This is a genomic window from Candidatus Zixiibacteriota bacterium (genome assembly GCA_040753875.1).
GTDB lineage: Bacteria > Zixibacteria > MSB-5A5 > GN15 > FEB-12 > DATKJY01.
The window spans coordinates 1-57671 of the sequence record JBFMDV010000031.1 but is presented as its reverse complement, the minus strand read 5'-3'; the positions used below and the strand labels follow the sequence as shown (position 1 = coordinate 57671).

Below are 57671 nucleotides of genomic sequence, written 5' to 3'. Positions count from 1 at the left end.
ATAATGCAGCGCTGGAATTGCTGCCTTGTCCACTCGGTTGGAGCAACTCCTTTTCGGTACAGGACCGAGCCACCTAACGCGTCATTGTGGATGAAGGTGCAGCTTCGAAGCACGAGATGGCCATTACCTGACCACGCAATTGCCCCGCCATATTGGGCGGAGTTATTGTCAAAGAGACAACGATCGGCTTCAAAGTATCCGCTCCATTCATCGCCACCCAGATGGACAGCCCCACCATATTGGGCCGAATTATTGACAAGTATACAATCAAACAACAGGGCGGCGCCATCGGGATGGACTACAATTCCTCCCTCTCCGTTCCCAGAAACGATAGATGAGCGTACTGACCCACCGGCCATGTCCCCGAAGTAAATGCCTCGTCCTCCATTGTTTGTAATCACAGAATTCACAATTACTTCAACTGCATCCTTAAGAACATCGGGAGTCCTCCTGACTTTGCCGCCCCCGGTTCCAGCCCAATGAAGACCGCCACCGTTATTACTGATCACGCAGTCCCACATATGCCAGAGATGGCCTCCGTTGATGTAAACACCGTATCCCGCGTTTCCTTCGATACGGACATTGTCGAAAGTGAAATCCGCCTCCACTCCCCCGACTCCATCGCCGCCATTGTCGAGAATCTGACAACTGTCAAGACTGGCGCCTCCAAACCCTGCATATACCGCGCTTCTTCTTATGCCTGTGCCCATGCCTGCATTTCCTGAAATGTTGCAGTGGTCGAACGTACCATGTGCCTGAGCGAAGTAGGCTGCGCTGCCGACATCGGCGTGATTTCCAAACAATCTGCAGTGCTTTATGAGGAGCGACATACTCATCGCCCATATTCCCCCACCATAACGGATAGAATTGCTTGTGCCGAGTCCTCCTGTGACCGTCAGCCCAAATAATGTCATGCCCGAATAACACCGGATCACACTATTCGAGTCAGATACACCGACGACAGCAGTATCCCCATCAATGATTGTCGCAGCGATGTGACTGGTGTCCTGATCGACGATCATCTGGCTCGCAAGGCAAATGTTCTTGTCCTCGATGCGGAGTAACTCATAGTAGTGTCCGTCCGCCACCAGCACCGTATCTCCATCCACAGCCACGTTAATCCCCGCCTGAATCGTGGGCTGGTCGGCGGGGACGTGGATAGTCGCACCAAATGACACCGACATCAGCGCCATCGCCAACAGAAACGCTATAACAAGCTTCATGAAACCCCCCGGAGTTGAACTATGATTTACCTAACGACGATAGGTTTCCGTCCTTTGGCATAATATACAACCGACTCGACGGGTGTCAATGGTAATTTGTCCTTGTCGGACAAAGATCGCACCTGTTAGGTGCGGCACAAACGATGGGGGAGATTGCTTCGTCCGGTCCGCCGATGGCGGGTCCTCCTCGCAATGACGGCTGCTGAGGCCAGCACGCAGTGGGATGTCGGGTTTCTCGATCGAAGCGATCTCGGAACCCGACCTACGACGCCGGGACAATCCACTCACTCCTCCGCCGAGCAGCGCGGGCGTTTCGGCGGGCGAAGGCGGTCGGCATCCTGTAACGCCTTCCGCAGCAGGAACTCGATCTGTCCGTTCAAGCTGCGGAATTCATCATCGGCCCAACGCTGCAACAAGTGCAGCGTCTCCTGGTCGATCCTGACAAGAAATGGCTTCCGTTCCGCCACGGCTTATTGGTACAGCGTTCCGGTGTTGATGACCGGCTGCGTGGCGCTCTCGCCGCACAGCACAACCAGCAGATTGGACACCATCGCCGCCTTCCGCTCTTCATCGAGCACGATGATATGTTTCTGCGACAACTGCTCGAGCGCCATCTCCACCATGCCAACCGCACCCTCGACAATGAGCTGCCGGGCCGCAACGACTGCACCTGCCTGTTGGCGGCGAAGCATAACTTCGGCGATCTCCGGAGCGTACGCCAGATGGCTGATGCGCGCTTCGATCACCTGCACTCCAGCTTCGGCCAGGCGGTCATGAATCTCCGCTTTCAGTTGGTCGGATATAGTGGCGGTGTGCCCGCGCAGCGAGACTTCATGCTCTTTGTTCGTGTCGTACGGGTGCTGTGTGGCCAGATTTCGCACGGCCGCTTCACTTTGAATCTTGACGAAATTCTCGTAGTTGTCCACCTGGAAACTGGCCATGGCCGTGTCAATCACCTTCCAGACGACAATGGCGGCGATCTCGATCGGGCTGCCGTTGATATCGTTCACTTTCAGGCGGTTCGTTTCGAAATTCCGCACCCGCAGCGAGATTTTCTTCTTCGCATAAAGCGGGTTGGCCCAGCGCAGTCCTTCCTGTTTGGCTGTCCCGACATATTTACCGAACAACTGCATCACCTGCCCCTGGTTCGGGTTCACCATGAACAGACCGGCGAGACAAAACGCAGTGAGAAAGATGACCACGACACCGAAGATCTTGTTCAGGTCCGACTCCGCCGTGACAATGTTGAACACGGCGAGAAACAGAATCAGGATTGCCAGGATGAGTGGGCCCCAGCCGGAAACAACCTGACGTTCGCGTTCTTTAATCACATAACCTCCTTAGCTATCGTTATGATATCACCAAGATATCATATCGGCTGTTGATGTCAAGAGATTTAGAGGACGGGATAGAAAAAAAAACGGCGATCTTATGCGGGGCAGATATTCTCAACCGGTTCATTGAGGCGAGGCACAGCCGGTGGAGGCGCAGTTCGGAGGCGAGATTCTGCGCCGGCTTGGGCCAAGCTGACCTGCATTGTCTGATTCGAACCTATTGCCGTTCAAAGGGGGCTTGGGTATGAATGTGGACAAACTTGGTCAGAGCCACAATCGGTGCGTCATGGTACCTGCCATTGTGGCAGAGTGGCGTTTGTGGCCTGTGTAAAAGTGACCTGAAAATTCTTGAAAAATACTGATGAAAAGTGAGTTGCAGTAAGCTGTTTCAGGCCATGATATTAACGGAGTCGAGCGCCGTAACGTGTTGTGGCGCAACGTGGTTACATTTCTTGACAGAGTATTTGTTGAAGTCTATTATCCCGCGTGTTGCTTTTTTAGCATTGCGCACGAATTGGCGGTATCGTCTAGTGGTTTAGGACAGGTGGTTCTCAGCCATCAAACCGGGGTTCGACTCCCCGTACCGCTAAAATTCAACGTCGGCAGTTATTCCCTGGCTGCCGACGTTTATATTTTGATGATTCGCAATACATGGCGCGTTGAATCGAACGAACGTTTTACGAAGTGACAGAAACGAAATCGGGCGCCCGAATGGACGCCCGATCTGTTGACCAAACTAATTAAGAGCCAGAATCAGAAGTTGGCCCGCAAGGTGAAGTACTGGTTGTCATCGAAGGTCTCGGTCTGAGTCCAGGCATACTCGAATGTCAGCTTGGTGCTGCCGATCGGGTACGACAATCCGGCTCCAACCGAAGCTCCATAGAGGTACTGGTCCTGCTTGGAGTAGTTGTAGCCGGCTCTGAGGAAATAGCGCTGGTTGTAGGCGTACTCAGCGCCCCCCTGCCACATGTCTTCCTGGAAGTTGTTCGAGCGGAAATTTCCCGCGAGCGTCACCGAGTTCATACCCTGGTTGAACGCATTGTAGGAAATTCCAATGTTGATCGAACTGGGCAGGTCATACGACGCCGCGTTCGGTGAAGTGGGGCGTTGATCGGTCAGAAACCGTTCAAACCCCTTGCCGGAGAACTTGGCCTGCGGGCCGTAGTTCTTGACGGCTATCCCCATCTTCACGCCTCTCCAGCGCGGATCGTAAATGAATCCCACATCGAAAGCCGTGGCATTCGAAGTCGCCTCGAAGATGGTCTCATTGATGAGCATCCCGGTGGCGCCGAATGAGACGTTGGCGGTTAGCTGACGTGCGTAGGTCAAACCCAGCACTGTCAGGGTCGGATTGAACACTCGGCCGGTTCCGTCGGGGAATTGCTGGGTGGTTTCTTCCATGTCGCCGATCGAGACCACCTTGGCGCCAAGGCCGATCGCACCGAACGATTCTATATTAGTCGCGACACCGCCGAAGTTGATATCGATGTCAGCAATATACGGCTGGTGGCTGAACATCGCTTCCGTCCCTTCGAGGGACGCCAACCCGGCGGGATTCCAGTACATGGCTTCCACGCCGGAGGCATCGGCAACCGTGGTGCCGCCCATCGCCGTGCCGCGTGAGCCGATCGGTATGAGCAGCTCCTGCGCACCGGCAGTGCCGATTCTCTTTGAGTTCCCCGCGTACACTGAAGGCAAGCAGAGCACAAGGAGAATCAGCGCTACTATGACTAATCTGTGTTTCATCACGTTATCCTTCCTTGCCTTAGTATTTCTGAATTACTTCGGCTTCAGTGAACACGGCCATCTTGCCAATCTTCTGACCCATGCCCGGTGCATCCACAACGTAGATGTAGATGCCCGAGGCCACCGGCAGACCGTTTTCGGTCAGGACATCCCACGACTCGATGGACGTAGTGGCATCGGTCTTCTGTATGGTGCGCACCAGGTCGCCGGCCAGTGTGTAGATATAGATTGTGCAGAGGTCCGGCAGATGCTGGAACTTGATCTGACGGTTGGTGACCGCTGGATCATACGGCCCGAACAAATAGAACGGGTTCGGTACGGTGTTGATCTTGGCAAGGCGGTCCTCGCCTGACTGGGTCACGGGCGCCAGTGCCGTGAAGTTGAAAGTGTCCAGCGGACTGTTGACATGATTGGCGTACAGCGCAAACTCGTCACCGGTCGCCCAGCCCACTTCAGCCCGCCTTGCCCATGTCGAGAAGTACATGATGGGCAGCGGATTATTTATGGCCTCCACCTGGTTCGCAGGGTCAGGTGTCTCGCTGTAGTCCGTATTGAAAATGAACAGCCACTCTCGCGGCCCATCGCCAGATACATTGTCAGCCGCCGCGTAGAAAGGAGGCCAGTATTTGCCGTCCACACTGCCACCGGAAACGTTGTTTTCCAGGTATCCCAATGCCAGTCGACGCGGCGGGTTGGCTTCTACATCCCAGGCCGAGAGCGGAATGCTCTTGGTGAAGTCCTGGTATGAGTAGCCGCCGGCCGCATTCACGATGTACGGGGCGAACTCCGGTCTGGCCGGCGGACCCGCAAAGCCTCGGCCATATCGATACGCATACGAGACATTGGGGTCATTAGGGTCGAATACGCCAGAGGCGTCAGTGGTCGCAAGTCTCAGCACGACGTTCTTGATGAACGGCGCCGGAACCGCAGGGTCGCCTCCGCCAAACACGGTGTTGGGACTCGCCCAACCGATGGAGCCCTGGAACGCTTCAAAGTGGAGCCCGTCGGCACCACCGGCCCAGGTGAATCGCCTGGTACCGCTCGGGATGCTCCAGCCTTGATTCGCATCTCCCGCGAAACCGGGCTTAAGTCCCGGTTCTGGGCCCGACACCTTGACGATCATGCCATCGAATATGCTGTAGTCCTCGTCACCTGTCTGATTTAGCTGGCGGTCGAGAATCAATTGACCGGTCGTCGTGTTGCGCAACCGCCAGTATGAGATATCGACAATTGCAGTGTCATAGCTCTCAAGAATCGTGTCAGCGTACACGGAGTCCAGAGTAGTGTCTACACAGTAGATGGTGTCGAAATCGTAGGTGATGAAACAGATGTTGGGAGTCGTAACGAATGTGTAAAAGAACTCGATAGTGTCAACCGCAAATGGTGTGTAGGTAGCGGTCGTCTCGGGATAAGTCCCAAATGAGACTTGGTAGTCATTGCCGGTCAGTATCGATGGATCGATCACAATGGGACTGATGATACCATCTGATGGCCCGGTCGCATGGATGACGGCCAGAGTCTGTCCATATTCGGTCCTGTAATCAACTTCAGCGATCGGCGGCTGTGGAATCGCAGTCAGAATCGTCGCAGACGTGAGAGTCTTCGGTGACTCCGCAGGATTGTACGAATATGCCTCCACTTTGTAGAAGTATTGCGTAGTGTTCAACAGCTCACCGCCGTTGATGTAGTCCTCCTGAGCACCAAAATAGCGTTGGATGCCGTTATCAGTCGCGACTTTCACGGCCCGAAATTCAAGAATTCCGGTGTTAGGGTCGAGAACATTGTCAAGAATATTGGACTCGCCGTCCACCAGGTCAAAGTTGCCAATCTGCGTCCATGGTCCAGCCGGCGATTCGCCCTGGTAAACCGTGTATCCTTGGAACGGATAGTCACCGGGGTCAACTTCGGACGTATCAGTCCATCGAAGTGAAACGGTGCCATCGAGGTTCTTGATGGTCACTCTGGGTGCCACCGGGGCCTTTGGGATATCGAAGTCCAGGTCGTAGGCCGATTGAGCCGTCACGTCGAAGAACTTCGCCACGGAAATGGACGACTTGCGGTCACCACCCTGGCCGATGATGATAGCGGCGAGGATTTCGGTACTGTCACCGGGGCGAAACGTGATTGGTCCTGTCGACTGCATCATGCGGCGGTCAGCCGGATCGAAATCCAGATCGCCTGTTCCCGTGACTGGGTCGCCTGGGAAGTTGTACTTCGTGCCGTTCGCCAGCGGCGTGCCATCGGCATTCAACCCCTGCATGTAATTGTACGTCTCGACGAAGTTTACCGGGTCAGTCCCGTTTATGTACTTGTTAAACGACACCATCCCCAGATTCTGGTATCCGGGCCAGGTTGTTCCCCATGCTTTGCCTACATCGTTCGGATCACCTGTATAGTATAGTGGTCCTTGGAGGAAGTCGTAGGCAGTACAGGGGGGGCGAGAACCGTACTGGTTGTCGGCGTTGTTGGCGTTATATGTGAAGCCGACGCTTAACGTAGTGTCGCAACCGACAAGGTCATCACTCGATCCGCCGAGATCGGGATCGGCCCAGAGGGAGAAGTAGCAGTCCTGAATGGTCCGCCGACCTTTGTTGAACACCTGGAACTTCACGAAAACGATGTTATTCAACGGACCCTCGCGGCGAAACGCAAAAGTAGTCTGACGGATCTCCAGGCCTAATGAGTTGGTGCTGCCGGCATCGTTTTTGTTAGCTGTGTCGGCGTCGTTGTAGACAGCCCAGCACATCTGGTCACCAATGAGGACCGGCACTGAGTCGTTACCGACAACCTGAAACGGCGCGCCCTGTCTAGCCACTATTTCCCAGTTGTTATAGTCGGCGTTGGGATTCGACGCCAGCGAATCGCTATAGATCTTATAGACCTTAAACTCCGGTGCGTCCGGATAGTAATTAATACTATCATCGACCGTCTGCCGGTACGGGCCTTGCCGATATTCGGAGTTGTACTCCGCCACTTTCACGCGAGTCTCGCCGGAAGCGGAGTCACGACCGCCGACCCAGAGCCCGGAGGCATACAGCGGCGACCTTACCTGTGAGCCGTCCAGAATGTACTGGACGCCGTTGTATGGGAAAAACGTCCCATAGTCGTACCCAAACACGCCGGCGAGGTCACGCCCAAACGAACCGGTGTTGGTCACGAACATCAGGATGTTGTTGGCATCGATGTACGGTTCGTTGTCGATCGACTTGACCGCAGGCGGGGTACCTTTCGTCGAATTCCTTGACACCGGCGGCGCCGCCAGCACCGAAAGTGCCATCAGGAGAATCAACGATATCGCAAGAAGTTTTACTTTCATGTTCATTTCACCTCGTTCCTTAGAAGGACGCCCTGAGACCGACCAGGATCATCCGCGGAATCCCATAGTTGCTGGGGTTGTCCTGCTTCAATCTGTATTCATAGTCACCGTTATTCTGGACAAAGGTCGTCCCCTCAGCCGTACCCAGCCAACCGGTCTCGTTGGGCTTGCCGGTGGTTTCGTACACACCATATACGTTGTCTCTATCCAGCAGGTTGAGCACCTGGAGGTAGGGTGTCAACGAGTAGCCGCGGACGGAGATCACTCGTTCCAGTTTGAGGTCGATCCGGAACGTCCACGGCAACCGGGCCGAGTTGATCGAGCCGATCGGCTGCGGAGTGAACGCCGCCAACGTAATGGCGTTGTCGACCTTGATCGGCGTGTATGGCGTCCCGCTGGCCGCTCGCACCAGTATATCCAGACCGGTGTTCTCAAGGATGAAGGTATTACCGAGTCTTGGTCCCTCACCTTTGTGCGACCGAATGTCGAATACGCCGATAATCGAATGACGCTGGTCATAGTCGAGCGGGGCCGTTGTCTTGGGCGGGAACTGCGGGTTCTGCCAGGCAACGATGTACTGGCTCTGTGCATACGAGCCGGTGCCGGTAGAATAGCCCAGCGTGTATTTCAGGTTCAAGGTGATATTGCGCGTGCGGCGCATCCTGAACTCGAAATCCACCCCCTTGATCGTTCCATAATCGGTGTTGGCAAAGAAATCGTAGACACGCGGTGATGAGGGCGACTGATGGAAGATCTGGGTTAGGTCGCTGACATCTTTGTAATAGGCCGTGACGTCCAGAGCGGTAAACTCTCCGAGCTGATGCGTGATGCCGAATTCGTATTGCGTCGTCTTCTCCGGAGCCAGGTTCGGACTGGCGAATGGATAATACGAACCCGCCGAAACGCGTGCTTCAAAGAAGTCGTAGCCCAGATACAGTCTGAGCAGATCCGGACGCTGATAGAACTTGCCGTAGTTAATGTGCAGTTGCGTCGCGTCGCTCACTGGAAACGCCACGCCCAACCGCGGCGACACACGGGTGAATTTCTTGCTCGGCTCGAGGTCGCCCGGGTCAAGCGTGTCGACACCTGTGACGTTACCAGGATCCAAAGGATTCAGCACGTCCTTGATACGCAGCGCCTTGTAATCGAAGTAGTCGAACCGCACACCTGCGCTCACCACCAGACTCTGCCACTCGAAGCGATCTTCAGTGTACAAGCCGAGGTTGTACGGGTGCTTGGTGTCATTGGCGTACCCTTCGGCGTCGGATTCTTCGCCGTTCTGGTCAAAGCCATACCGGTTCACCAGGTTTTTCGTGTACCCCAGAGTGGCGTCCAGATTCTCGAAATATCTCAATGTGTGGCGCTGGAAATCGAACCCCGCCTTCAAAGTGTGATGCTCGCTGACCCGGTCGGTAAGATCCCCCTTGAATCCGATATAGGATGACTTCCTGTGCAGGAAATTCGCCCAGTAAGCCGACTGGTAGCCTACGATCGTGTCTTCCGGGGAACCGGGCAGGATGCGACTGTCGTAGAAACTCGCTCTGATAGCAGCTGAGTCCTCATAGAACAGATTCTGTTCATCTTCTTCCGGATTTGGGAAGCTTCTATCCAGGACACCTGTCCGTTTATAAGCGGCGAGGTTGTCAAACAGAACTCCATCTCCGCGAATCCGTTCGGTCAGGTAGTACGATGCACTCAGGTTGTAGTACGTGTTGGCATTGAGAGTATGCGTCACTTTAGCGTTGATACCGACGTTCTTGTCTTTGTACCGCGGCATGTGCTCGGGCGTGAAGAGCCGGCTATGACGATACTCCTGCCATTTGTCCAGGGAGCCGTTGAAGCTCAGCCCGGCTTTGAGGGTAGGTTTGAAATTGTAATCGAGCTTTCCCTGATACGACCAGCCGTCGAGCGTGTTGCTCGGCAGACGCTGCGGGCTGTCACCAAAACGGGAAGCCAAGCTGTAATTCTCTATGACATCTTTGGTGATGGAGGAGGGTTCGCGGTCACCCAGCCAGCGCCGTTCACCGGAAAAGAAGAAGAAGCCTTTCGTGGTACCCGGTATGGGACCGCCAAAATCAGCGGAGTAGGAGTTCTGGTCGTAACTGTGTGTTTTGCCCCACATGTTATCGGTCACGATCTCCGCGTTGCCTTTGTACTTCTCCGTGCCGGAATTGGTCACCACATTGACAATACCCGACGCCACGTAGCCATACTCGGCCGAGAAGGCGCCTGCGGTTACCGACACCTCTTTGATGGCGTTATTGCTGATGTTGGAGGTGGAAATACCTGACAGCGGGTCCTGCTGTGAGAATCCGTCCACGTAGTACGCCACTTCGGATGGGCGGCCGCCGCGCAGGTTCAGTTCCTGACCGACGCCTCCAACGGACTCGCGCTGACCGCGCTGGCGCACGTCAAGGTTGGACTTGATCCGTACAACACTGTTTTGGATCCCGACAACCTGTTCGAATCCACGGACCGGCATGGCCAGCAACTCGTCGCGCTTGACGATGTTTATGGTCGTGGTCTTGTCCTTCACCACCAGGGGGCGTTCGGCGGTCACCTGGATCGTCTTGCCGATATCCGTGACGCGCGAACTGAGCTCCTGGTTCTGGTAGGAGGCCAGATCGGCGGAGACTTCCACGTTGGATATCTGCACTTCCGCATATCCTACCAGGGACATTTTGAGCGTATATGTGCCGACCGGTACGTTGAGTATCGTGTAGCCGCCTTCGGCGTCAGACACTGCCCCCATGTTCGTACCGACGACTTGCACCGACACGCCGACCAACGGTTCCTTGGTCTGGGCGTCGGTCACAACACCAGTGATCTTGCCTACTGTCGCCCCTAAGACGAGTCCGGGCAGGACACAGGCGACAGACAAGGCGAGAATGATGCGAAGTAATTTCATACTCCTCTTCCTCTATCTATCTGTTAGCGTTAGGATTTGACAGATCTCGTCAGACAGTCTGACAGAGCGTGGGTCATGCGGTCACCTCCTGGTTACCCTTTCCTTTTACATCCATGTGAAACCGCACCTGGTGCAGTTCACCGCACGCAAACAGGCGCAAATGGGCCTGTGGTGTCAACAAAAAAACCTCTTTCCCGGCAATGAGTTGCCCCGATTCTGGGGGCCGGAGATAGTCCGCCGGTGGTCGACCTGGCTGAAGATGCAGCATAAGGTCGGATGCACCGACGACACGGTTGGAAATCTGGCAAACGCTATCCATAGCATTCAGCTCATACAGCCTGCTTCGAAGAGCAGTGATGGTAGCGGGGCGATGGTGAGGGCCTCCCCAGGGAGCATACGGCCGCACCCAATTCGCTACTATACTGTACGTATTATGTCGGCAGATGTGGCTGCGAGTTGAGCCGGATAATCGTACATTTGCACCCCGCATCCGGCTCCACTACGACGTGCGTCGCATAGAAGAGGTTCCCTATCGGCAAACTGAAGAACTTACGGACGGCCGTTTCTCAACGTTGCGGTTGATCGGCCAGCGGTCGTACATTTCGGTTATATGCGAGGCAAAGGCCTATGAGATTCGGTGAGGCCGTTCAGATCCGCGATCTATTGCTGCTCCCGAACCTGCTCAGTCTGTTTCGGGTGGCGTTGACCCCGGTGGTCGGGTTCTATCTTGCCCAGGACGGAACGCGTGCGACCATCATGGCAGTGGTTGTCATGCTGGTGGCTGGGTTGACCGACGGGCTGGACGGGTATCTCGCACGTAGGCTCAATCAAACCAGCGCACTGGGTTTGATACTCGACCCGGTGGCTGACAAGCTCTTCGCCGCTGTCATGGTTGTATTTCTGGTACTGTATCGCGACCTACCCATCTGGCTGGCGGTGGTCATTGTCGGTAGGGATCTCTTGATCCTGGTGGCGGCGCTGATCGCACCGGCACGGCTCACCGCCTTCCCTTCCACAGCGACCGGCAAGTACGCCTTCTTCTATATCCTGTTGTTGATCGGCTTCTACACCATCAGGTTCGACTTTGGCGTCACGCTCTTCACGTGGCTCGTGGTCGGGTTGATCATAGCGGTGGCAGTTGTGTACGGGCGGCGATTGGTGCGAATGTATCGCGGACTGTCGGAACCGCCACATAGCGAACCGCCTCTCTACGGCAGACTGCGGGTGGGACTGACAGTGGCAATTCTGGTGGTCTGCGCGATCAAATACTATCTGGATGTGATCCGTTGATCGGCGCGGCAATCTTAGGTCATGGCGCCACGCGCAAGGATCGGAATCTCCTCAACCACGTGGGCCTGTTCAACGAGATAAGCCCGGTCGAACATGTTCACGACGGCACAGGCGTGGTTGGGAATGATGCGGACTTTCTCCCCCAACGTGAACTGCTTCGCGTCCCCGGAAATAATGCCGTGTTCTTCCGATAGTCGCTCGAGTATTGCCCGCTTGCCAAGCAGGTTGCCAAACCCCTGTACGAGCCGTTTACCATGGGCTCCGGCATCGGCAGTGAGTGCTTTGCTTCCGGCATCGATAACCACGCGGTCGGCAGCCGGCCGACTGATGACCGTCGCCAGCAGAGTGAGGGCGCAGGAATCCACTGTTGCCGATCCGAGCGCCACCTGAATCATATCGTTGAAAATGTAGTTGCCAACTCTCAGTTCCGTAACCCCGGTCATAGCGCATGCGTACGGGGCGGTAGGGGTTGAACCAACACTCACCACTTCGATCGGGAAACCCGCCTGGCATAATTTCTCAGCCATTTGTACCATTGTCTGTCCCTCAGCCGTCCCGATTTGTCGAAGCTCCGCAGGGCTGCCGGCGGCATAGGCGTGCCCGGCATGAGTCATGGCGCCGAGCAACCGCAGGCCCGGGAGTGAACGGATATGCGACGCCAGTGCTATGACCTCATTCGGCTCGCTCAATCCGCAGCGGTGAAGACCAGTGTCGATTTCAATGAGAAGGTCCAATATCTTCTGATGCGCCGCGAATATCGCTGACAATTCCACGACATTCTCGATTGAGTCCACCGCACACGTAACATGCGCCGATGTGGCAAGCCGGGCCAACCGCTCGATCTTCTCCCTGCCGACCACTTGATTCGCGATCTGAATATCGTTGAGGCCGTGAGCGGCCATCAATTCTGCCTCGGCCAGCTTGGCGACCGCTATCCCGACTGCGCCGATCTGCAACTGCTGGTGAGCCAGCCGGGGGCTTTTGTGAGTCTTGATGTGAGGTCGCAGTCGTACGTGATGTGAATCCGCCGTAGCCTGCATCCGCGCCAGATTGGCTTCCATAATGACGCGGTCGATAAGAAGACAGGGAGTGTCAAGGTCCAGCATGTGTAACATGGTGTGATTCAGTTCGCTTATTCATGGATCAAAGGGCTACGCCCATCGTCGAAATACCGACTCACGGTTGGCCAAACTGCTGCGACAACCGGAGCGACAATTGCGCAATGGGCGATGGGAGATGGTCATCAAGCTCCCAGCCCAGTTCGGAGAGGAGCTTTGCAGCCGTTGCTTGCAGTTCGAAGCGCGCCAGAATGGCATCGACGTGTGATTCGGCATCCACGGTAGTCTGCCGGTCGGCATCGGCAAACGACGCATGCCCGGAATCGTACTGATTCACCAAGGAATCCAGGTCGGCGTCGGCCATACGGGCCGCCCGGTCCTGCAAGTGTGCAACTTGCAACTGCGAGCGGAGTCGGGCCAGCAGCACCTGAACGGTCCCCATCAATTCGAGCCGCTGATTGTCGCGGAGGTATTCCTGGCGGCTATACAGGGATGTGCCCTGTTTCGCCGCCTTAAAGCGGTCGAACCCATCGAGCAGGTTCCAGTTCAGTCGGGCCGAGAGTTGCAGTGTTGGCCTCTTTTCCGTGAAGATCGGAGCCTGGTCGGCCATCGAATCCGCCAGCGCCAGCGTTGCTCCAAGCCCGAATGTCGGCAGCCAGCGCGAACGGGTGAGGGAAAGATCGAGTCGACGCGAAGCGAGTTGGATATCTTCGAGCCGAGCAGACGGATTGGTCCGGATCGCTTCGGCCACCAGCCATTTCTCGGTCTTGGCGTATGACGCATCGTTGTCGAGGTAAGCGGTTATCGAGTCGTAGTCAGCCAGGAAACGATCGGCCATGAACGGATCCACTGCCAGAGCAAACAACTGCTCGCCACTCTGATTGAAAAACACATTGAGTAGTACCCGAGCGGCCGACAGATTCGCCTGTGCCTCCAAAATGGAGGCCGTCGTGCGGAGGCGTTCGGTCTGCCAGCGCATGACATCCGACTCGGTCTCCTCGCCAAGTGCAGCGCGTGCACGCGCCAGTTGTAGATTTCGATCGATGGCAGCACGTTGCGTCTTTCGGATGGTCAGGAGTTCTTCAGCCCGGGCATAATTCAGATAGGCGATGGTAACGGCACGGATAAACTCCAGCCGTGACCGGGCGAAATCGGCGGTGAGACTGTCCTTGCTTCGGGAAGCCAGTTGAATCTCTCTGATGGCCGGCAGTGAAAACAAGGTCTGTTCGAGCGAAAACGCCACGCGGTACTGGTCTGACTGCACTCTTCCTTGCTCATTGGATACCGTGTTGTCATCGACATGGGTCGCGCCGGCCGAAACCGAGAGGTGGGGAAGATACGCAGACATAGCCCGGCTGGCCGCTGTCGTTGCGGCAGCAAGCGCATCATGCCTGGCCAGATATCCCGGGTTCTGCTCGAGCGCACGAGCGATCGCCTCGTTGAGCGTGTAGCTGGGGACAGAGGCGTCGGCCGACGGCTCAATTATATTGGCTTCGGCGGCCAATAGATCAGCCAGTTTCACATTGCAGAGCGCTGCCGTGCTTCGATTGATCGTCAGTTGGTGAGCGGCAGGCAGTTCGACCGGAAGGTCAGCCGGCGTACTCCCCTGAAGAATCTTGATCGTCTTGCCGGCCTGAAAGCGAGCTTCGGCGAGGGGTGTAATGTCGGCCGATGACGCACATGCGCCGCGACCAACAGGGTACGATTCCCAACCACAGAACAACGGCACGCGGTTGCGAGCGACGACCGATGTGAACTCATGAGCCGAACTCCCTTCAAGCCCCCAGAACGGGCCGACATACAGAGCATCGATTTTGTCTGTCAAGGCGGCATAGGCCTTGAAATAGGCAAAGGTCCCGAAATTATTGAACCCTGTGGCTGAGTGTATATCGATTCCCTCGTGCGCGGCCAGGGTGGTCAGAGTGTCGAGGAACCGCTTGCCATCGCTCGCGCCTTGGAAATACAGTACGCCGAGCTTTTTCACGCCGAACAGACGTTTCATAGTTTGCAGATCATCTGCGAGTCGATTCGGCACTGTGGTGACTGTGAGGTTTCGGGCGACCGGTCGTCCGGCCATATCAAGCAGTGAATCGGCAGAAGGGTCAAGCTGACAGGCCGCCAAGATCGGAGTTTTGCAACCGGCCGCGAGAAGATCACGAACCCCCCATGGGCCGACGGTGATGATGATATCCAGATTCGACTGCGCGGCAAGTTCCCTGGCCATCGTGATGCAGGACTCCCTGTCCCATCCGGCAGAACGAAACCCGGTGGGCTCAAAAACAAGTTCCCAGCCTTGGGGGGTCAATTTGTCGAGTTCGTCGCGAAATATGGTTCGGAACTGGTTGTGGCCGATGTAATCTCCGGCCTCGAGATAGCCGATATGGAACTGTTTTTTGGGGAGCGCTGCTGCCGGTGTGACATCGGTAACCGACAGGCCGAGTACTGCAACAATTATGGCCGCAAGCCGACCCCAAAGAAACATTTTCATAAGACGCTTATACCAAGGGGACAAAGTACTTCTCCACGCCACGCTCGGCAAGCGTCATTTGGCCGTCAGTATCGATGAGGTGAGGGCCAATCTCAAGTCGCCGGCGTGCTCCAGGCGGCGATCTGATCTATCATGGACGAGAGCTTCTGGGCCTGGTACGGCTTCTGAAGAAACCATGTTGTCGTCCGAAGCTCGCCGGTCAACTCGGTCTCAGCGTTGACCGATCCGCTTGAAAAAATACAAGGCAAGCCAGGATTGATCTCGCGAAGGCGGCGGAGTGTCTCAGCACCCGTCAAGCCGGGCATGCTGGCATCAAGCAGCACGGCTCCGATCTGAGCGCTCTTCTCACGAAAGATGGCAATCCCATCCGGACCCGATCTTGCGGCCAGGACAGTATGACCCGCCTTGCTCAGAATTCGTTCGGCCAGCATGCGGATGACATCCTCGTCATCAATAACCAAAACTGTCATGACAAATCCTCCTCCTCACACGTCTGCTTGTTGGACCATCCTGCAAAGAATGTGATCGAATGCCAGATTTTTCCTTTGACAACGTATACGCAGCCGTCGTATGTTAGGCAACAAATAACGACAACAATTTGTATCGCTGAATAAACCGTCAACCGAACACGAAGTACCGGGACCAATGAGCAGAACATTCACCTCACCAGTAAATGCCCTGACGGGGGCGCTTCGCGGCGGTACAGCTACGGATAAGACTTGACGTTTCAACAAGTTACGATGCGACCGCCGCACCCCAAGATGGTCCGGCGGTTTTTTTTTGCATCCGCTTGGATTTGAACCACCAAGTCACTGAGATTGTCAAGGTACTGAAGAAATGACTACTGAATTGTACGAAGATGAGAAGCTGAGCCCGGAGGAACAGAACGTTGGTTCCGGGAAAGCCTTGCGATATTTGCTGCCGCTGGTCAAGCAGCACTGGCGCAGCTTGTTGGTTTGTTTTGCACTCCTGGTTGGCGCAACAGTTCTGTCGTTGTTCTGGCCGGTACTGTTGAAACGCGCGTTCGATGTCAACCTGGCGGCCAGAGATTTTCGCGGCCTGATCATCACTACTATTTTGATCGGACTCCTCCAGGGGACGGCGCTGTTCTTGAATTATCTGCAGAGGGTACGTCTGGAGATCATCGGCCAGTCGGTCATGGTCAAACTGAAAACACTATTGTTTGACCATATTCTCTCACTCGATGTGTCGTTTTTCGACCGCCACCCGGTCGGGCGATTGATGGCGCGGGTTGAGTCGGACACTGAAGCGCTGCGTACGCTGTTCACGATGACTGCGGTCGCGCTTATGGGGGACGTGCTGCTGGTGATCGGCACCTTCTCCCTGATGTTCGCCACCAGTTGGCGGTTGGCGCTCCTGCTCGTCGGGATGATGCCCCTGGTGATCGGAATGATCATCCTGTTCGAACGCAAGACCACACCCCGATTCCTTGAGGTACGCAAGAAGATGGCGGAAGTGGTAGGGACGCTGACCGAGTTCATCCAGGGGATGGCGATCGTGCAGATATTCCACCGCGGTCAGTACGCGCGCAAACGGCTGTACGACGTCAGCAAACAGAAATTCCGCAACGATGCCTACGCCGAGTTGAGCGTGGTGGCGTTCTTCAACACCATCAACTTCCTGCAGTACCTCATGACCGGATTGGTGTTGCTGGTAGGCATTCCGTGGACCCGTACCGGCGCCATAACGGTAGGCACGATGAGCATGTTCATCATCCTCATCTGGCGTTCGTTCGAGCCGCTCTACCGGGTCTCAGAGCAGTTGTCCAGTGTGCAGAAAGCTATTGCCGGGGTCAAGCGGATGTATGCGCTGCTTTCGACGAAGCCCAAACTGCTGGAGCCTGTGCATCCCGTTGCCTGGCCGAAACTGCAACAGGGGATCCAATTCGAGAACGTATGGTTTTCGTACACCGATGACGACAACTGGACACTTCGAGATATCAATTTCGAGATACCGGTGGGAAAGCGGGTCGCTTTAGCCGGCGTGACCGGCGGCGGGAAATCAACTGTCATCAACCTGCTCCTTCGGTTTTACGACCCGCAGAGGGGCCGGATCACAGTTGATGGGACCGACATCCGCGAGATATCGCAGGAAGAGCTGCGCCGGCGGTTCGCGCTGGTACTGCAGGACATCCATCTGTTCCCGGGAGACGTGCGGTCCAACATCTCGCTTGAGACGGCTGGGATTCAGGACGAGCAGATCGCCACCGCCGCACGAGCAGTGGACGCACACGCCTTCATCGACCGCCTGCCGAACAACTACCGGACCGTGGTGTCGGAGAAAGGGGCCAATTTCAGCCGGGGCGAACGCCAACTGCTCTCGTTTGCGCGGGCGCTGGTGGTGAACCCTGACGTGTTGATCCTTGACGAGGCCACCAGTTCGGTGGACCCCGAAACCGAGCGGACTATTCAGGCATCGCTCAAGGTCCTCATGGCCCAGCGGACCTCGCTGATCATCGCACACCGGGTGTCGACCATTCTCGATGTTGGCCAGATCCTGGTTATCCGTCGGGGCGAGATTGTCGAGCGCGGGACGCATACGGAACTGATACTGCAGGACGGCTACTACTCGAAACTGTTCCACCTGCAATTCAAGTCGAGGAATGGAGTCGCGACCAATGCGTAAGAAGATAGAAAAGATTAAGTGGTTCTGGAGATATTACCGGCATTTCCCATGGGTGCTGGCAGTGCTGATCATTCTGACGCCGGTACAGGCGATGTTCCAGACGTACAGTCCGCGGCTCATGCAGTATTCGATCGACTATGTCGAAACAGGCCGGACGCCAGACACCGCCGTTGGCGCGTGGATCCTCGCCACCGGTCAACGCCTGGGACTGTCATCGGACATCGCCTTGCCGCTGAGCTATATCGTCCTTGGGCTGGTGGCATTCGCCCTGTATGCGTTCGTGCAGGGGCATCGCGCCTGGATGAATCGTCGCCTGGATTGGGCGTTCCGACAGGACGCTTTCGACCGCATCACCGATAAAGGGCCGGACTTCTTCAACAAGTTCCGGGCCGGAGATCTGGTGACACGGCTCACCGATGATATCGAGGGGAAGCTCTCGTGGTTTGCATGTTCGGGCATATTCCGCTTCTACGAGGCGCTCATGATGGTGACGTTTACGATCATCATGATGCTGAGTATGAATCCGTGGCTGACGCTCCTGACGGCGGGTCCGATGCCGCTTCTGATCTTCGTGTTTTTCAAGAGCTCGTCCCTGCTGGATAAACGGTATGACCACCTGCAGACCAGCATCTCGAGCTTCAGTGGCGTGATCGAATCCTGCTACTCCGGGGTGCGCGTGGTCAAAGCGTACGTCCAGGAGAAGGCGCAGCGCGGGAAGTTTGACGCGGCCCTGCAAAAACGGCGGGATGCCGAGATCGCAGCGATCAAAGCCGGCACAATCGTAGATTCGCTCTATGGCTATATCTGGCAATTCGGCGTGATCATCGTGCTGCTCGCCGGCGGCGCAGCGGTCATGCGCGCGGAGCTGACTCAGGGTGAGTTGTTTGCGTTCGTGTACTACGTCATATTCCTGTTTTTCCCGATGTTCGATATCGGTCAGTTTCTGGTGAAATCACTCCAGTCGGGCGTCTCCATCGATCGCCTGGTAGAGCTGGAAAACGTCAAACCCATGGTGGCTGATTCGCCGACCCCCGCGCAGGCACAACCGATCTCCGGTGGTCTGGCGTTTCGGGATGTTACTTTCACGTTTGAAGGCGTTTCGCGGAACATTATCGATCGCGTCACACTCGAAATCGCGCCCGGTTCGACTGTGGCCGTCGTGGGCCGGGTCGGCGTCGGCAAGAGCTGGTTGGTGAATATGATCCCGCGCCTGGTCGATCCGGTCGGTGGTCAGCTAATCCTCGACGGCCGACCGCTGAAGCAGCTCTCGCTTGAGGACCTTCGAAGCTACATCGGGTATGTGCCGCAAGAGCCGATCCTGTTTACCGACACGGTGCGCAACAACGTTCTGTTCGGGCGTGAGGAAATATCGGAGGCCGTGTTGGAGTGGGCGTTGGATGTTTCGCAGTTGAAAGACGAGGTGGCCGGGTTCCCCAAAGGGCTGGACACCATGATCGGTACGCGCGGGATGGCTATCTCCGGCGGTCAGAAACAACGGCTGGCCCTGGCGCGAGCGCTGGTGGGGAAGCCGAAGATTCTGATCCTGGATGACTGCACCTCGGCGCTCGACTCACGCACCGAGGCGGCGCTCTGGGAGCGCCTGCATGAGGTGATGCCCGGCATGACGGCGATACTGATCACGCACCGACCGGACACGCTGCAACGTGTCGACAGAATCTACGTCCTTGAAGACGGGCGCGTGGTTGAGACCGGCCGCCATTTCGAATTGCTGGCGAAAGAGGGTTTGTATTACAAGATCTATCGCCGGTATCAGCTCGAGGAGCAGGTGGCGGGGTAACTGCCCGACCTGATGCTGCGGATGGAGGAGTGCGCCCGACCGACGGTTAAACCTTGACCATCATCGGGGCGACCGGCAGATTTTCGTTCGGACTCGTTGATCGTCGAACAACAGGAGAATTCGTGGGCAGCAATCTGGCAGCAGAATCCGAAAAGGTCGTGTTCGATTGGGTCGTACCGGTGGTGATGATCGGAGGCGCTCTCCTGCTGGGCATGATCTTCGAACGGATCATCCTCCACCATCTCCGTAAGATCGCCGAACGGACAACCTGGAAGGGAGATGAGATCATCATCTCCGGCCTGAAAGGGGTCACCACACTCTGGTTTGTGCTGGCCGGTGCCTTTTTCGCCAGCTATTCGCTGCCGGTTACTGCCTCGGTCCTGTTGCTGATTCACAAGGTGCTCATGGTGCTGGTGATCCTCTCCGGCACCCTTGTGGCGTCCCGAATCGCTATCGGATTCGTGAATCTGTCTACCATCCGGGAGGATGGCGCCCTTCCCTCGGCATCGATTCTGTCCAATCTCACCAAGCTGAGCGTATTCCTGATCGGCATTCTGATAATCCTGCAGTCGCTTGGTATTTCCATTACGCCACTCCTAACCGCTCTCGGCGTTGGTGGTCTGGCAGTGGCGCTGGCCCTGCAGGACACCCTGTCCAATCTGTTTGCCGGTGTGCATTTGCTGGCCTCAAAGAAGATCCGCCCCGGCGATTTCGTGGGACTCGACACCGGCCAGGAAGGTACCGTTGTGGATATCGGCTGGCGCAACACCACTATCCGCACGCTGTCCAACAATATGGTCATTCTGCCAAATTCCAAACTGTCCACCGCGGTTGTCACCAGTTATTTCCAGCCCGACAAGGAAATGGCAGTCGTGGTACCCGTGTCGGTCACCTATGACAGCGATCTTGCAAAGGTGGAGCATGTGACAGTCGAGGTGGCTAAAAGCGTCATGCGAGAGGTCCCCGGCGCCGTACCGACTTTTGAGCCGTTTATTCGCTTTAATTCGTTCGGGGATTCCGGCGTGGGTTTCAGCGTGATCCTGCGAGCTCAGGAGTACGTGGCGCAGTACCTGATAAAGCATGAATTTGTCAAGCGGCTGCACGCCCGGTACCAACAGGAGGGGATTGTATTCCCGTATCCAACACGTGTGGTCTATATGAAAACCGATCAGCCGGATGAGAGCGATACGAAGTAATGCTGCGCTACGCGAAAAGAGTTTCACGGAAAGTCGGCCTCTCCCCCGGGAGTTTGGTGGCCGGCGAGTCGCGCCGTACCGGGCCAATTACGATATCCGTTATCGATTACAGTGAGAGGCATTTTGAAGAAAAGCAGGTCTCGCGCATCGAGGATGTTTTCCCATATCGCGACACACCCGGCGTTACCTGGATCAATATCGACGGCATCCACGATCTATCTCTGATCGAGAAAATTGGCTCCCATTTCGGATTCCACCCACTGGTGCTTGAGGATATTGTCACTACCGGTCAGCGGCCGAAGGTCGAGGATTTCGGCGACTATCTATTCATTACCCTCATCATGTTGGAGATGTCGGCATCGAAGAACGTGATCGAGCATGACGAAGTAAGTATTCTGGTAGGAAGGAACTACCTTCTGTCGTTTCAGGAGACGAGCGGCGACTGCTTCAATCCAATCCGCGAGAGACTGAGAGCCGGCAAGGAGAAACTCCGCAAAGCAGGGCCGGACTATCTGGCGTACGCGTTGATGGACACGATCGTTGATAATTACTTCGTCGTCCTGGAAAAACTCGGCGAACACTTTGAGACGCTTCAGGAGAAAGTAGTGGCGGATCCGACACCGGCCGCGCTGAGCACCATCAATCGCTTGAAGGGCGAAATGCTGTTTCTGCGGAAGGCGGTTTGGCCACTCCGCGATGTGATCAGCAATCTCCAGCGGGGCGAATCCCCGCTCTTTACTCGAGCGACCGAGCTCTATTTGCGTGATGTTCACGACCACGTCATTCAGGTAATGGATACGATTGAGACCTTCCGCGACATGTTATCCGGCATGCTGGATATCTATCTTTCCAGCGTCAGCAACCGCCTGAATTCTGTTATGAAAGTATTGACCATCATTGCCACGATCTTCATCCCTCTCACCTTTATTGCCGGCATCTACGGCATGAACTTCGACTTCATGCCGGAACTGCACTGGCGCTTCGGTTATCCACTTATCATGTTTCTGATGTTCGGGATCGGCATCGGCATGCTGGCCTGGTTTCGTCGAAAGAACTGGCTGTAGGCAATCAGCGAAGCAGAGGAGGCCATCCCCTCGGAGACTATCCGGAAAGATTGAAAAAGCGCGCACGCCGCTATATTGCAGTACCGTGCGTCTCTGCCCTGCACACTTTGATCCCAGAACTGTCGAGAAGGCACGTCTGACTTCGCAGTGCTGAGGGTGTCCCTGCGAGTCGGCTGACACACTCTACATCACTTATGTATCTTTCTCAAAAACTCCTCCACCTCCGGCACGCCTCCCTGAAACACTAAGTACCCGTTGTATGGCTCCCGCTCGGTGATCTCATCGGCGATCGGCGTCAGCATCAACTCTTTCACTTTCGCCAGATCAGTCGTCTGTCCCATCACCCAGCCAAGCTTGATATACGCAACCTCCGGGAGCATGTTCTCGGTCGGCACGATTCCCAGCGCCATCAAGTCGCGTCCCGTGTCGTACACGAACATGTGCACATATCCCCATAGCGTCTGCACCGTCATGAACATCGCCACCCCTTTGTCAGCGGCCCGCTTCAGCGCCGGATAGAGTGGCTTGTTCACATGTCCCAGGCCGGTTCCGGCGATCACAATCCCTTTGTAGCCGTTGTCCACCAGCGCATCGATAATGTCCGGCTGCATATTGGGGTAGTAATAGACAATCGCGACCTTTTCCTCGAAATACGGCGCAATTGTCACATTGCGGTCCCGTCGCCGACGATTGTAACTCTGCTTGAGCGGCGTGATTTTCTGCCGGTCCACCATCGCAAGTGGAATGTCGCCGATTGTGCGGAAGGTCGAGCGATAGGAAGAATGCATCTTGCGAACCCGCGTCCCCTCGTGAAGCAGTCCATACTCATCCGAGGTCGGGCCGAACATACAGACCATGACTTCGGCGATGTCAGACTCCGCAGCCGTCTTGGTGGCGTGCATGAGATTCAGCGCGGCATCCGATGATGGCCGGTCCGATGACCGCTGCGACCCCACCATCACCACCGGCACCGGTGGATTCTGTACCATAAACGCCAGCGCGGATGCAGTGTGGTGCATGGTGTCGGTACCGTGACCGATCACAATCCCATCGATCCCCTTGCGAATTTCCTCGCCAATTGCGATCGCCAGTTTTTTGTACTGCTCCGGCCCCATGTTCTCGCTGAACACGGCGAACAACTTCTCAGTGCTCAGATTGCAGATATCCGCAAGCTCAGGTACTGCGCCATACAATTCACCGGGCGAAAATGCCGGTATCACTGCTCCAGTGCGATAATCCAACCGTGAGGCAATCGTGCCGCCGGTCCCGAGCAACTTGACATTCGGCTTCCCTTTGGAAATCGGGAATTCCTTCTCCGGTATCTTGTAGTGAGCCTCGCGGTACCCGACCTCTTTCATTTCGAGGATTGTCGAGACCTCGATCCCCACGTTATATCCTGATGCAATCTTCAGCACCACGTGGCGGTCATCATCGTTCTCAGAGCGCGGTAGGAGGATTCCTTTGAAATCGCCGCGCGTGGTGGTCACCTGCATTTCGGCCCAGACCCGCGCCTTAAACGAATTGAGCACGTCGAGTGCCCGCCCCTTGTACCCTTTGAGTATATCAGCCATGATTCAGCTCCTTCACCACCACTGCGTGGAGCTCTTGGAGGCACATATTACCAATGGCCCGTTTGCGAAGATGCCCCATGACCCAGCGAACTCCCGCTTCCGGATCGGGGGAGTTCTTTATCTCGCCAAACTTCCGCACGAGCGTTGGAATCGAACTTTGAATCTGCTCGGCCGTAAAGGGATGGTAGTCGAGTGTGAGAAGAATCGACTCGAAGTCCATCTTCGGGTGCTGGTACACCACCGGTACCATCAGCTTGAGGATTTCATCGAACAGCTTGCGCCGTTTGCCGAATTTGAACAGGTCGTACACCAGGTCGTAGCTGAAATCCGCCTGAAGTTGGTGCTTCCCCTCGACATGTTTAAGCGTATGTCCGAGAACAGAGCTCACGAAAATTGGGTCCTGGTCGAAATCTCTGACGATCCGTTCGACCAACCCCACCAGATTCCGTTTGAACAGGTACTGATACGTATCCACCGGCACCCGCCAGTCGCGGAGTTGTTTGAACCGGTCGGTCACGTCGATCGGCAAATTCCTGCGGCGCTCTTCGATTAGAGATTCTTCGATGGCGATTGGCGCCGAATCGGTGTCGGGATACATCCGGTCAGGTCCCGGCAGCACTCTCTCGAAAATATTCGTGCCGTCAACGAGTCCTTTGCGGGTTTCGTTCGGAACACCCTGCATGGCAAGCTGGCATCGCTCTTGCACAACATCCAGCGCGGTGGCCATATCATCGGCCGGACCGATGATGATTATCTGGGCATCGTTCTCTCCGGCGCCAAGCGTCGACCGCACGTCGTCCCACTGGGAGGCAAACAGTGTTGGGGTCAATTCTTCCGAGTGCACCATGTTCGGTTTCTCGATACAGGCAATCACCTTGAGCCGTCCCACCAGTTCGTCGGCAAAACTCTGTCCCGGCTGCGTAAAATGGGAGAGCAGGCCATGGAACTGAGGAAGGTTCACCGCCACCAATTTCAAGCGCAGTCGCTTCGCGCGACGGAAAATCGGGTGATCCGCCGGCACCATGTCCAGGTCGATCTCCTTGTGCGAAATCTTCCATAGCTTTGGATCGACTACTCGTTTTTTTAGTTCATCCCGAATCTTCAACAGCGCCCACTGACGGAATGCCTCCGTATGTACGAGCCGCGGAATCCACCGGATATGCGACACGCCTTTAATCTCCACCCGAGTGCCGCCGGTGACACTGACATTCACATCCTCACGCGCCGCCCCAATCCCGGTCCGTACTTTCTCTGAACTTCGCGCAACAAAACGGAGATAGTGCGCCGCCTCCCCCGCTTCGTCGGGCGTCAACATATCGGGATAGGTCACCGATTCGATCAAAGGCATCCCGAGACGGTCGGTGGTATACACGCGAAGATGCCCGACATCTGAAACCTCGCGACACGCATCCTCTTCGATGGACAACTGTATGATTCGAACGGTCTTGTTCTTCAGCGGAATCGATCCCTCGATCGCCACGATTCCGGTCCGCTGAAAGCCGGTCGGAATGGAACCATCAAGATACTGTTTCCGCGTGATATGCAGCTCACCCACGATGTTCATCTTGAGCAAGAGCGCGATCTCGATCGCTATCCCCAGCGCCTCGCGATTGAGCGCGAACGGCGGCGTGTCGTCGATATCGTACGTGCAGGCGGTCTCATCTTTGATTCGGTAGATGACCGTCTTACGCGTCTTGAACTCCATCAGCGCGGTGCCGTCGTACTCCCCCAGCTCGGACAGCGTGGGGCGCATATGGCGAATCACTTCGGCATCGAACTCGCCGTTCTTCTGATACAGCCCGGCCGGACAGTGACAGAACAGTTTCTTTTTCGTTTTCAGTTGCTGGTGAATTTCCAGCCCGCACTTAAAGCCGATCGCCGAATACGTTTCGGGCGTGGCTTCATTGCGGTCGACATAACCGACCAGTTTTCTGGTCTCTTCGTAATTAGTAAGCGGATCGAATAGTTGTTTCATGGGAAGTCATTATGGAAGAACGGAAGACGGACGCTTCCGTTGTCGTTGCAGCTTATTCATATCGGGGGCAAAAATACCGTGAAATTAGCTTTCCGGCAACCGGTTTGTGGGGTTGCGCCGCTGAGTTGTTTGTCAAGTGAGTAAACGTGGTCCCGGCGTATTTTTCGCCTGCAAATGGCTTGACACCGTGATGACAGCCGGCCTTCTTATTGCTGAAGGAGGTGACCTATGCGCAAGTCTGTCGCTCTGATCCTGGTGGCGCTGTTTGTCGTGTCGTTCGTACTCGGCGCGATGGTCTCGTCCACCCAGGCGAAACCGCCGAAATGCTACTACAAGTGCGTGAATGGCTTGTTGTACCGCTGCTGCATTATCGACGGTGTTGAGGGGTGCAACATCGACCCCAAAGGGGACTGCATCCGGTAGCTCTCGGGTGCGCAAGTAATGAAGGGCAGGCGAAACCGTCTGCCCTTCTATTGAGGTTACGTCAGTTCACACAACCCCGAATGCATCGGGGTCGCAGGAACTGACGCAACTGATTTCACGATTTTTGGAACAACCTCGCAATGTCTGCCCTTCTATTTTGTCAATCGCCGCGTGATCTCATCAGCCAACAGAATCCCCTCATCAGAGAGTCGTAGTGTCTCTCCCTCTGTTATGAGATGCCCGGAATTGATAAACAATTCATACTGTTTCAAATCCAACCGATCCTCTATCGGCTGACCGAATCGAAGCGCAAACTGGTGCCGGTCGATCCCGCGCGACATGCGAAGCCCCAACATGATCGCCTCCTCCATCCGCTCTTCTTCGCCCGACTCATCGCGAATCACCGGCCGCTCCCGTTTCAACAAAGACCCAATATACTTCGTCACGCTCGGCACGTTAGCGAACCGCTCCCCATTCATGAAACTGTGCGCCGATGGCCCCAGCCCCAGATAGTCATCCCCCACCCAGTATCCCAGATTGTGTTTGCATTCGAATCCCGGTTTTGCGAAAGACGAAACTTCATACCTATGGTACCCCGCCTCCGCCATCCGCTCACACCCGCCGCGATACAGCGACATCGTCACTTCCTGCGACGGCATGACGAGTGAACCAGCCTTCACTCTTTCCGCCAGTGTCGTCCCAGTCTCTACAGTCAACTGGTAAAACGAAATATGTGGCGGCTCCAGATCGATGATTTGATCTAAATCGGCCGACAACATCCGCGTCGTCTGCCTCGGCAATCCGAATATCATGTCGACGCCGAAATTCGTATACCCAAGCGCATTGGTCAGGTACACAGCCTTTTGGCTATGCTCCGGATTATGCTTGCGATTGAGCAGCTTCAATAACTTCGGGTTGAACGACTGAATCCCGTAGGTCGGACGGTTCACCCCGAGCTCTTTGAACGCCTTCAGATTCTCCACATTGATGGAATCGGGATTGTTCTCGACCGAGAACTCGATCCCTTGCGGCATTATGAACAATCGCCTGATAAGACCCAGCCACTCTTCGAACTTGCCCAGATTCACCAGCGATGGCGTCCCGCCGCCGATGAAGATCGTTGATATCTCTCGATCGGTCGAGCCGTGCGCTTCGGCCGCCAGTTCGGTCTCGATCATCAGCGCCTTGAAGAACTTCGTCTCCAGGTCAACATCGTACAGCTCTTTGTAGAAGTCGCAATACGAGCACTTGTTGCGGCAGAAGGGGAAATGAACGTAGAGGCCGAACGGCATTTATGGGATCATCGTGCCGATACGGTCCCAGCGGGTCTGCGACGGGAAATTGACGAGCCCGTAGCCGGTCCACTGGACGATATCGATGACGTACGGGAACCCCCAGCCGGGGGTATCCTTCTCAGGCTCCCAAGAGTAATACACAGCCACCGCCTTGCCGAGGATATTGCCGAGCGGCACAGTCCCCCAGAACCGGCTGTCGCGGCTGTCGTCGCGATTGTCCCCGAGCACGAAATACTCGCCCGGCGGCACCTTGTAAGGGCCGAAATTATCGCGGAACGACAGATCGCCGGGGATGATCTTCTTGTCAACATGCTTGACCCCTTCGGGCATCGCCGCCACCTGGCCGTCGACATACACAATCTTATCCGCCACCTGGACAGTCTGTCCCGGAAGCGCGACCACCCGTTTGATATAATCCTTGTCCGGATTATTGGGGTACTTGAAGACGATGATGTCGCCGGTCTGCGGGAACTTACCGCCATAGGTGTAGGCCAGTTTATTGACGAAGATATAATCCCCTTCCAGAAGCGTGTCCGCCATCGAGCCGGAGTTCACTTTGTACGCCGAGATCACGAATATCCGCAGCAGCACGGCGGCGACCACCGCGACCACAGCTGTTTCGAGATACTCGCGCCAAAGGGGTTTCCGCTCGCGACGATTGAGGAACTTGCGCGCCTCTTTCTGGCTCTCGAGCTGGGTATGCTCCTTGATGAGGAAGTCCTGATCCATACGTGTTATAAGTTATCGGTTTCTCCCCACAGGGCCTTTAGCCCCTGTGGGCACGGTTTGAGCGAAATATATACGGAAGAGGGGGCTAGGGGAAGCAGGACGCCACGCCATTTTAGGCGAGTAGGATGCACTCCCGTTGGGCGTTGGTGCCCCACCATCTATGGTGGGCTTGATGGACCGCCGCGAACAGGTCCCACGTCCCACCTGAATGGCGGGCCAGCCACGGAAGGCGCTGCAGGACACCGACCGCCTTCGCCCGCCGAAGCGCCCTCGCGGCTCGGCGGAGGAGTGATCGGAACTGCTTCAGGATGTCATACTGGCGAAAGCTGGAATTCCGCGAGGTGTCATTGTGGGGAGTCGGCCCCGAGCGGACGACGTGACAATCCTGCGACGGCTCGGGACTGGACCCCCGCTTTCGCGGGGGTGACACAGTGCGGATGGGTATCGCACCACAGCCAAGGTGTATCCCAGCCGACGGCTCGGTTTCCTGCTACTCCGTTTCCCGTCACAATCGTTCGCTGAAGTAACGAGGAGGGAAGCAGCGCTCGCAGGTGCACGGCCATTGTCGGATTCACGGCAATAAGAACTGGGAACCCACCTGAAGCAGGCGGGCTACACCTGATTGGGTTCGTTTCCGTGCATATGAATCCATGACTGTTTGCATCGCAATTGGCGAATTGGGTTCGTTTTGTCATTTTTATATAGTTGCAATGCGCACTTTTTCCCTGCAACTCACTACGTGGGAAAGAATTGTGGGAGTGCAACGGTGTGATCGCAATTGTACTCATCGTTGTATTTGCTTTCATGCAAGCGTGTTGTCTCGATTTCGCAGGTATATGCACCTGAGTAGGTGTGTTACCGAAATTAGCACCCTGGGTGAGGCAGGCTTTGCTCCAGGCATGGTGCGACGATTCCTGCAACACTGATTTTCCCAAATACAAATTCAGCAGTCAACGTAGAATGCTGTAGGAACTCCCGCAAGTTCAGGAGGGCGAATAGCAACAATTGCCAAGAAGTGCAATCCAATCGCACATGACCAGCTTCCCAGAGTTCGAGCATACGGACATGCATAGGCCCGGGCGGTTCACGTCAACTCACATCAATCTCAAGGAGGTACTTCATGGGAAAGAAACTGTGGCGGTCGCTTCTGTCGGCAGGATTCATGCTTGCAGCGACCAATGTCAACGGCGCGCAGATGCCTACCTGGTCGTACTCAGGATCTTCATTCTATGAAGAACTTGGGTGGCGCGTTCTCGGGTGCGGCGACATCAACGGCGACTCTATCAATGACTTCGTAGCTTCAGCACCGGGTTTCGACAGTGATCGAGGGCACGTCTACGCATTTTCTGGCCACTCTCCATTTCAGTTACTCTTCTTGTACGTCGGCGAGAATAGTGGTGATGCTTTTGGGAAGTCTATTGGAGCTGGCGATTTTGATGGTGACGGCATCTCTGACGTGTTAGTTGGCAGCCCAATGTACAATTCCTCTCAAGGGAGAGCCTATCTATTCCGAGGCAGAACGCCAGCGTCCTCTCCTGAGACAGTGCAGGCCGCATCCGCCGATGTAATTATTTCGGGCTCTAACCTATTTGGCCAGGCGACTGCTATAACAGGTGATATGAATGGGGACGGAAGGCGCGAGTTGTTAATTACCAATGTCTTAACGGCATACGTGTTTGTTGGCAGAAACCTAAACGGGCAATTGCTACTTACCAGTCAAGGCGCAGATCGAATACACACAGAGCCTGACGGATACGGTGCCTATGGATGGGCAGTTGCTGATCTCGGCGACATTACGGCAAACGGGCGTACCGATTATGCAGTTACTGATTATCGATACCCACCTGACTCGGTAAATGATCAGATAGGCAGGGTTTGGCTCTATCGAGATGACGGACAATTGATTACTAAGATTACCGGCGAAACGGCTGCCGATTATTTCGGATGGTCGGTCGCGTCCGCGGGCGATCTCAACGCTGACGGAGTCCCCGATATCTTGGTAGGAGCGGTTACGTATGAGCCCGAATCTCCCTTGGGCATGGGACGCGGTAAAGCGTATGCTTTCTCCGGCGCATCGCCGACGACTTTGCTAGTGGCACATGAAGGTAAGGAGCCCGCAACCTACCCGCCTGATTACGTAGATCGAATGGACTTTTGGGGGTCTTCAGTTGCTGGCGGCGGGGATTTCGACGGCGATGGTACTCCAGATCTACTTGTTGTAGGTGACTCGCATAGAAGCGACGTAATTACAGATACCGGAACCGTTTACGTCTTTTCGGGCTTAACGGGATTGGAACTTTTGCGGATCTATGGAAGCCCCAGAGTGTTGCCAAGCGGCCCCCATCAAAATTGGGGTCTTTGGGCCGCATTTGTCAACGACATTAATAACGATGGTGACGACGATATTCTGGTGGGCTCACACCATGACGATGAGATCGTTACTCACGGGGGGCGGATTGATATCTACGTGAGTGACTGCTGCGTTGGAAGACGAGGGAACGTCGACTGCGACCCTCAAGGTACCTGCGATATTTCGGACCTTCAGGCTCTCGGCGATTACCTCTTCTACGGCGGAACTCTGTGCTGCGAGGAACAAGCAGACATTGATGATTCCGGAACGGTGGACATCGCTGACTATACCTATCTGGCCGATTACCTCTTCAACAACGGCCAGCCGCCATCCACGTGTTCGGCAAGCAATTGACAGACACAGTGTCCTCGTAGAGACAACCTTCGTGTGACTACAATAAGCTGTGGGAGGCCAGCCCTGGCCTCCCCTTGCCAATCAAAGAGAACGCGTTGTGGTACCGTTGACATGTGGACTGCGATTACCTATTTTCTTGCGTGGCCAGTGGGTTGCAGAATCCCCCACGCACTAACTGAGCGCAACAGCCAATGGTAAAACCGTTAGTCTCCACTGCTCTTCTCATCCTGGCATTATTTCTGCTCGTGGTCGTTATATCTCGAACCGCCTGGGTGTCCGATGATGCGTTCATAACTTTCAGGTCGGTTGACAACTGTCTGAACGGACTCGGGTTAACGTGGAATATTGCTGAGCGGGTACAAACATTCACTCACCCACTTTGGGCGCTGCTGTTAATTCCTCTGATCGCCGCAACCGGTGAGTATTTCTACTCGGTCATTTTCTTCTCCATGTTGCTTAGCGGCGTGGCTGTATATCTCTTGGTCTTCCAGGTATCGCGCGACCGGTGGGCTGGGCTAGTTATAACCCTGACTCTTGTGATGTCGAAAGCATTTACCGACTATTGCACTTCAGGACTGGAAAATCCTCTCGGGTACGTTCTCGTCGCACTGTTTGTTCTCGTCTTCATAAAAAAAAGCCCGGAGCGCACGAGCCCCTTTCTCCTATCGCTCTTTGCGGCTCTGGCCACCCTGACCCGCTTCGACTACCTCCTGTTGCTCCTCCCGGCCTTAGGGTTCTTATGGTGGCAGCATCGATCGATTCGAACGGCCGCTCAAGTAGTGCTCGGCTTCACTCCTTTGCTCCTTTGGTTCTTGTTTTCGCTGGTCTATTACGGCTTCCCCTTTCCAAACACGGCATATGCCAAGCTGGGGGGGGGAGTAGCCTCGGTGGATCTCCTGAACCAAGGGGCATATTACATCGGATTGAGTGTGATCAAAGACCCGGTGACGGGTATTGCACTGTTGGGCGGCCTGATCGCCCCGCTTGTTTCGAGGAACACAAAGCTGATCGCGCTGGCCGCAGGTGTTTTCATCTATTTGCTCTATGTGATGCGCGTCGGTGGTGATTTCATGATTGGCAGATTCCTCTCTCTTCCCTTGTTCTTGGCACTTTGTATAGTTGCATGTAGCAACTTTCTCAGGAGAGGGATAGCCGTAGGGACTGCATTCGGATTGATACTGGCTGTTGGACTACCCAATCCTCAGTGCCCAATTTACGCGGGCTGTAGGTACACGCTTGGATTCAACGGTGCCGCACAGATGAAGTCGCAGCGAGGAGTTGTCGACGAACGTGCTTTCTACTTTCGGCCAGGTGCCCTAGGGGGATGCTCAGATACAAAACCTTTGGCTATTCCAAAGGCCGTTCAGGTCCAGCATGCCACTAGGTTGTCTGTGGTGCAGGAAGGTGCGGTCGGTCAACTAGGCTTCTTCCAGGGACCCTATACACACCTCATAGACTACAATGCACTCGGTGACCCACTTCTATCTAGACTGCCCCGCGAAATGTCACCACAGTGGCGAATTGGGCATCTTCAACGAGATCTGCCGAACGGATATGCGGCAACTATAAGGACGGGAGCAAATGTCCTGGCCGACAGCGCACTTGCTCACTATTATGACAAACTCTGCATACTCACCAAAGGAGCCGTGTGGTCCCTTTCAAGATGGCTGGAGATTATCCGTTTCAATCTTGATACATACGACGACCTTAAAGAAACGTTTCTGGCAGCACCAGCTGTCAGGGTCGGTTTGCACGACGTCGCATGGCGGGACGAATTTCGAGTGGAGGCGGCTGATTCTTTCCTCGTCCCATTCGGCTCATTCGGAATTACAGTCGATCTGGACACTATTTGCTACGCCAATGCGATCTCCTTCCTGACTGAAGCGGCTCATGCGTATCTGGTCACATTATCGGCCGATGGACATGAGATATTTCGAGATACGGTCGATCAGAGCCCTTTCTCGACATACGACGCATTATTTGAAACAGGCTTTCAAGTACCTCAAAATATCCGTGAACAAGGGTTTGATCAGCTTTTTATCCGTCCCCTGTACAAGAACGCGTGGTCGCGCCTCGGGATGTTGAAGCTTACAGGCGACCCCGTACAATGACAATTGGTTTGGCCGTAACTGTCTCACTACCCACTACATGTTCATCGACGATGGGATGAAACAGGCATCTCGAATTTACTCGAGTCCATCCCCTTGCTCAGGGCTAGAGCGTAGTATTGGCGGGCTTTCTCGATACTGCCTTTGGCTGCGAGGAAGTCCGCCAGTTCTTTGGCTGTCTCCCACGTGGCCCACTTGCGCTCGGTCGACTGAGTCAGGAAACTCTCGTACTTAGTCGTGTCACCGCGTCCAAGGTAGAGTTGCGCCAAATTGTACAGACCAATGTCGAAGTCGGCATTCAAATCGGTTGCCAGGAGCCAGTACTCTTCGGCCTTCTTCCAGTCCCCCTGGAAATAATAGAGACGACCATATTCAGCGGCGACCGATGGGCTGTAAGGGTTCAAACCATCGGCTACGTGCAGGTAATACTTCGCACTGTCGAATTGCCGGACGTAGATGTAGTATAGGGCGTATCCGAGCCAGGTGTCCGGATAGGTCGGATTGGTCTGCATAGCTCGGTCCAGAACCTGCTTGCCCTGGGCAAGCATGCCTCGGTTGAACAATTGCTGCCCAAGCTTGGCCATATTTTCTTCCGGAAAGAGTCTCGCCCTCAGTGAGTCCGTGGCGTACGCTAAGGTCGAGTCCCCGATATTCCAGTAATACTGTCGTAGTGCAAATAAGCCAGGTCTGGTCTTGATCGGATCGAGGGCGAAATAGGTCTTGAACTGTGAAACTCCCAGATCAGGCTCAGTTATCACCCAAGCGCGTGTTGCTACAGTGGAGAAGGCGAGCAGGGGGAGTCCAAGGATCATCGGCAGGGGACGCCTAAGTCCGAGTTTGAGAGCGAAAGATGTAAGCAACATGACAACGGGAATCCCGGCGTACGAAAACAAATCCCAATCGCGTGCCATACCCAGCTTGGGTTCGAATATGAAATCCGCAGTCAACCCACCTACTGACCCCAGAATCAGGAATACGATTACGGGTGATTTGAGAGTCTTTCTCCAGGAGCCCCACGGCAGGCACACCGCCAGTACAAGTAAGCCTGGGCATAGTAGCAGAAGCAGATTGGAGTAGTCCAGGATATGCCGCCGCGAAAGGAGCGTGTATCCATCAAACGTGAACACGTTTGTTATTGGAGGCATCAGAGCCGTCTGGAAATACACTGAGCTGCGATACTCCACCATGAACACGATGGCCGCAATCAGCGCTCCGACAAACACCAACAGCCATTTCGAGGCGGTGCTCATTCGATGAAATCGTCCGCTTATGTTAGTCTCCCGCACCAATATATATGCTGCTGCCGGTAAGAAAACTGCTCCAAATATGTGGAGAAACACCGCAAGAGCGCTTGCCGGCACGATCCACCATCGATTGAGCCGGTCTTGTGCTGCGAGCATTCCAACAATGCAGAACAGCGCGACGCCCACAAGAAACACCGCGTAGTTTTCCACGTAACCGAAAAACTGCAGCGTGTATCCTCCGGTAATCAACAGACCGGTCCAAAGCAGCTGTGTCGTTCTGTTGTCAAACAGCTTTCGCGCGCTCCAGATCGCCAAGACGAGAAACAGCACACCGCTACCGACCGAGACCAGTTGGTACGCCAACTCAACATTTGCCTCTGTCTTGCCGCCGAGCAGATTTGTCACCAAGAGAGGCAGGATTGTCCCTCCGAGGTTCCTCATCTTCACAAGTGGCTGCTCCGATGCCATCAGACTGATTAGCGTGTACCCATCCCCCAGAAAATGCGTCCGCGACCGAAGGATCCAAAACAATGCCACCAGCATAACCGAGACTGTGATCGTGACGAGCCAGTAGGTGCGAGACGATATCTCCAGATCGGCGTCGGCCTTATTCCTCAGCCACAGGTGCAGTATAATTGGAACGATCCCACCTACCGCGAGTAGCGCCAGCCGCAGCCAGAGCGGATGATACGCCCACCAGTTAATCCCCCACACCCGCCCTTCGGGAAAGAACGACGCCGCAAAAAACGCCGCCAGCGTGACATAGTAGGCCATGTAGACCCACAACAAACGATCAGGACTGTCGGTCTCTCGCCGTAGGGCAGAACCGCTTCTGGTTCTGCCATCGTCTTGTGTGGCTTCGTTTTGGTGTCTGGGCTTCTTCGCCATCAATTGAAGGTACGCGCATTCGTGAGGGTGCGTCAAGCCTGATGCCTGTCAGGGCTCCCCCGCCAGGTCATTGCGAGCGAAGCGACGAAGCATTCTCAAAGGAGTACTACCGCTCGATCTTAAGTTCTTGTAGGTCAAAACCCCAACGATGCAAACTCGTCGGCAGGGGTTTTGACGATTCGTTGGTCCCGATGTCAAGACCCCTACCCACGGCTGGACCCTCGGTGGGGTCTTGACCTACATGTAACCGCTGTTAGAGGTTCATTGCGAGGAACGATGCGACGAAGCAATCCTCAAAGGAGTACTACCGCTCGATCTTGAGCGCTGCCAGGAACGCCTCTTGCGGAATCTCCACGCTCCCGATCTGCTTCATCCGCTTCTTCCCCTCCTTCTGGCGCTCCAGAAGCTTCCGCTTACGTGTGATATCACCGCCATAACACTTCGCGGTCACGTTCTTGCGAAGTGGCCGCACGGTCGCGCGACTGATGATCCTGCTCCCTATCGCCGCCTGGATCACCACCTCGAACATCTGTCGGGGTATCAGCTTCTGAAGTTTCTCGCAGAGCTGGAGTCCCCAGTGGTACGCCTTCTCGCGGTGGATGATCGAGGATAGTGCATCCACGGGGTCACTGTTTACGAGAATGTCGAGCTTCACCAGGTTGGATCGCTTGTAGTACGGGATGCCGTAGTCAAACGAGGCGTAGCCGCGCGTATAGGACTTAAGCTTGTCGTAGAAATCGAAAATGATCTCGGAAAGCGGAAACGCATAATGAAGGTTGACACGGGTTGTGGACAGATATTCGGTCGTCTTGTATTCGCCGCGCCGTTCGGTTGCCAGTTTCATAATCGCCCCGATATACTCAGCCGGCGTAATCACCTGCGCATCGACAAACGGCTCTTCGACATGCTCGATCTCACCCGCGCTCGGCATCTCGGCCGGATTATCGACTACGACCTGTGTTCCGTCGGTCTTGTATACGATATATTCGACGTTGGGCACCGTGTTGATGATCGTCTGCCCGTACTCTCGCGAGAGCCGCTCGGTGATAATCTCCATATGCAACAGCCCCAGAAACCCGACACGGAACCCAAACCCGAGCGCAGTCGAAGATTCCGGCGTAAACGAAAGCGAAGAATCGTTGAGTTTCAGCTTCTCAAGCGACTCGCGCAGAACGGTGAAATCCTCCGCCACGGCCGGATACAGCCCGGAGAACACCATCGGCTTGATGTTAACGAATCCCTTGAGCGGTTCTTTGGCCGGATTGACAATCGTGGTGATCGTGTCGCCGATCCGTGTATCTGCAACTTCTTTGATCGAAGCAAACAGGTACCCTACGTCGCCGGCTGCCAGAAACTCCTGCGGGAACGGCTTGAGGCGCATGAACCCGACCTCTTCGACTTCATGCACGCGATTATTGGAGAAAAACCGCACCCGGTCCCCTTTGCGAAGTGTGCCGTTGACAATCTTCACAAAAGGCTGTGCGCCGCGGTATGTATCGAAGGTGGAATCGAACACCATCGCCTGAAGTGGCGCATCCGGATTACCAGATGGCGGCGGAATGACGGTGATAATTTGCTCGAGCAATTCAGCAATGCCGATCCCCTGCTTTGCGGAGCAATGGATGATGTCATTCGGTTTGCAGCCGAGCAGGTCCACCAACTCGTCGCTTACCTTTTTCGGATTCGCAGCGGGCAGATCGATCTTGTTGATAACAGGGAGGATTTCCAGATTGTTGTCCATCGCCAGATACAGATTGGAGAGTGTCTGCGCCTCGATCCCCTGCGAGGCATCGACCACCAGTATCGCCCCCTCACACGCCGCCAACGAGCGGCTGACTTCGTACGTGAAATCCACATGCCCCGGCGTATCGATCAGATTGTAGCGGTACCAATCTCCGCTTCGTGCCTTATAGTCCAGGCGGATCGCATGCGCCTTGATCGTGATGCCGCGTTCCTGCTCCAGATCCATGGAGTCGAGCACCTGGGCATGCATCTGCCGGTCGGAGAGCGTTTTGGTCTTCTCCAGCAGCCTGTCCGCCAGGGTCGATTTCCCATGATCGATATGGGCGATTATCGAAAAATTCCTGATTTTCGAGAGGTCATGCATTGGCATTCAATCCATCTTTTGTACGCCGCCACAACGGTCCAACCGAGTGTTCCGATGTCCGTCTTCGTAATTGGCCGCCAAAGGTAGGTAAATTTCGACGGCGCGTCAAATCGGTGCCGAGTCCGCCGGGGACGCCTCGGCCGGTTCCAGCGTGGTCACTGTAGAAGCTGGACTCCGGATGATACGATATGTCCAGACCCCCCAAACCAGATACAGCATCAGCAGCGGATAATACAGTCCGGCGCTGCTGATGAATCCGGCATCGATCGGCAGGAAAGTGTGATTGGACATGGACAAAAGGATCATCCAAAGCAACAGCGCACCGCGTGATGCCTCGGTCCGGATAACATAATATGTTACCGGGAGTATCATCATCAGCGTATACACCTTCAGGCGCGGGACAACCAGGGCGCATACAAGCGTGGCCAGCATAATGAGAACGGCGAGTCGGTCCGTTTCGCTCGTCGCCTCATCGGTTCGCAAAGCCACCAGCCTGCGATATGCTTTCCATGAGAACCACAGCACCACCGCAACTGCTGCCGCATAGGCAGCAAACGTGAGAGCATCGACAATGATCGGCGGAACTCCCCTGGCGCGTAATGGGTCCCAAACATCTTTCAGTGCCGCCAGTGTCGACGGATTGAAGTCCTTGCCGCGCTCATCCCAGGTGAGCGCCGCCTTGGCGTACTTGGCAAACTGAGCAGGATTCATCATATAGCCGACGCCGTGGAGGAATCCAAACAGGCCGATCGATCCCAGCATCAGTTTGATCCTATGTTGGACACCGGGCAGAGCCAGCAACCCCAAGAATAAGAGAGGTGTCCCTTTGAAGATTGCCGCCGTCACTACACAGACACAGAACCAGAGCCATCGCTTCTTCAGGAATAGTGCCAGACCGATCCAGAGAAGGAGTTGTTCGACAATGGTGACGTTGCCGGCGCGGAGGTCCAGATATATCGGCCCCCAGAAAGCGATGATGAGAAAGAGCCCAAACAGCCAATCACGTCCTGTTGGCACAAACCACCGCCACCAGAGGAGTATGAGCGGAATCAGCAGCAGCACTCTTAGGAACAGCCAAACTTGAAGCGCTACGTTAAGCGAGAAGATTGTGAAGGGCCAGAAAAAGAGGAGAACTACCGGCGGATACAGAAAGGGGAAATTGGCGGACCCGCCATCCTTCTTAATAGCTTCCGAATCGTACGGGTCTCCGCCTGCAGCCCAGACGTTGGCGGCATGGTAATACGTGGAGAAATCCCAGTGGTACCAGCCGGAGTGCCGGGAGATATTGCCGATCAGATATGTGAGCAGCAGCGCCATCAGCACCAGTCTGATGCGCGAGGCGTTGTTCCTGAGAGATATCATACCCGAACTATCAACCGGTTATCATTTGCAGGGAGCCCGAGAGAGTCGATTTCCAGTGGCCGATATCTGCGATAATCTTGAAGCGTCTCATTTTCGAAAGTTTGTATTTCTGTTTTCGTTTGGAAGATTTTCGAGACGCTCAAGCCAAACTTTGAAATGCGGGCAGTGACTGCGCAGCTTTGTTAGGCCAACTCTGCTCGTAATAATTGGCCCTAGCGACCTCTTCCGACCTTCATATGCCGGGATCTCAGCGATTATACGTTTAGATGGTGAGGTATTGGCACCATCATTGATGAGCTCTGGAGAATCAAATGCACCAACCATCTTCACCAAGCGATCGGTCTGTTTCTCGATCCCGTTGAACTCACGTAAAAGCTGAGCTGGGTCAACAAGAACCAACGCCTCAAATTCATGTAGCTGCAAATACGGAATGAAATGGCGCTCTGCCATGTCTGCGTCCCATTGACGTTCCAGATATTCAACTCTTTTGTACGCGTCGCTTTCACCCTTTGATTGTTCATAGCCTGGAAATGAATCTTGTAAAACGGATAGTCCATAAAGATCGATCATTGTACTGAACCAGACATCAGACCGCTGATCTTCCCTCATCCACCGCTTCAGGTCCCCACGCAACCTCTTGTAGCTTGTAACACCGCCACGATACACTCTCGTCTTTCGTCGACTTGTCTCGACCGAGCGTACGTCAGCCCACACAGAAAAATTGGCAAGATGCGGCTTGAGTAACTGATTTACGAATGTCTCTTCCGTTTGACCCTCTACAACGAGGTGAAGTCTAATGCTCATTAGGGTCGTCCCCCTATTACATTCTTCTCCCATAGTTCCGACAGCGAATAGTCCTCTAACCACTCAGTCAATCGGTTTAGTGTCAGGCGATTGAACTTCGACTCACGCCCTACTCGATCTACCACGACGATGTCATCGGGTTGGAAGCAGTCGATTAAAGGAACCGATTGCGTTGCGACGATCACCTGTACCTGCGTGGCAACACTCCGGATTAGGCCCCCGACTACACCAACTGCATAGGGGTGCAGTCCCAATTCTGGCTCATCAAGAATGAGTACATCCGGCAGATCACGCTCCGGTTGAAGCAGTAGCGTGACTAGCGCCATGACCCTCAACATCCCGTCCGCGGCTTGGTGCGCGCCGAAGATCCTATCGCTGTTTTGTTCTTTCCATTGGAGTAGAATCGAATTGTACTCGGGTTCCAGCTCGAAATCCGCGAAGAACGGTAAGATCAGCCGAACGTTGTCAACTATTCGCTGGTATGAAAGCGGTTCCAGCATCTTCAGCCTGTACAGGAACGGTGCCAGATTGCCGCCGTCTTCTTTCAGCCACCTACCGTCGTCTTTATCCCACTTCCCTCTTATCCGAGCAGTTGTCGATGTATTGTGAAACTGATATAGGATGATCCTCCGTAATAGTGCTAAGATCGTTTTGGCCGTCTTGTCATCGTCATCGGCCTTTGCAATAAGCATGGCTTCGCGATGACCTGCTCCCAGTCCTTTCCAGCGAGCCGGCGAAGTGAACTCGGGCTTAGAAAATCTGTACTTCTCGTCCGCATATATCAGTGTGTCTCCTGCTGCAAAAACGAGTCTGAAGGCGTAATCATTCCTACCGGCCTCGGTCACAAGTGAGATTTCGGACTCGATTTCTCGTGTACGATCAGGCCCATCGTGAAGCAGTGCACCGGCTCCCCCCAGTTGGCCGACGTGCACTTGGAGGTTACCAGGTGACGCTAACGACCAAGAGAGGAGTCGAAAGAAAGAAATGAAATTTGATTTGCCGGCGCCATTTGGTCCAATTAGGACTGTAAGTGAACCCGGATCAAAATCTGTTAGATCACGAATACTCTTGAAGCCGCGCAGTGTAATTCTTTGCAATCTTTGCCGCATATATTTACTCCTCAATCAATCGCAGTTGGTCCTTTGGACTATACATCAGCGGCGTTGGAAGCGGTATCAGCGGCAATGCTCACAGTTGAACATACCGCTTGTCAGGTCTATTGCCCTGTCTTGAACCTCTTCTAATCACTTCTTCAGGTATTCCGCCAGCCGGTCGCGGAGTTCGGACTTGCGAATGTCGGATTCCAGAACGCCGTTGTGGGCGATTGAAATGGCACTGGTTTCCTCGGAAACCACCACCACCACCGAATCGGAAACCTCAGACACACCAATCGCGGCCTTGTGACGCATCCCGAACAGCTTGTGGTAGCGCGGGTTGTTGGTCAAGGGCAACGATGATGCCGCCGCCACGATGTAGTTGCCGGAGATGATCACTGCGCCGTCGTGCAGCGGCGTATAGGGCGTAAAGAGCGTGACAAGAAGCTCGGAGGATAGTTCGGCGTTCATTTCCTTGCCGGACTCGGCGAAATTGCGGAGGCCGGTTCGGCGCTCGCAGACGATCAAACCGCCGTAGCGCAATTCGGCCAGGCGGAGCGCGGCGCGAGAGACCTCTTCGAGAGTCTTCTTCTGTTCGAGCTGCACGAACCGTCGAAAGAGCGGATTTTGGCCGATATGGGCAAGCGCACCCCGTAACTCCGGCTGGAATACAATGACCAGAACAATAAAGCCTACAGTCGCGAGACTGGAAAAGAGCCAGGTGAGTCCCTCAAGCTGGAACCAGTACGCGACGAACGCTATGCCCCCCAGTAGCGACAGTCCAACTATGATCTGCGCTGATCTTGTCCCTTTGGTCAGTCGAAGCGCCTGATAGATGATAAACGACACGACCAGGACATCGACCGCATCCTTGAAACCGAACCGGAGAAAATCCCACTCAAACAGCGCCATACTCATTGCCGTGTCGCCTGAACTATCCTCAATGCCTCGACCGTTTCTTTGACATCATGTACGCGCACAATAGTGGCGCCATTCAGCACCGCCGTCACCGCCGCGGCTATCGACCCGCCAAGCCGGCTTTCTGCAGGGCCGGTGTCGCCGGTGACCATCCCAATAAACGACTTTCTTGAGGCCCCCACAAGCAGGGGCAGCCCGAATCTGGTGAAAGATCGCAGTTCCCTGAGAATCCGGAGATTATCTTCCAGCCGCTTGCCGAATCCGATTCCAGGGTCCAGAATTATCTGCGATCCCTCTATGCCGCCGGTTGTGCAGAACTGAATCCGTTCGTCAAAAAAATCCGCTATCTCTTGGATGCAATCATCATACTCCGGTTTCTTCTGCATGTCACGGGGTGTGCCCTTCATGTGCATCAGCGCCACCGGCGCCTTCGAGCGTGCCAATAGCGCGAGCATAGCCGAGTCAATTCGAAGGGCCGAAATATCGTTGACTATATCGACCCCGGCTTTCAACGCCGCCTCGGCGGTGGCTGCCTTGTACGTATCGATTGAGATGGGGACTTGTGACTCTCTTCTCAATCGCTCAATCACCGGCAGCACCCGCTCGATTTCTTCCTCGGCGCTGACCGGGTCCGCGCCCGGGCGGCTCGACTCGCCGCCGATATCGATTATATCTGCGCCCTCGGCTGCCATTTTCAGTGCGTGCGCCACAGCTCTTTCGGTTACCAGGAATCGCCCGCCATCAGAGAACGAATCCGGCGTAACATTGAGTATTCCCATGACCAGCGGGCGCGCAAACGACAGCATTTTGCCGGTGGCGGTCTTGATCTCGCAACGAATCGATAGGGTGGTCACAGGATTGCTTTCTGTTTCAACTGAGCAATGAAAGGTAGGCAAATGACGGCTGGCTGGGCAAGGGAAAAGGGGATCTGCTCGGCGTTTACGCCGTGTACAGTACCCACCCGCAAGCGGGTGGGGCACCTCACTCTCGAACAAATTCCTCTCCCTCTGGGAGAGGATGTCCCGAAGTGACAGGTGAGGGGCCTCTTACTTTGGCTGCCGTTGGTACAGAACACTAAACTGTGGATGGCACACGTCCTCGTGTGCCGCCTGACGGCAGACCAGGAGGTATGCCGTTTACAGGTTGAAAGCCTCTGTGTCGGTTTTCTGCGTTCACCCTGCGCTCAAACCACCTGAGCTCACTTCGGAACCCGACGTACCGCTCTTGACGGCCGGAATGACAAACAACAATAGCGGCTGCTGAGGGATTTAGGTGCCGTCAGGCGTCCCTGCCTGACGGTTCACTGGGGCAATACCGTGTCGGGCGAGGACTCCCGACACCACTCCGTCGTCTTTCAAATGAGAGGATCGCACAGCAAACTGTGCTGCACCTAAGCCCTACTTCGTCCCCTCGATCAGCGCCAGGGCCTCGGAGCGAGTGGCGTTGCGGCGCATCATGCCGCGAATCGCCGACGTGATAATCTTACTCCCCGGCTTCTTGATCCCCCGCATGGTGAGACAGAGATGTTCCGCTTCCACAACGACGAGTACCCCCTTGGCGTTAAGGGCATCCACAATCGAGTCGGCGATCTCCGAGGTCATCCGCTCCTGCACCTGAAGACGCTTGGAGAGGATATCGATCACCCGCATCATGCTGGAGAAGCCGACCATCTTGTCCTTTTGCGGGATGTAGGCGATATGAACATTGCCAAAAAACGGCAGCAGATGGTGTTCGCAGAGTGAAAAGAACGAAATGTCCCGCAGGATGATCATCTCGTCTTTGTTCTTCGCAGTGTAGTGGCGGAGTTCCAGCGAGGGGTCTTCCCCCATACCGGACAGAACTTCCTGGTAGAATTCGGCGGTCCGTTCCGGAGTCCGGCGGAGTCCCTCGCGGCGTGGATTCTCGCCGATCCCTTCCAGGATCAGCTTCATCCCCTTTTTGATCTTTGAGTGGTCTATTGCCACAATCGCGCTCTACGGCGCCGGGACCTGTGACGGCACCGGTTCGACATCGCCCGACGGTCGTCCGATTATCTCGTCCACTTCGCGGCCATCGATAATCTCCCGTTCCAGCAGCGCCTTGGCAAGATTGTGCAGCTTGTCGAGATGTTCGGTCAGGATACGACGGGCCGTTGACTCGGCGCTGTCGACGAAGGAGCGGATCTCCTGGTCGATGACAAGAGCGGTTGCCTCAGAATAGTCCGAATGCTGCGCGATCTCGCGGCCAAGGAATATATGCTCTTCAGTTTTGCCGAATGTCACCGGACCGAGCTTCTCCGACATACCCCAATTGCAGACCATCTTACGCGCGAGTTTGGTGGCTCGCTCCAGATCGTTGCCGGCACCGGTGTCGAGCTGACCGAACACCAACAGTTCCGCCACTCTTCCGCCCATGAACACCGCCAGCATGGTCTCAAGATAGTCCTTGGCGTAGGTATGCCGTTCGTCCACCGGCAGGGACTGCGTAACACCGAGAGCCAGGCCGCGTGGGATGATCGTGACCTTATGGATCGGGTCCGCTTTGGGGAGAAACTTGGAAACCAGGGCATGCCCGCCTTCATGATAGGCAATGATTTTCTTCTCTTCCTCGGTGATCACCAACGATCGACGTTCGGTGCCCATCATTACCTTGTCCTTGGCCTCTTCAAAGTCCACCATCGTCACCGCCTCGCGGTTCCTGCGAGAGGCCAAAAGTGCCGCCTCGTTGACCATGTTAGCGAGGTCCGCACCGGACATTCCTGGCGTACCACGCGCGAGGATGGTCAAGTCGACATCGGGCGCGGTCTTGATCTTACGGATATGGACCTTGAGGATGCCCTCACGCCCTTTTACATCAGGTGTTGCGACAACGATCTGGCGGTCGAATCGTCCGGGGCGCAGGAGCGCCGGGTCGAGTACGTCGGGACGGTTGGTAGCGGCGATCAGGATGACACCTTCGTTGGATTCGAATCCATCCATTTCAACGAGCAACTGGTTCAAGGTCTGCTCGCGTTCGTCGTGACCACCACCTAAACCGGCGCCACGATGGCGGCCGACGGCATCGATCTCGTCGATGAAGATAATGCACGGTGCGTTCTTTTTGCCCTGCTCGAACAGATCACGCACGCGGCTGGCGCCAACACCCACGAACATCTCCACGAAGTCGGAACCGGACATCGAGAAAAACGGCACACCCGCCTCGCCGGCAACCGCACGGGCCAGAAGCGTTTTGCCCGTTCCGGGAGGACCCAGAAGCAGTGCTCCCTTGGGGATTTTGCCACCCAGTTTCTGAAACTTGGCCGGTTCGCGGAGAAATTCGATGATCTCTTTCAGCTCTTCCTTGGCTTCATCAGCGCCGGCGACATCGTTGAATGTAACTTTCGGACGCTCGTCGGTCATCAGCTTGGCCTTGCTCTTGCCGAATGAAAACAGCCCTTTCGGTCCGGAGGCACCCTGCATCTGACGGATGAAAAACAGCCACACGAATCCAAGCAGCAGCCAGGGGCCGATCGCGATTAGAATCTGGATTAGCTGGCTGTCCCCTTTCGCAACAATCTTCGCACCGCTTTTTTCAAGACGGTTTACCAGCTCGTAGCTGTTATCCGCAAAGGGAATTCTGGATTTGAATCGCCCGAATGTCTTGGGGCTCTTGGTCGACGCAAACAGTTTCGGCTGTTTGAGTTTTCCTTCGAGTTCCCGGTCCGTGAATGTGACTTCGGCGACATTGCTGCTGTCTATCTCACCGACAAATTCCGTGTAGGTGATCTCAGCTATATCCTGGTCGAAACTCTTGACGAATGAATACAGGATGAATACCAGCAGGAACAGTCCCAGCCAGAACATCATGGTCCGGCCGGTCCCGCGCCAACTCATGCCATCGCGAGGGGGTTCGGGGCGAGGACGACCCGATTGACCGGAACGCCCCGGTCTATTGCTATATTCGCTCACACATGCTCCGCATCAAAATGCTGCTCTTAACGGTTATACCCGGACATCACCCGGTATTCTCTATCAGTATCGGCAGAATCCTCGGCGGCTCAGGTGTCCAGCAGCCGCCCGATGAAGGGAAGGTTGCGGTACTTCTGCGTATTATCCAGGCCAAACCCAATCACAAACTCGTTGCCTACCGAAAAGCCGATATACTTCAAATGCACCTTCGTGCGGTGACTTCCGGGCTTGTCCAACAATGTAACAACCTCGACAGAAGCCGGTTCCAGTCGCTGAATCTTGGAGGCCAGCAGGTTGACCGTCTTGCCGGAATCCACCACCCCCTCGACTATCAATACGTGTCGCCCTTTCATATTGACCGAGAATCCTCCCATGAATGAAATATCATCCTCGGTCTTGACCGCCTTCTTGTACGAGGTCGGCGCCGCGAACTCCAGTTCGATCGGCAGTTTGACATGCCGCATGAGGTCGGAAATGAAGATGATACACCCTTTCAGAACCCCCACCAGCACCGGTGTTTCACCGGCATAATCCTGGGTGATCTGGCGCGCCAGTTCACGAACACGGCGATTGATCTGGTCCTGTGGAAGCAGCAACTCAATCGGCTTCATCGGTGGGGCCGGTTTTGATACGGACGCTTTCAAGTTTCAGCACCTTCTCAGTTGAATCCGTCACCTTGACGCAGTCGGCGATCTCGTACCCGACCAGCCAGATGATCCCATCAGTATCACACACGACCGGAATTTCGTCCCTTAGCACGGTCGGGACTTTCCGGTCTGTCAGATAATCCCCTACTTTTTTGCTGCCTGCCAGTCCCAGCGGGCTGAACCTGTCGCCTGGTTTAACTGCGCGGACCACCAGAGGCGGTTTCACTGCCAAAGCGTCGATAACCACCGCTCTCGCACCTCGCTGGCGAGGCACCGCTGACGGCTTCCTTCGCACTCTTGCGCCTATCCGCAAGTGGAGTGGTGGCACTATGCACCGACCGCCAATCGGCAAGGGGAGTTGGAAGGATACCTTTATCCTCTTGTACACCAACAGCTTGCCGCCATCCGCCGCAGCCTCCAGCCTCCCGGGCAAAGCCAACTTGGCTTTTTCACTCCGGGAAAGCTTCTCCAGCCGGTCGATCACGATCCGGTCCGGGGACTGCCTGTCGGCGGAAAGAGTTTGCACACAACGCCTTAACAGCCGTCGCCGAAGCCATAATGGATAACCGCCCAGTATGGATAAATCAAGCGCTAATTTCCCACCGGGTGTCGCGGATACCGTCTCTTTGAACGCCCGCTCGGTAATCGACTGAAGAAACGACTCCTCTTCATCCAACGTCTCAGAGAGATTCACGAGCGCCCGGTCGACGGCTGGATTGAGGCGCTTGCGAAGCATCGGCAGCAGCCGATTGCGAACGAAATTGCGGCTGAACTCAGATGTCTCATTCGAGCGGTCGGTACAATAATCGAGACGATGTCTCTTCAAATACGCCAGGATCTCGACCTTGGTTACATCGAACAATGGTCTAATGTAAATCCCTCGTTTAATTGGCACACCGAGCAGGCCCGTTCTGCCGGTTCCTCTCAGCACACGAAGGAGAATCGTCTCCACGCGATCGTCAAGATGGTGCCCCAGCGCCACTTTGGTGCAAGCAAGCTCATCAGCGAGTCGCTTGAAAGTGGCGTAGCGGAAATCCCGTGCGGTCTCTTCGAGTCCCTTCTTCTCTCTATGGGCACGTGCAGGAATATCTTCGCGGATGATCGTGAGCGGCACTTTGAGTCGATCGCACAGCGTTTGACAGAATTGCTCTTCGTGGCGGGCTGCTCTCTTTCGAATCTGGTGGTTGATATAGACCGCGTGCAATTGGAGCTTCATTTTTGGTTGCAGACGGGACAGCACATGCAACAGCGCCACTGAATCCGGTCCGCCGGAAAGAGCGACAAGGACAGAGTCACCGGGTGCTATCAGTTTCCTCTCGACGACTGCGTCATTAACTTTCGATAACATATCCACGTCGGGAAGATACGCATTTACCCTCTGGTTGTGAACGGCAATCGGCAGATCGACAGGCTGTCGCCATTCGCAGCTTGACCAGCCTGACCTAACCGTTATATTGGCCGCTCAATTACGGAGCAGAGTCATATTATGTCACCAGATTTGAAACAACCCGCCGTCACCCCAAAAATGGTCGCCGATCACGGGATTACGCCCGAGGAATACGAACGAATTAAGAAGATTCTCGGCCGCGAACCCAACTACACCGAGCTTGGTGTGTTCAGTGTCATGTGGTCGGAGCATTGCTCCTACAAGAACTCAATCGCGCTCCTGAAGACTCTTCCGCGCGAAGGGGCCAATCTTCTCGCCAAAGCCGGCGAAGAGAACGCCGGGGCAGTGGATATCGGCGATGGTCTGGCGGTGGTTTTCAAAATCGAATCGCACAATCATCCATCGGCGATCGAGCCTTATCAAGGAGCGGCCACCGGTGTTGGAGGGATACTGCGCGACATTTTCACTATGGGAGCTCGCCCGATAGCGGCACTCAACTCACTGCGGTTCGGTCCCCCTGATAACCCGCGCGTGCGGTATCTGGTGGATGGCGTGGTGCGCGGGATCGGCGACTACGGTAATTCGTTTGGTGTACCAACTGTCGCCGGCGAGGTTTATTTCGATGAATCGTACACCGGCAATCCGCTGGTCAACGCGATGGCGGTTGGATTGGTAAAATCGAATCGACTGGCGTTCGCCAAAGCTGCCGGTGTGGGAAACCCAATCATGATGGTAGGCTCCAAGACTGGACGGGACGGCATCCACGGAGCAACATTTGCCTCTGAGGAAATCAGCGACAAGTCACAGGAGAAACGCCCTTCGGTCCAGATCGGTGACCCGTTTACCGAAAAGCTGCTTCTTGAAGCCACGCTTGAGATCATCGATGAGGACTTGATCGTCGGAATCCAGGATATGGGGGCAGCCGGGCTAACCTGTTCGTCATCGGAGATGTCCGCACGTGGAAAAGCCGGGATCGAAATCGATATCGACAAAGTCCAAGTGCGTGAAACCGGCATGACACCGTATGAGATACTCTTGTCCGAGTCGCAGGAGCGGATGCTGGTTTGCGTGAAGAAGGGATGCGAGGCACAGGTGAAAGCCGTGTTCGACAAATGGGGGCTGGACTCAACTATTGTCGGTAGCGTGACCAATGACGGTATGATGGCGGTGAAACTGAACGGTCAGGTGGTCTCACTGATACCGTCGAATTCCCTCGTGCTCGGCGGCGACGCGCCGGTGTATCATCGCGAACAGAAACGCCCCGCCTATATGGACAAACTGAACAGTCTGGACATCAAGAGCCTGCCGACAAATCGAAATTGGAACGAAACATTGCTGACCCTTCTTGGCTCGCCGAACCTCTGTCACAAGGGCTGGGTGTTTGAGCAGTACGATTCGATGGTCCGCACGAATACGGCGGTCGGGCCAGGTTCCGATGCAGCGGTGCTCCGCATTCGCAAAACGAACAAGGCGCTGGCGATGGCAACAGACTGTAACGGGCGGTATTGCTACCTGAATCCTCGGCTCGGCGCCATGAGCGCGGTCGCCGAGGCTGCCCGGAATATCGTCTGCTCCGGCGGCAAGCCGCTGGCGGTCACCAACTGTCTCAATTTTGGCAACCCGTATAAGCCGGAAGTCTACTATTGTTTCGCTGAAGCGGTAGCCGGCATGGGCGAAGCGTGCCGTGTGCTTGACACGCCTGTGACCGGCGGTAACGTATCGTTTTATAACGAAGACCCTGACCGCGCCGTGTTCCCGACACCGACTATCGGCATGGTCGGGCTGATCGAATGCACCGACCACATCACTACGCAGTGGTTCAAGGATGAGGGGGATGTCGTTTTCCTGCTCGGCAGGAATACTGAGGAGCTGGGTGGCTCAGAATACCTGCATGTCATCCACGGCCAAACTCGTGGTCCGGTGCCACAGCTTGATCTGCAGTTCGAGAAAAAGCTCCAGGCTGCACTGCTCGAGGCCATATGGTCCGGCCGTATCAAGTCGGCTCATGATGTCAGCGATGGTGGCCTGGCGATAGCGGTGGCGGAGTCCTGCATTACCAACCGGGAGAATCAGCTCGGCGCGCGAATCACTCCCAACGACAGTATTCGCCCGGACTGCCTGCTGTTCGCGGAAAGCCAATCACGCGTCATTGTCAGTTGCTCACCAAATGACGCCGGCTGGTTGCAGGATTGGTTTGATTCGAAGCAGATTCCGGTCGCTCGGATCGGGGTCGTAGTCGGTGACGGGCTGATGATCAATAAGCTCATCGACTTGCCGCTGTCTCGGCTCGATGAGACATTCTACACGGCACTGCCGCGGATAATGGAGCGGGTGGGGTAGGGAACAAGGCTCGCGTTTGCAACCGGGACTTGGTGCGTGGTTCGACTACGCTCACCACGACGCAACCGAGTTCCTCCAGGATACTGACCCGCCCCAAGGGGCGGGGTACCCCACCGCTTGCGGTGGGCGAAGTGGTGTAGCCCACCTGCTTCAGGTGGGTCCGCAGTTCTCTCCACAGGGCAACCGTCAATTTCGCTGAGTCTCCGAACATCGTTTTCCGTTTCGTGACTGCGGAAATTGGACGAGAGGGAAAACGGAGTAACTGGGGACCCAGACGTTGTCTGGGCTACACCGCAAGGGAAAACAAAAGAGTGTACAACAGTGGGTAGCCTACCTGCCTCAGGCCCACGGCTGATCGCCAGCAATTACACCTGATTTTGCCGTTCCATTCGCTGCCCCTCATCCGCTATATTCCCCCCCATGGCCCTCTATGTGTTCTCTGATGCTCACCTCGGCTGCGGCACGCCGCAGGACGAGGCCAGGAAAATCGACAAGATCAAGGCCCTGGTCAGACTTATCAAACAGGATGGCGAACGGCTGATTATTCTCGGCGACCTGTTCGATTTCTGGTTTGAGTACAAGCACGTCATCCCCAAGGCGCACCATGAGGTGTTGTTCATGCTCACGGAACTGCTCAATCGCGGCGTGCGGATCGATTATGTCAGCGGCAACCACGATTTCTGGATGGATGATTTCTTCGAGAAACACATGGGGATCGCCGTCCACCAGGACCGGCTGCAGTTGGAATATGACGGGCGGAAATGGCTGCTACTGCATGGCGATGGACTCGCGCCGGCCGACGGCGGCTACCGGTTTTTGAAGAAGATTCTCCGCAATCCGCTTAATATCTGGCTCTATCGCAAACTCCCCCCTGATTGGGCCTTCCCGTTGGCCAAATGGGTCTCCGGGTCTTCGCGTGACTACACCTCACAACGGGACCACCAGTTTGCCAAGGATTACGAATCATACGCCCGCGACCAGCTTGAGAATGGGTTCGACGTAGTGGTGATCGGGCATTTGCACATTCCGATCTACCGGCCATACGAGCCCGGCGTGTATATCAACACCGGCGATTTCATCACTCATTTCAGCTATTTGAAATGCGATCATGGGACACTTTCGCTGGAGAATCTGGCGTGATCGACCGTCTCTCTGCCGGTACCCGCGCAACATCCCTTGTCCCATACGCCCTCTGGGCATTATCGATCGGCACGCTTATTTACGGCGCGTATCAGGTCTGGCATCATTGGTGGCTGTGCGATGATGCCTTCATTTCGTTTCGCTATGCGCAGAACCTTGTAAATGGCCACGGCTTGGTGTACAACGTTGGTGAACGGGTGGAAGGGTACACCAATTTCCTTTGGACGATTATTATTTCCTTTTTTATGCTTCTGGAACTCAGGCCCGAGCCGGTGTCAATGGTCCTTGGAGCGGCTTCGTATTTCGCCACGGTTGGCATCCTGGGCTATCTGTCGTGGCGCTTGTTCAACCGAGCCGAACCGAAAGGAACGATATTCTTCCCGCTGGCGGCAATGTGTGTCCTGGTGCAGCACGATTACCACGTTTTCGCCACCAGCGGCCTTGAGACATCCTGGACGGCTATGCTTGTCACGCTCGGGTACGCGTTGCTTGTACTCGCCCGTAGCCCGCGATCGTATCTATGGGCGGGAATCGTGCTCATACTGGCCGCGCTGTCACGCCCTGATGCCATGCTGTTCTATGCGATGGGGATACCGTACCTCCTGCTCCTCGGTCGAATGGAACGCCGTTACGTATTCTTGTATCTCGTGCCGCTGGTCATAATGTACCTGCCGTACTGGGTAGCACGATACCTGTATTACGGCTTCCCGTTCCCGAACACATATTACGCTAAGTCGGCCAATCTGCCGTATTACAGCCAGGGAATAGCCTATCTCAAGCTCTATTTCAAGGCCTACTATAGCTTGATGCTTCTGGGGCCTGCTGCCCTCGCGGTTATTCTGTTCCGTTTCCGAGCGCTGGTTTCACTGCGTTCGAACGCACCGGTGTATCGCGCTTTGGCGCTCGGGATTCTGTTCGCAGTTCCTTATACGGCGTACGTCGTCCGTTCCGGCGGTGATTTCATGTTCGCGCGGTTTTTCATCCCAGTCACACCGATCTTGTTCCTGTTTCTGGAAGCGACGATGCGGCTCTTTCTGGTCAGAACGTGGGCTTATGTGCCTGTGTCGCTCGTGGTCCTGGCCGGAGTGCTGTTTCGCTGGGACCCATACACTGAGACACGCAAAATCGACTATGTTGCGTACGAACCGGACTATTATCCACGCTCATGGGTTGAACACGCAGAAGAAGTCGGGACCAGGATGCGGGAGTATTTCAAGGGGACCGACACGCGGGTGGCATTCTATGGCATGTTCGCTGTCTATGTCTACTACGCCGAACCATCAATGGCCATCGAGAGCAACGCCGGACTCACGGACACGTTTATTGCCCACATGCCCATTTTCAATCGCGGCCGACCAGGTCATGAAAAGCAGGCGCCCTGGGAGTATCTCGTCCATCGGGGAGTCAACTTCGTGTTTCGGGGGAAGGTCCCCATGAACACACCTACCGACAGTCTTCGGGCGATTCGGTTCGGCGATTTTGAATCGCACATAATTGTCTACAATCGCGCGTTGATGGACCATCTCAAACAGTTCCCGGAGATCGCGTTCGTCGACTTTCCGGCTTTTCTCGACGGTTACATAGCGCGAATGCCATCGATTCCCAACGATGCTCTTGCCCCATCGTATCAGTTCTTCCGGCAGTATTACTTCGACCACAACGACGATCCGGCTCGTCAGCGACCGTTCATCACGCGTCTTGGAGGTTGAACGATGTCGCGCTCGCCGATCCCCGCACGAGTGCTTATGGCGTATTCGCTTACCGTGTTGGGATTCTTCACAGCCTCGTTCTTCCCGGAGAGTCGTGCCTGGGGGTTGAATATCTGGGCCTGGTTTCCCCTGACATTGCGGATCGGTCTCCTTGTAGTCGGGTTTGCAGTAGGCGCAGCCGTATGGAGATGGGGGAACTGGCTCGCGCGCGACAACGCCGTTCGCTCTGGTGTAGCTCACTCTCTCAAGCATTACATCATTCCCGCATCGTTCGCAATCGCCTGCGCGGGGATCCTCTTTTATCTGTTTCGCACGCAGACTCATTTCCTTGGAGACGGTTATCTTGAGTTGATCACACTGGTATCACCCAACCCGGACATCATGTACCGCGAAATCGGCGAGACGCTGGCTCACAGTCTGCTTTTTTCAGCTCTCACCGGCACGGCTCCCGAGCGGGCGCTTGTGGCGTATCAGATAATCTCGATAGCCGCTGGGGTCCTGTTCCTGTTAGTGATCGCGGTCGGTGCCTGGTCCTTGTTCGATAATAACCGCAGCCGCCTCCTATTTCTCGCAGGAGTTGCCACAGGCGGGTTCATGCTTCTGTACTTCGGCTATGTCGAACATTATTCGCTGTTTAGTGTCGCTGCGGGGGCGCTCGTTCTGGGCGGACTCTTGGCACTGCACATTAGGATGAATCGCTATTGGCTCATACCGATGCTGGCGTTCGGATTGTTTCTGCATATCCTGACAGTTATCCTGGTACCAGCAGTACTTTACGCTCTGTTAAGCGGCACGCAGCTTGGGAATCGGATCCGCGCACTGAGCAGGTCGAAGAAAGTCCTGTATGGGTCACTGGCCGTTGCTCCGGTTGTGGGCTTGATCGCGTATTTCCTTGCGACCGATTTCTTTTTTCGTCTGGCATTCGTGTCCCCAGTGGCTCATCGGTTCACTGTCGAGGGGTACACGCTGTTCTCATGGGCGCATCTGGTGGATTGGCTGAATCTGATACTTACACATCTGCCGGGAGTTGCGGTCATCCTGGCGGCGCTGTCGGCAACATCAGCCGGGCGTCTATTCGCACACCGCGAGTATCGCTTTCTGACGATCTTACTTATATGCGCGGGAGTGGCATCGTTTGTCATTGACCCAAAACTCGGTATGCCCCGCGATTGGGACCTGTTTTCCTTCGCTGGTATCCCCCTTGTAGTTGCCGGTTTCTACTGGCTCAACGACAGCCGCACTCGTTCTCCGCACACCGTACCGACTATGATTTTGGTCGTGACACTCGGCCTGTTGTCACTTGGTCCGCGGGTCGCCACACAAGCATTGCCATCGGAGGGACTCAAACAGATCCGGGCATACGCTGCCCTTGATCCGATCAAAAACAAAAACGTGCTGCTCACACTCCGCAATTACTACCTTGAGCACAACGATCCACACACCGCGGACGAGATTTTCCAACTTTGGAACAGCTATCCCGAGCAGGCCGCGCTGGAGCAGGCCGATGCCCTGGGACATCAGGGAAGGAACGCCGAGGCCGTGCAAGGGTATCGTGCCGCTATCGATCTGAATCCGTACTTTGCGCCCTCATATGTATATCTCGGTCAGATGCTGAACCGGCTGGGGCAGTATGATAGTGCAATTACCGTACTTGAGACCGCTTACGGTCTGGCGCCGCGCAATCCCAATGTCAACACGGCGCTTGGGTACGCACTCTGGTGGTCCGGACACAAAGAGGAAGGGAAACGCCACTGCGAGGCGGCTATCGCCTTCAACCCCGAAATGTCCAAACCGTACTACTTCCTTGCAAATATCTGCCGTGAAGAGGGAGATGCCGCCGACTACGAGCGGTACCTTCGCTCGGCGACCGGCAAAAACGACGCCACCGGCGTGATGTTCAAGGAACTTGCGGATATTCAAGCCGCGCGTGGTGAATACTCGCCTGCAGCACTAAACTATCGTCGGGCAGTCGAGAAGGGTCTGGACAGCGCCGAGGTTCGAGTACAGGTCGCGAAGCACCCTGGCCTGAGAGAATGGCTGCCGGCATTTGGTGGCCCTGATTCCACACCGCGTTGATAGGCGGTCAGGGAACTCTCGCACCCGAGCTCTTGTTGTCAGCATCGTGGCGGCGGAGAACCAGATGTCCGGGACTTGCATTTCGGGACTCCGCGCATTATCGATGAACTGGTTCATTTGAAGAAAAAACATGGCAGGAGGAAGTAATGGCTGTACAAGTCGGCAAACGGGCGCCGGAGTTCAGCGCGCCGTTTTATCAGAAAGGACTGTTCGGAACCACCAAGCTGTCCGACCATCTCGGTCACTGGGTTTTGCTGATTTTCTACCCGGGTGACTTCACGTTCGTCTGACCCACCGAATTAGCGGCGGTCGCCGCTCAGCACAAACATTTGACCGACCTCGATGTCCGCATCATGGTCTGCTCGGTGGATTCGGTTTACGTTCACAAGAGCTGGGAAGAACACGAACTGCTCAAGCTCATCCCCAATGGCGTGCCGTATCCGATGCTTTCCGACACCGGCGGCAATATCGGCAAGCTGTATGGTGTGTATGATGATGAGTCCAATGTGGATATCCGCGGGAGGTTTATCATCGATCCGGATGGTGTCATCCAGGCCGCGGAGATACTCACGCCTCCTGTAGGGCGCAATATCCCTGAGATGGTTCGTCAGATTCGCGGATTCCAGAAAGTGCGTGAGACCGGCGGCAACGAAGTTTGCCCGGCCGGTTGGCAGCATGGCAAGGAGACGCTCAAACCGGGCCCGGGTCTCGTGGGCAAAGTGGCGGACGTCTGGAAGCCTTAACGGTCAAGGGTGCGTACTTACTGTGGTGTCGGGCGTTGTCGCCCGGCACCCGTCTTGTTCGTGAAAACCGTAAGGTGGGGACGCCTGACGGCACGACTGGAATTCTCGGGACCAGAGAAAATCAGGCGATACATTGAAAAGGTTGGTCATTCGCCTTTTCCGAAAAGCTCGCCATTTTTCACAGATCCTGCCCCGATAAAGTCATCCGTCACTTTCTGACCGGCGGCTGAGAGCAACTTTCTGACAAGCTTGTTTATCCTGGAAATATCAGACTTGAGAATCTTCCGCACATCAAGCCTAACCTGTCCAAGCCTCCCGCTTAGGTTGGGAACGAATGGAACAATGTCCTCACGACATTTCTTACCGAGTTCTACAAGATGCAGATGGACCTTGTCCTTTGAATCATACTCTGGAATGGCACAGACCTCAAATGGTCTGCGATGAATGTCACGTTCCCCGTAGAGACCTTGCGGCTGGTATTCTTTGATCATACCGTTCACGACGTCGGAATTGAGCACAGCACAAAGATAGTCCGCCTCATCTATCCCCTTTGGGTAGTAGTAATACGTCTTAGCGTCAGCGACAAAGCTGGGAGACACTGATAGCTTACCCTTTGTTGTAGCACTATCATGTAGTGCAGCTGTGAGGTTCGTACCCGAGGTATTATACAAGACCACAAGCGGTGCGTCGATGTCTTGATTGGCCAGCTTTTGGTTGTAATTAAGCCAATCGAGCAATGACCGGTCATCAGATTGTCTGCCCTCTTCCCAGAGTTTTTCAGTCTTGCTCATCCAGTCCGCTGCATGTTGAAAGCCACGTTCTGCGAGGGCCGTTGAATCCGCCAAGGAGAATGACCGCTTTGCCTTGACGATTGGGAGGAAGACCATTTCTCTCCTCACTAGTGCGAAGGGGAGTAGTCCCTTGGCGAGAACAGTCTCGAAAAGGAATCTTTTCTCAACCCTACCCTCGATTCGCTTTCGCCATTGATCCTTTGCCTCTTCGAATGCCTCATCGCTGGTCTCAAGAAACGGTATCTCCTTGTGTTGAGCAGCCTCTTTGTCCGGTTGGACGAACCACAAACATCGAGGTACGATCGTAGCGCCCTGCAGAAACCGGCTGTAATATGGTGAGGGTCGGACGTCGTTTGTGGAGAACGCCAATGTTGCCTTCGCTGCAGTCAGGGACGCTCTTGCTGAAGCCAGAGGCATGTTCTTGGTCGGCAGTTGTCCCGAATAGCGCACAACGGGAATTCCTTTTGTTTTGCTCTCCAGTCCCTCTCGAATAATCAGGACAGACCGGACATTGAAGAGAGGCGTGACATCCGAGAAGTCGTGTACCTCCGACATGCCGCGCATCTGGAACTTGAGATGTTGTTTCGCCGGCAATATAGTAGTCTTGGGGAGAACGAACGCTATGACCCCTCCGGGCTTGAGAAAATTGAGTTCGCTGTATGCGAAGAAGAGCGTGCTTGTGTCCATTTGCGTGAGAAGCTTCACGCTCGCTCGATCGAGAAGGCCTAGAGTAAAGGTTAAGTCTTTTATCACTCGCCTGTAGTTAGTATCCTTAACATACCTATATGAAAGCCAGGGTGGATTACCTACAACGTAATCGACCTTGCGCTTACGAATATACGCCGGTCGGTATGCGTTCTTGAGCACAAATGTCCAGATAGTGTCCCGTTTTTGCTTAAGCAGCTTGGCGTAGAGCTTGAAATTCTGTCTCCATAGGAACACTTCGTGATCAGAACATCCTTTCAGCGCGCTACGCTCGAAGCCTTTCCAGCCACTCCGCATCGCTTCTTCGCTATGAGCTGAGCGCTCGGCTACAAGCGCCAATTTGTCTATCAGCCTGTCGAGATTACCGGTACGAGACATTGTCTCCAGAGGAATGTGAAAGCTCTCTGCTTCTGAAACGGAAATTCCGACGGCTCGCTTTTGTGGATCCTCTGAAACCAAAAGAGTGTCTGCCATATATACGGGAAGATATACCTCTCTCTCAAGGCCTTTGATTTCCCCCGCCAAAGCCAAAGCAATATTTGCCTTGGTCATCATAACGGCCAGAGGGTGTACATCGATTCCCAGAACCGAGTCCAAAACCTGCGTGGCCAGCCTGGACCCGCGAAGCCCTTTACTTCGCAGAAATCGAATCGCTGCCATAAGAAATGTCCCGGAGCCACAGGCTGGATCGAGAATACTCCCACCCTTGTATTCTATCGCCTCTAATGCCAAGTCCGCAATCCAATCGGGTGTATAGTACTCGCCCAAGGAATGTCTGCTGGATGGATCAACTAGTGTCCTGCGTCTAACGCTTCTTTACTTTTGGCAATTTTCGCCATGATGCGCTCTACTGGCGCCGTCCATACGAAAACGCGTGGGTTTTGGTTATGGTTTTCCACGTATTGCTCTATGACTTTG

At 55.1% G+C, this 57671-nt stretch carries 37 protein-coding genes, 1 tRNA gene and 1 pseudogene (1 of these 39 running past the window's edge); 14 read left to right on the top strand and 25 right to left on the bottom strand.

Annotated features, from left to right (window positions below):
- The 3 genes from AB1644_11720 to AB1644_11710 form a co-directional block, all read right to left on the bottom strand.
- On the bottom strand, window positions 1-1223 hold the 5' end (the start) of the coding sequence (locus AB1644_11720) for a right-handed parallel beta-helix repeat-containing protein (GenBank protein MEW6051710.1). Its footprint begins 2815 nt before the window's first position; 1223 of the gene's 4038 nt are visible here — the first part of the coding sequence; its start codon is at window positions 1221-1223; the stop codon falls past the left edge of the window.
- Between the two features lie 284 nt (window positions 1224-1507).
- Complete coding sequence (locus AB1644_11715) at window positions 1508-1690, bottom strand: hypothetical protein (protein MEW6051709.1); 183 nt, start codon at window positions 1688-1690, stop codon at window positions 1508-1510.
- Window positions 1691-1693: 3 nt separating this feature from the next.
- Window positions 1694-2554, bottom strand: a complete 861-nt coding sequence (locus AB1644_11710) for an SPFH domain-containing protein (protein ID MEW6051708.1) — start codon at window positions 2552-2554, stop codon at window positions 1694-1696.
- A 519-nt stretch (window positions 2555-3073) separates the two neighbouring features.
- Here AB1644_11710 and AB1644_11705 point away from each other — a divergent pair.
- Window positions 3074-3146, top strand: a tRNA-Glu gene (locus AB1644_11705).
- Between the two features lie 164 nt (window positions 3147-3310).
- Here AB1644_11705 and AB1644_11700 read toward each other — a convergent pair.
- From AB1644_11700 to AB1644_11690, 3 genes are read right to left on the bottom strand one after another with little or no spacing between them, the layout of a single operon-like run.
- Window positions 3311-4303 carry a PorV/PorQ family protein gene (locus tag AB1644_11700; GenBank protein MEW6051707.1) on the bottom strand — a complete coding sequence of 331 codons (993 nt, stop codon included), beginning with the start codon at window positions 4301-4303 and terminating at the stop codon, window positions 3311-3313.
- A gap of 19 nt (window positions 4304-4322) precedes the next feature.
- Window positions 4323-7619 carry a hypothetical protein gene (locus AB1644_11695; GenBank protein ID MEW6051706.1) on the bottom strand — a complete coding sequence of 1099 codons (3297 nt, stop codon included), beginning with the start codon at window positions 7617-7619 and terminating at the stop codon, window positions 4323-4325.
- A gap of 19 nt (window positions 7620-7638) precedes the next feature.
- On the bottom strand, window positions 7639-10527 hold the full coding sequence (locus AB1644_11690) for a TonB-dependent receptor (protein ID MEW6051705.1): 2889 nt from the start codon (window positions 10525-10527) through the stop codon (window positions 7639-7641).
- Between the two features lie 627 nt (window positions 10528-11154).
- On the opposite strand from AB1644_11690, the gene AB1644_11685 reads away from it, so the two are divergent.
- Window positions 11155-11817, top strand: a complete 663-nt coding sequence (locus AB1644_11685) for a CDP-alcohol phosphatidyltransferase family protein (GenBank protein MEW6051704.1) — start codon at window positions 11155-11157, stop codon at window positions 11815-11817.
- Window positions 11818-11831: 14 nt separating this feature from the next.
- Here the strand turns inward: AB1644_11685 and AB1644_11680 are convergent, their stop codons facing one another.
- The 3 genes from AB1644_11680 to AB1644_11670 all read right to left on the bottom strand — a co-directional run bounded on the left by AB1644_11680 (window position 11832) and on the right by AB1644_11670 (window position 15833).
- On the bottom strand, window positions 11832-12932 hold the full coding sequence (locus AB1644_11680; protein ID MEW6051703.1) for an alanine racemase: 1101 nt from the start codon (window positions 12930-12932) through the stop codon (window positions 11832-11834).
- Between the two features lie 61 nt (window positions 12933-12993).
- On the bottom strand, window positions 12994-15363 hold the full coding sequence (locus tag AB1644_11675; protein ID MEW6051702.1) for an ABC transporter substrate binding protein: 2370 nt from the start codon (window positions 15361-15363) through the stop codon (window positions 12994-12996).
- A gap of 92 nt (window positions 15364-15455) precedes the next feature.
- Window positions 15456-15833 carry a response regulator gene (locus tag AB1644_11670; GenBank protein ID MEW6051701.1) on the bottom strand — a complete coding sequence of 126 codons (378 nt, stop codon included), beginning with the start codon at window positions 15831-15833 and terminating at the stop codon, window positions 15456-15458.
- Window positions 15834-16200: 367 nt separating this feature from the next.
- Between AB1644_11670 and AB1644_11665 the strand changes: the two genes are divergently transcribed.
- The 4 genes from AB1644_11665 (at window position 16201) to corA (ending at window position 22067) form a co-directional block, all read left to right on the top strand.
- Window positions 16201-18009, top strand: a complete 1809-nt coding sequence (locus AB1644_11665) for an ABC transporter ATP-binding protein (GenBank protein ID MEW6051700.1) — start codon at window positions 16201-16203, stop codon at window positions 18007-18009.
- The gene (locus tag AB1644_11660) at window positions 18002-19807 is read left to right on the top strand and encodes an ABC transporter ATP-binding protein (GenBank protein MEW6051699.1); all 1806 of its coding nucleotides are present in this window, start codon (window positions 18002-18004) and stop codon (window positions 19805-19807) included. Before AB1644_11665 ends, AB1644_11660 begins: the two co-directional genes overlap by 8 nt.
- Window positions 19808-19929: 122 nt before the next feature.
- Window positions 19930-21003: a mechanosensitive ion channel family protein gene (locus tag AB1644_11655; GenBank protein ID MEW6051698.1), complete on the top strand. Its 1074-nt coding sequence runs from the start codon at window positions 19930-19932 to the stop codon at window positions 21001-21003.
- Window positions 21003-22067 (top strand): magnesium/cobalt transporter CorA, encoded by a 1065-nt coding sequence (corA, locus tag AB1644_11650; protein ID MEW6051697.1) that lies wholly within the window; start codon window positions 21003-21005, stop codon window positions 22065-22067. Before AB1644_11655 ends, corA begins: the two co-directional genes overlap by 1 nt.
- Window positions 22068-22255: 188 nt before the next feature.
- Here the strand turns inward: corA and gatD are convergent, their stop codons facing one another.
- Together gatD and gatE are read right to left on the bottom strand one after the other, a co-directional pair.
- Window positions 22256-23638: a Glu-tRNA(Gln) amidotransferase subunit GatD gene (gatD, locus tag AB1644_11645; protein MEW6051696.1), complete on the bottom strand. Its 1383-nt coding sequence runs from the start codon at window positions 23636-23638 to the stop codon at window positions 22256-22258.
- On the bottom strand, window positions 23631-25613 hold the full coding sequence (gene gatE / locus AB1644_11640) for a Glu-tRNA(Gln) amidotransferase subunit GatE (protein MEW6051695.1): 1983 nt from the start codon (window positions 25611-25613) through the stop codon (window positions 23631-23633). The genes gatD and gatE overlap by 8 nt, the downstream gene beginning before the upstream one ends.
- Window positions 25614-25841: 228 nt before the next feature.
- On the opposite strand from gatE, the gene AB1644_11635 reads away from it, so the two are divergent.
- Window positions 25842-26036 (top strand): hypothetical protein, encoded by a 195-nt coding sequence (locus AB1644_11635; GenBank protein ID MEW6051694.1) that lies wholly within the window; start codon window positions 25842-25844, stop codon window positions 26034-26036.
- 152 nt (window positions 26037-26188) lie between these two features.
- Here AB1644_11635 and hemW read toward each other — a convergent pair whose 3' ends face one another.
- The gene (gene hemW, locus AB1644_11630; protein ID MEW6051693.1) at window positions 26189-27328 is read right to left on the bottom strand and encodes a radical SAM family heme chaperone HemW; all 1140 of its coding nucleotides are present in this window, start codon (window positions 27326-27328) and stop codon (window positions 26189-26191) included.
- A complete protein-coding gene (lepB, locus tag AB1644_11625; protein ID MEW6051692.1) occupies window positions 27329-28060 on the bottom strand; it encodes a signal peptidase I in 732 nt (243 codons plus the stop codon).
- Between the two features lie 1120 nt (window positions 28061-29180).
- On the opposite strand from lepB, the gene AB1644_11620 reads away from it, so the two are divergent.
- Together AB1644_11620 and AB1644_11615 are read left to right on the top strand one after the other, a co-directional pair.
- Entirely contained in the window at window positions 29181-30764 is a 1584-nt protein-coding gene (locus AB1644_11620) for an FG-GAP-like repeat-containing protein (GenBank protein ID MEW6051691.1), read from the top strand.
- Window positions 30765-30955: 191 nt separating this feature from the next.
- Window positions 30956-32875, top strand: a complete 1920-nt coding sequence (locus tag AB1644_11615; GenBank protein ID MEW6051690.1) for a hypothetical protein — start codon at window positions 30956-30958, stop codon at window positions 32873-32875.
- 41 nt (window positions 32876-32916) lie between these two features.
- Here the strand turns inward: AB1644_11615 and AB1644_11610 are convergent, their stop codons facing one another.
- The 11 genes from AB1644_11610 to tilS all read right to left on the bottom strand — a co-directional run bounded on the left by AB1644_11610 (window position 32917) and on the right by tilS (window position 47210).
- Window positions 32917-34890 (bottom strand): hypothetical protein, encoded by a 1974-nt coding sequence (locus AB1644_11610; protein MEW6051689.1) that lies wholly within the window; start codon window positions 34888-34890, stop codon window positions 32917-32919.
- A 418-nt stretch (window positions 34891-35308) separates the two neighbouring features.
- Entirely contained in the window at window positions 35309-37117 is a 1809-nt protein-coding gene (lepA, locus tag AB1644_11605) for a translation elongation factor 4 (GenBank protein ID MEW6051688.1), read from the bottom strand.
- 99 nt (window positions 37118-37216) lie between these two features.
- Entirely contained in the window at window positions 37217-38473 is a 1257-nt protein-coding gene (locus AB1644_11600; GenBank protein ID MEW6051687.1) for a glycosyltransferase family 87 protein, read from the bottom strand.
- Window positions 38474-38560: 87 nt separating this feature from the next.
- Window positions 38561-39277, bottom strand: coding sequence for a DUF4276 family protein (locus AB1644_11595; GenBank protein MEW6051686.1), 717 nt, complete (start codon window positions 39275-39277; stop codon window positions 38561-38563).
- On the bottom strand, window positions 39277-40386 hold the full coding sequence (locus AB1644_11590) for an AAA family ATPase (protein MEW6051685.1): 1110 nt from the start codon (window positions 40384-40386) through the stop codon (window positions 39277-39279). Before AB1644_11590 ends, AB1644_11595 begins: the two co-directional genes overlap by 1 nt.
- 135 nt (window positions 40387-40521) lie before the next feature.
- Window positions 40522-41283: a diadenylate cyclase CdaA gene (cdaA, locus tag AB1644_11585; GenBank protein ID MEW6051684.1), complete on the bottom strand. Its 762-nt coding sequence runs from the start codon at window positions 41281-41283 to the stop codon at window positions 40522-40524.
- Between the two features lie 2 nt (window positions 41284-41285).
- Window positions 41286-42143: a dihydropteroate synthase gene (folP, locus tag AB1644_11580; GenBank protein MEW6051683.1), complete on the bottom strand. Its 858-nt coding sequence runs from the start codon at window positions 42141-42143 to the stop codon at window positions 41286-41288.
- Window positions 42144-42686: 543 nt separating this feature from the next.
- Window positions 42687-43253, bottom strand: coding sequence for a GTP cyclohydrolase I FolE (gene folE, locus AB1644_11575; protein MEW6051682.1), 567 nt, complete (start codon window positions 43251-43253; stop codon window positions 42687-42689).
- Between the two features lie 9 nt (window positions 43254-43262).
- On the bottom strand, window positions 43263-45140 hold the full coding sequence (gene ftsH / locus AB1644_11570; protein ID MEW6051681.1) for an ATP-dependent zinc metalloprotease FtsH: 1878 nt from the start codon (window positions 45138-45140) through the stop codon (window positions 43263-43265).
- 164 nt (window positions 45141-45304) lie between these two features.
- Window positions 45305-45826, bottom strand: a complete 522-nt coding sequence (gene hpt / locus AB1644_11565) for a hypoxanthine phosphoribosyltransferase (GenBank protein MEW6051680.1) — start codon at window positions 45824-45826, stop codon at window positions 45305-45307.
- Complete coding sequence (gene tilS, locus AB1644_11560) at window positions 45813-47210, bottom strand: tRNA lysidine(34) synthetase TilS (GenBank protein ID MEW6051679.1); 1398 nt, start codon at window positions 47208-47210, stop codon at window positions 45813-45815. The genes hpt and tilS overlap by 14 nt, the downstream gene beginning before the upstream one ends.
- Window positions 47211-47348: 138 nt before the next feature.
- On the opposite strand from tilS, the gene purL reads away from it, so the two are divergent.
- The 5 genes and pseudogenes from purL to prxU all read left to right on the top strand — a co-directional run bounded on the left by purL (window position 47349) and on the right by prxU (window position 55257).
- Window positions 47349-49589 (top strand): phosphoribosylformylglycinamidine synthase subunit PurL, encoded by a 2241-nt coding sequence (gene purL, locus AB1644_11555; protein MEW6051678.1) that lies wholly within the window; start codon window positions 47349-47351, stop codon window positions 49587-49589.
- 420 nt (window positions 49590-50009) lie between these two features.
- Window positions 50010-50729 (top strand): UDP-2,3-diacylglucosamine diphosphatase, encoded by a 720-nt coding sequence (locus AB1644_11550; GenBank protein MEW6051677.1) that lies wholly within the window; start codon window positions 50010-50012, stop codon window positions 50727-50729.
- On the top strand, window positions 50726-52438 hold the full coding sequence (locus tag AB1644_11545) for a hypothetical protein (protein MEW6051676.1): 1713 nt from the start codon (window positions 50726-50728) through the stop codon (window positions 52436-52438). The genes AB1644_11550 and AB1644_11545 overlap by 4 nt, the downstream gene beginning before the upstream one ends.
- A 3-nt stretch (window positions 52439-52441) precedes the next feature.
- Complete coding sequence (locus AB1644_11540; protein MEW6051675.1) at window positions 52442-54514, top strand: tetratricopeptide repeat protein; 2073 nt, start codon at window positions 52442-52444, stop codon at window positions 54512-54514.
- A 152-nt stretch (window positions 54515-54666) separates the two neighbouring features.
- Window positions 54667-55257 (top strand): annotated as a pseudogene (prxU, locus tag AB1644_11535) (thioredoxin-dependent peroxiredoxin).
- 146 nt (window positions 55258-55403) lie between these two features.
- On the opposite strand, the gene AB1644_11530 reads toward prxU, so the two are convergent.
- On the bottom strand, window positions 55404-57521 hold the full coding sequence (locus AB1644_11530) for an N-6 DNA methylase (GenBank protein ID MEW6051674.1): 2118 nt from the start codon (window positions 57519-57521) through the stop codon (window positions 55404-55406).
- Window positions 57522-57671 lie beyond the last annotated feature (150 nt).

Excerpts from the sequence above, each read along its gene's own strand:
- AB1644_11700 (MEW6051707.1), bottom strand. The coding sequence starts at position 4,303 with ATGAAACACAGATTAGTCATAGTAGCGCTGATTCTCCTTGTGCTCTGC.
- AB1644_11695 (MEW6051706.1), bottom strand. The coding sequence starts at position 7,619 with ATGAAAGTAAAACTTCTTGCGATATCGTTGATTCTCCTGATGGCACTT.
- AB1644_11690 (MEW6051705.1), bottom strand. The coding sequence starts at position 10,527 with ATGAAATTACTTCGCATCATTCTCGCCTTGTCTGTCGCCTGTGTCCTG.
- AB1644_11685 (MEW6051704.1), top strand. The coding sequence starts at position 11,155 with ATGAGATTCGGTGAGGCCGTTCAGATCCGCGATCTATTGCTGCTCCCG.
- AB1644_11680 (MEW6051703.1), bottom strand. The coding sequence starts at position 12,932 with ATGTTACACATGCTGGACCTTGACACTCCCTGTCTTCTTATCGACCGC.
- AB1644_11675 (MEW6051702.1), bottom strand. The coding sequence starts at position 15,363 with ATGAAAATGTTTCTTTGGGGTCGGCTTGCGGCCATAATTGTTGCAGTA.
- AB1644_11670 (MEW6051701.1), bottom strand. The coding sequence starts at position 15,833 with ATGACAGTTTTGGTTATTGATGACGAGGATGTCATCCGCATGCTGGCC.
- AB1644_11665 (MEW6051700.1), top strand. The coding sequence starts at position 16,201 with ATGACTACTGAATTGTACGAAGATGAGAAGCTGAGCCCGGAGGAACAG.
- AB1644_11660 (MEW6051699.1), top strand. The coding sequence starts at position 18,002 with ATGCGTAAGAAGATAGAAAAGATTAAGTGGTTCTGGAGATATTACCGG.
- corA (MEW6051697.1), top strand. The coding sequence starts at position 21,003 with ATGCTGCGCTACGCGAAAAGAGTTTCACGGAAAGTCGGCCTCTCCCCC.
- gatD (MEW6051696.1), bottom strand. The coding sequence starts at position 23,638 with ATGGCTGATATACTCAAAGGGTACAAGGGGCGGGCACTCGACGTGCTC.
- gatE (MEW6051695.1), bottom strand. The coding sequence starts at position 25,613 with ATGAAACAACTATTCGATCCGCTTACTAATTACGAAGAGACCAGAAAA.
- AB1644_11635 (MEW6051694.1), top strand. The coding sequence starts at position 25,842 with ATGCGCAAGTCTGTCGCTCTGATCCTGGTGGCGCTGTTTGTCGTGTCG.
- hemW (MEW6051693.1), bottom strand. The coding sequence starts at position 27,328 with ATGCCGTTCGGCCTCTACGTTCATTTCCCCTTCTGCCGCAACAAGTGC.
- lepB (MEW6051692.1), bottom strand. The coding sequence starts at position 28,060 with ATGGATCAGGACTTCCTCATCAAGGAGCATACCCAGCTCGAGAGCCAG.
- AB1644_11620 (MEW6051691.1), top strand. The coding sequence starts at position 29,181 with ATGGGAAAGAAACTGTGGCGGTCGCTTCTGTCGGCAGGATTCATGCTT.
- AB1644_11615 (MEW6051690.1), top strand. The coding sequence starts at position 30,956 with ATGGTAAAACCGTTAGTCTCCACTGCTCTTCTCATCCTGGCATTATTT.
- AB1644_11610 (MEW6051689.1), bottom strand. The coding sequence starts at position 34,890 with ATGGCCTACTATGTCACGCTGGCGGCGTTTTTTGCGGCGTCGTTCTTT.
- lepA (MEW6051688.1), bottom strand. The coding sequence starts at position 37,117 with ATGCCAATGCATGACCTCTCGAAAATCAGGAATTTTTCGATAATCGCC.
- AB1644_11600 (MEW6051687.1), bottom strand. The coding sequence starts at position 38,473 with ATGATATCTCTCAGGAACAACGCCTCGCGCATCAGACTGGTGCTGATG.
- AB1644_11595 (MEW6051686.1), bottom strand. The coding sequence starts at position 39,277 with ATGAGCATTAGACTTCACCTCGTTGTAGAGGGTCAAACGGAAGAGACA.
- AB1644_11590 (MEW6051685.1), bottom strand. The coding sequence starts at position 40,386 with ATGCGGCAAAGATTGCAAAGAATTACACTGCGCGGCTTCAAGAGTATT.
- cdaA (MEW6051684.1), bottom strand. The coding sequence starts at position 41,283 with ATGGCGCTGTTTGAGTGGGATTTTCTCCGGTTCGGTTTCAAGGATGCG.
- ftsH (MEW6051681.1), bottom strand. The coding sequence starts at position 45,140 with ATGAGTTGGCGCGGGACCGGCCGGACCATGATGTTCTGGCTGGGACTG.
- hpt (MEW6051680.1), bottom strand. The coding sequence starts at position 45,826 with ATGAAGCCGATTGAGTTGCTGCTTCCACAGGACCAGATCAATCGCCGT.
- tilS (MEW6051679.1), bottom strand. The coding sequence starts at position 47,210 with ATGTTATCGAAAGTTAATGACGCAGTCGTCGAGAGGAAACTGATAGCA.
- purL (MEW6051678.1), top strand. The coding sequence starts at position 47,349 with ATGTCACCAGATTTGAAACAACCCGCCGTCACCCCAAAAATGGTCGCC.
- AB1644_11550 (MEW6051677.1), top strand. The coding sequence starts at position 50,010 with ATGGCCCTCTATGTGTTCTCTGATGCTCACCTCGGCTGCGGCACGCCG.
- AB1644_11540 (MEW6051675.1), top strand. The coding sequence starts at position 52,442 with ATGTCGCGCTCGCCGATCCCCGCACGAGTGCTTATGGCGTATTCGCTT.